General features: G+C 58.3%; 50 protein-coding genes (1 of these 50 running past the window's edge). 28 read left to right on the top strand and 22 right to left on the bottom strand.

Features of this window, described 5'->3' with window-relative positions:
- On the top strand, positions 1-606 hold the final stretch of the coding sequence (araD, locus tag Q1A44_RS19965) for an L-arabinonate dehydratase (protein WP_299628782.1). 1128 nt of this gene lie to the left of the window's left edge; only the last 606 of its 1734 coding nucleotides appear in the window; its start codon lies beyond the left edge, outside the window; it ends in the stop codon at positions 604-606.
- On the opposite strand, the gene Q1A44_RS19970 is transcribed toward araD, so the two are convergent.
- Positions 603-1595, bottom strand: coding sequence for an aldo/keto reductase (locus Q1A44_RS19970; protein ID WP_299628880.1), 993 nt, complete (start codon positions 1593-1595; stop codon positions 603-605). The two genes, araD and Q1A44_RS19970, sit on opposite strands and share 4 nt — an antisense overlap.
- A 120-nt stretch (positions 1596-1715) precedes the next feature.
- On the opposite strand from Q1A44_RS19970, the gene Q1A44_RS19975 reads away from it, so the two are divergent.
- The gene (locus Q1A44_RS19975) at positions 1716-2021 is read left to right on the top strand and encodes a DUF4389 domain-containing protein (protein WP_299628784.1); all 306 of its coding nucleotides are present in this window, start codon (positions 1716-1718) and stop codon (positions 2019-2021) included.
- On the opposite strand, the gene mnhG is transcribed toward Q1A44_RS19975, so the two are convergent.
- The 15 genes from mnhG to Q1A44_RS20050 form a co-directional block, all read right to left on the bottom strand.
- The gene (mnhG, locus tag Q1A44_RS19980; protein ID WP_299628786.1) at positions 2018-2416 is read right to left on the bottom strand and encodes a monovalent cation/H(+) antiporter subunit G; all 399 of its coding nucleotides are present in this window, start codon (positions 2414-2416) and stop codon (positions 2018-2020) included. The genes Q1A44_RS19975 and mnhG overlap by 4 nt on opposite strands.
- Positions 2413-2700 carry a K+/H+ antiporter subunit F gene (locus tag Q1A44_RS19985; RefSeq protein WP_299628788.1) on the bottom strand — a complete coding sequence of 96 codons (288 nt, stop codon included), beginning with the start codon at positions 2698-2700 and terminating at the stop codon, positions 2413-2415. The genes mnhG and Q1A44_RS19985 overlap by 4 nt, the downstream gene beginning before the upstream one ends.
- Positions 2697-3197: a Na+/H+ antiporter subunit E gene (locus Q1A44_RS19990; protein WP_299628790.1), complete on the bottom strand. Its 501-nt coding sequence runs from the start codon at positions 3195-3197 to the stop codon at positions 2697-2699. The genes Q1A44_RS19985 and Q1A44_RS19990 overlap by 4 nt, the downstream gene beginning before the upstream one ends.
- Position 3198: 1 nt before the next feature.
- Positions 3199-4740 (bottom strand): monovalent cation/H+ antiporter subunit D, encoded by a 1542-nt coding sequence (locus tag Q1A44_RS19995; RefSeq protein WP_299628792.1) that lies wholly within the window; start codon positions 4738-4740, stop codon positions 3199-3201.
- Positions 4737-5090 carry a Na+/H+ antiporter subunit C gene (locus Q1A44_RS20000; RefSeq protein WP_299628794.1) on the bottom strand — a complete coding sequence of 118 codons (354 nt, stop codon included), beginning with the start codon at positions 5088-5090 and terminating at the stop codon, positions 4737-4739. The genes Q1A44_RS19995 and Q1A44_RS20000 overlap by 4 nt, the downstream gene beginning before the upstream one ends.
- 1 nt (position 5091) lies before the next feature.
- A complete protein-coding gene (locus tag Q1A44_RS20005; RefSeq protein ID WP_299628796.1) occupies positions 5092-7968 on the bottom strand; it encodes a monovalent cation/H+ antiporter subunit A in 2877 nt (958 codons plus the stop codon).
- A gap of 261 nt (positions 7969-8229) precedes the next feature.
- A complete protein-coding gene (locus Q1A44_RS20010; protein WP_299628798.1) occupies positions 8230-9234 on the bottom strand; it encodes a 2OG-Fe(II) oxygenase family protein in 1005 nt (334 codons plus the stop codon).
- Positions 9235-9319: 85 nt separating this feature from the next.
- Positions 9320-10951 carry an alpha-D-glucose phosphate-specific phosphoglucomutase gene (locus Q1A44_RS20015; protein WP_299628800.1) on the bottom strand — a complete coding sequence of 544 codons (1632 nt, stop codon included), beginning with the start codon at positions 10949-10951 and terminating at the stop codon, positions 9320-9322.
- The gene (malQ, locus tag Q1A44_RS20020; protein ID WP_299628802.1) at positions 10941-12923 is read right to left on the bottom strand and encodes a 4-alpha-glucanotransferase; all 1983 of its coding nucleotides are present in this window, start codon (positions 12921-12923) and stop codon (positions 10941-10943) included. The genes Q1A44_RS20015 and malQ overlap by 11 nt, the downstream gene beginning before the upstream one ends.
- Positions 12920-15010, bottom strand: a complete 2091-nt coding sequence (glgX, locus tag Q1A44_RS20025; protein ID WP_299628804.1) for a glycogen debranching protein GlgX — start codon at positions 15008-15010, stop codon at positions 12920-12922. The genes malQ and glgX overlap by 4 nt, the downstream gene beginning before the upstream one ends.
- Before the next feature lie 8 nt (positions 15011-15018).
- Complete coding sequence (glgA, locus tag Q1A44_RS20030) at positions 15019-16452, bottom strand: glycogen synthase GlgA (RefSeq protein WP_299628806.1); 1434 nt, start codon at positions 16450-16452, stop codon at positions 15019-15021.
- 1 nt (position 16453) lies between these two features.
- Positions 16454-17713: a glucose-1-phosphate adenylyltransferase gene (glgC, locus tag Q1A44_RS20035; protein ID WP_299628808.1), complete on the bottom strand. Its 1260-nt coding sequence runs from the start codon at positions 17711-17713 to the stop codon at positions 16454-16456.
- Positions 17714-17765: 52 nt separating this feature from the next.
- Complete coding sequence (gene glgB / locus Q1A44_RS20040) at positions 17766-19955, bottom strand: 1,4-alpha-glucan branching protein GlgB (RefSeq protein ID WP_299628882.1); 2190 nt, start codon at positions 19953-19955, stop codon at positions 17766-17768.
- Positions 19956-19995: 40 nt separating this feature from the next.
- A complete protein-coding gene (locus Q1A44_RS20045; protein WP_299628811.1) occupies positions 19996-22389 on the bottom strand; it encodes a glycogen/starch/alpha-glucan phosphorylase in 2394 nt (797 codons plus the stop codon).
- Positions 22390-22560: 171 nt separating this feature from the next.
- Positions 22561-23511: a hypothetical protein gene (locus tag Q1A44_RS20050; protein WP_299628813.1), complete on the bottom strand. Its 951-nt coding sequence runs from the start codon at positions 23509-23511 to the stop codon at positions 22561-22563.
- Between the two features lie 222 nt (positions 23512-23733).
- Here Q1A44_RS20050 and Q1A44_RS20055 point away from each other — a divergent pair, with 222 nt between their 5' ends.
- The 5 genes from Q1A44_RS20055 (at position 23734) to glnT (ending at position 28823) form a co-directional block, all read left to right on the top strand.
- The gene (locus Q1A44_RS20055; protein ID WP_299628815.1) at positions 23734-24363 is read left to right on the top strand and encodes a helix-turn-helix domain-containing protein; all 630 of its coding nucleotides are present in this window, start codon (positions 23734-23736) and stop codon (positions 24361-24363) included.
- Positions 24364-24486: 123 nt separating this feature from the next.
- Entirely contained in the window at positions 24487-25407 is a 921-nt protein-coding gene (locus tag Q1A44_RS20060; protein ID WP_299628817.1) for a glutamine amidotransferase family protein, read from the top strand.
- A 1-nt stretch (position 25408) separates the two neighbouring features.
- Entirely contained in the window at positions 25409-26086 is a 678-nt protein-coding gene (locus Q1A44_RS20065) for a protein GlxC (RefSeq protein WP_299628819.1), read from the top strand.
- Positions 26087-26093: 7 nt separating this feature from the next.
- Positions 26094-27434 (top strand): FMN-binding glutamate synthase family protein, encoded by a 1341-nt coding sequence (locus tag Q1A44_RS20070; protein ID WP_299628821.1) that lies wholly within the window; start codon positions 26094-26096, stop codon positions 27432-27434.
- 57 nt (positions 27435-27491) lie between these two features.
- A complete protein-coding gene (gene glnT, locus Q1A44_RS20075) occupies positions 27492-28823 on the top strand; it encodes a type III glutamate--ammonia ligase (RefSeq protein ID WP_299628824.1) in 1332 nt (443 codons plus the stop codon).
- Between the two features lie 31 nt (positions 28824-28854).
- Here glnT and Q1A44_RS20080 read toward each other — a convergent pair whose 3' ends face one another.
- The 3 genes from Q1A44_RS20080 to Q1A44_RS20090 all read right to left on the bottom strand — a co-directional run bounded on the left by Q1A44_RS20080 (position 28855) and on the right by Q1A44_RS20090 (position 30889).
- Complete coding sequence (locus Q1A44_RS20080; protein WP_299628825.1) at positions 28855-29478, bottom strand: LysE family translocator; 624 nt, start codon at positions 29476-29478, stop codon at positions 28855-28857.
- Positions 29479-29722: 244 nt separating this feature from the next.
- On the bottom strand, positions 29723-30097 hold the full coding sequence (locus Q1A44_RS20085) for a hypothetical protein (protein ID WP_366942617.1): 375 nt from the start codon (positions 30095-30097) through the stop codon (positions 29723-29725).
- Between the two features lie 6 nt (positions 30098-30103).
- A complete protein-coding gene (locus Q1A44_RS20090; RefSeq protein WP_299628829.1) occupies positions 30104-30889 on the bottom strand; it encodes an MFS transporter in 786 nt (261 codons plus the stop codon).
- Between the two features lie 89 nt (positions 30890-30978).
- Between Q1A44_RS20090 and Q1A44_RS20095 the strand changes: the two genes are divergently transcribed.
- The 7 genes from Q1A44_RS20095 (at position 30979) to Q1A44_RS20125 (ending at position 37242) form a co-directional block, all read left to right on the top strand.
- The gene (locus tag Q1A44_RS20095) at positions 30979-31713 is read left to right on the top strand and encodes a helix-turn-helix transcriptional regulator (protein WP_299628831.1); all 735 of its coding nucleotides are present in this window, start codon (positions 30979-30981) and stop codon (positions 31711-31713) included.
- Positions 31714-31829: 116 nt separating this feature from the next.
- Positions 31830-32138, top strand: a complete 309-nt coding sequence (locus Q1A44_RS20100; RefSeq protein WP_299628834.1) for a helix-turn-helix transcriptional regulator — start codon at positions 31830-31832, stop codon at positions 32136-32138.
- Positions 32139-32218: 80 nt separating this feature from the next.
- Complete coding sequence (locus tag Q1A44_RS20105) at positions 32219-33403, top strand: tRNA-dihydrouridine synthase (protein ID WP_299628836.1); 1185 nt, start codon at positions 32219-32221, stop codon at positions 33401-33403.
- 237 nt (positions 33404-33640) lie between these two features.
- Entirely contained in the window at positions 33641-35047 is a 1407-nt protein-coding gene (locus Q1A44_RS20110) for a PLP-dependent aminotransferase family protein (protein ID WP_299628838.1), read from the top strand.
- A complete protein-coding gene (locus tag Q1A44_RS20115) occupies positions 35047-35502 on the top strand; it encodes a GNAT family N-acetyltransferase (protein ID WP_299628840.1) in 456 nt (151 codons plus the stop codon). The genes Q1A44_RS20110 and Q1A44_RS20115 overlap by 1 nt, the downstream gene beginning before the upstream one ends.
- A 27-nt stretch (positions 35503-35529) precedes the next feature.
- Positions 35530-36318, top strand: coding sequence for a PhzF family phenazine biosynthesis protein (locus Q1A44_RS20120; protein WP_299628842.1), 789 nt, complete (start codon positions 35530-35532; stop codon positions 36316-36318).
- Positions 36319-36471: 153 nt separating this feature from the next.
- Positions 36472-37242: an alpha/beta hydrolase gene (locus Q1A44_RS20125; protein WP_299628844.1), complete on the top strand. Its 771-nt coding sequence runs from the start codon at positions 36472-36474 to the stop codon at positions 37240-37242.
- 49 nt (positions 37243-37291) lie between these two features.
- Here the strand turns inward: Q1A44_RS20125 and Q1A44_RS20130 are convergent, their stop codons facing one another.
- On the bottom strand, positions 37292-37951 hold the full coding sequence (locus tag Q1A44_RS20130) for a pyridoxamine 5'-phosphate oxidase family protein (protein ID WP_299628846.1): 660 nt from the start codon (positions 37949-37951) through the stop codon (positions 37292-37294).
- Between the two features lie 410 nt (positions 37952-38361).
- Between Q1A44_RS20130 and Q1A44_RS20135 the strand changes: the two genes are divergently transcribed.
- From Q1A44_RS20135 to Q1A44_RS20150, 4 genes are all read left to right on the top strand, one after another.
- Positions 38362-39354, top strand: coding sequence for an HEXXH motif-containing putative peptide modification protein (locus tag Q1A44_RS20135; RefSeq protein WP_299628849.1), 993 nt, complete (start codon positions 38362-38364; stop codon positions 39352-39354).
- Entirely contained in the window at positions 39326-40801 is a 1476-nt protein-coding gene (locus Q1A44_RS20140) for a class I adenylate-forming enzyme family protein (RefSeq protein WP_299628851.1), read from the top strand. Before Q1A44_RS20135 ends, Q1A44_RS20140 begins: the two co-directional genes overlap by 29 nt.
- Positions 40788-41051, top strand: a complete 264-nt coding sequence (locus Q1A44_RS20145) for an acyl carrier protein (RefSeq protein ID WP_299628853.1) — start codon at positions 40788-40790, stop codon at positions 41049-41051. The genes Q1A44_RS20140 and Q1A44_RS20145 overlap by 14 nt, the downstream gene beginning before the upstream one ends.
- Before the next feature lie 98 nt (positions 41052-41149).
- On the top strand, positions 41150-41422 hold the full coding sequence (locus Q1A44_RS20150) for a hypothetical protein (RefSeq protein ID WP_299628856.1): 273 nt from the start codon (positions 41150-41152) through the stop codon (positions 41420-41422).
- Positions 41423-41995: 573 nt separating this feature from the next.
- Here Q1A44_RS20150 and Q1A44_RS20155 read toward each other — a convergent pair.
- Entirely contained in the window at positions 41996-44329 is a 2334-nt protein-coding gene (locus Q1A44_RS20155; protein ID WP_299628858.1) for a M10 family metallopeptidase C-terminal domain-containing protein, read from the bottom strand.
- Between the two features lie 475 nt (positions 44330-44804).
- On the opposite strand from Q1A44_RS20155, the gene Q1A44_RS20160 reads away from it, so the two are divergent.
- From Q1A44_RS20160 to Q1A44_RS20190, 7 genes are all read left to right on the top strand, one after another.
- Positions 44805-46265 (top strand): hypothetical protein, encoded by a 1461-nt coding sequence (locus tag Q1A44_RS20160; RefSeq protein ID WP_299628860.1) that lies wholly within the window; start codon positions 44805-44807, stop codon positions 46263-46265.
- A gap of 68 nt (positions 46266-46333) precedes the next feature.
- Positions 46334-47542, top strand: coding sequence for a phosphatase PAP2 family protein (locus Q1A44_RS20165; protein WP_299628862.1), 1209 nt, complete (start codon positions 46334-46336; stop codon positions 47540-47542).
- Position 47543: 1 nt separating this feature from the next.
- Complete coding sequence (locus Q1A44_RS20170) at positions 47544-49634, top strand: S8 family serine peptidase (protein ID WP_299628864.1); 2091 nt, start codon at positions 47544-47546, stop codon at positions 49632-49634.
- Positions 49635-49907: 273 nt separating this feature from the next.
- Positions 49908-50351 (top strand): hypothetical protein, encoded by a 444-nt coding sequence (locus tag Q1A44_RS20175; RefSeq protein ID WP_299628866.1) that lies wholly within the window; start codon positions 49908-49910, stop codon positions 50349-50351.
- Positions 50351-50719 (top strand): hypothetical protein, encoded by a 369-nt coding sequence (locus tag Q1A44_RS20180; RefSeq protein ID WP_299628868.1) that lies wholly within the window; start codon positions 50351-50353, stop codon positions 50717-50719. The genes Q1A44_RS20175 and Q1A44_RS20180 overlap by 1 nt, the downstream gene beginning before the upstream one ends.
- A gap of 4 nt (positions 50720-50723) precedes the next feature.
- Positions 50724-51326: a hypothetical protein gene (locus Q1A44_RS20185; protein WP_299628870.1), complete on the top strand. Its 603-nt coding sequence runs from the start codon at positions 50724-50726 to the stop codon at positions 51324-51326.
- 11 nt (positions 51327-51337) lie between these two features.
- Positions 51338-52858 carry a D-alanyl-D-alanine carboxypeptidase family protein gene (locus Q1A44_RS20190; RefSeq protein ID WP_299628872.1) on the top strand — a complete coding sequence of 507 codons (1521 nt, stop codon included), beginning with the start codon at positions 51338-51340 and terminating at the stop codon, positions 52856-52858.
- 632 nt (positions 52859-53490) lie between these two features.
- Here Q1A44_RS20190 and Q1A44_RS20195 read toward each other — a convergent pair.
- Positions 53491-53679, bottom strand: a complete 189-nt coding sequence (locus Q1A44_RS20195; protein ID WP_299628874.1) for a hypothetical protein — start codon at positions 53677-53679, stop codon at positions 53491-53493.
- Positions 53680-53991: 312 nt separating this feature from the next.
- Here Q1A44_RS20195 and Q1A44_RS20200 point away from each other — a divergent pair, with 312 nt between their 5' ends.
- From Q1A44_RS20200 to Q1A44_RS21930, 3 genes are all read left to right on the top strand, one after another.
- Positions 53992-55200: a hypothetical protein gene (locus Q1A44_RS20200; protein WP_299628876.1), complete on the top strand. Its 1209-nt coding sequence runs from the start codon at positions 53992-53994 to the stop codon at positions 55198-55200.
- 34 nt (positions 55201-55234) lie between these two features.
- A complete protein-coding gene (locus tag Q1A44_RS21925; protein WP_366942618.1) occupies positions 55235-55327 on the top strand; it encodes a transposase domain-containing protein in 93 nt (30 codons plus the stop codon).
- Positions 55328-55614: 287 nt separating this feature from the next.
- Complete coding sequence (locus Q1A44_RS21930) at positions 55615-55929, top strand: RelA/SpoT domain-containing protein (RefSeq protein ID WP_366942619.1); 315 nt, start codon at positions 55615-55617, stop codon at positions 55927-55929.
- The last annotated feature ends 40 nt before the right edge of the window (positions 55930-55969 follow it).

Consider the following 55969-nt stretch of genomic DNA (forward strand, 5'->3'; position numbering starts at 1 on the left):
GGGTCGCTTGCCGTGCTCAAGGGCAATCTGGCGCCTGATGGGGCAGTGATCAAACCTGCAGCCATGGACCCGAAATTCATGACCCATCGCGGCCCTGCCCTTGTCGCCGACAGCTACGCCGCCCTCAAGGCGATCATTGATGACCCCGACGCGCCTGTGACGGCCGACACTGTCCTGATCTTGCGCAACGCAGGCCCCCAAGGCGGCCCCGGCATGCCCGAATGGGGGATGATCCCGATGCCACAAAAGCTATTGAACGAGGGGCATCGCGACATGGTTCGTCTGTCAGATGCGCGAATAAGCGGCACGAGCTACGGGGCCTGCATCCTGCACGTGGCACCCGAGGCGTTCATTGGCGGGCCGCTGGCCTTGATCGAGACGGGCGACATCATCGTGTTGGATGTGCCGAACCGCCGTTTGGAAGTTGAGTTGCCAGAGGCTGAATTGGCCACCCGCCGCGCCGCGTGGACCCCGCCAGAACCACGCTATCAACGCGGCTATGGCTGGGTGTTTTCCAAACACGTGGAGCAGGCCGACAAAGGCTGCGACTTTGACTTTCTCCGCACCGAATTTGGCGGCCCGGTACCAGAGCCCGAGATTAACTAGCAGTAGCCTTCAACCCCGACCCACTGGTCGTGGGTATAGCGGTCGCCATGGGCCCAGCCGACGGGTAGCACCGCCTCGATCTGTGCCATGGTCTGATCCGTCATGGCAAAGCTGCTGCCCTCGACACATTCGCGCAAATGTGCCGCGGTCCGGGTCCCGGGAATCGGGATCAGATGCGCCCCGCGTGCCAGACACCAAGCGATACACAGCACGATGGATGTCGTGCCCAAATCGCGGGCCAGGGCATGAAACTCCTGCACCTTAGCGACGTTCAAACTGAAATTCGGCTCGGTAAAGCGTGGGGTCCCGGTGCGAAAATGGCCCGGCTCAAACTGCGTCGGATCGGGTGGTGTCTGGGCAAAGATCCCCCTGCCCAAAGGCGAGAACGGAACAAAGGCCACATCCAATTCGGCGCAGGCCTGGATCATGCCAAGATCAGGCTGGCGGGTCCACAAGGAGTACTCGCTTTGCACCGCATCGACGGGACCAACAGCCACGGCCCGACGCAAGGACGCGGGCGAGATTTCCGAAAATCCGATACCCCCGATCTTGCCCTCCTTCTTGAAGGCAAGCAGCGTTTCCATCACTTCCTCGATGGGCAGGTCCGCGTCGCGACGATGCATGTAATAAAGATCAACGTGATCCAGACCCAGCCGACACAACGAGGCTTCGAGCGCATCGCGCAAATAAGGCGCCTTATTGTTGAAACTGCGTTTGCCCGTTTCGGGGTCGCGCCAGATGCCCGCCTTTGTGGCAATAGTGAAATCGCCCGCATTGCCGTTCAGGAATGTGCCAATGATGGTTTCGGACACACCCATCCCATAGACATTCGCGGTGTCCAGGAAATCAAGGCCCAGGTCGCGGGCAGCCGCCAAAGTCTCGTGCGCCTCGGCTTCGGTCGTGGGGCCGTAGGATCCGCCAAAGCTCCAGCATCCCAAACCAACCTCTGACACCATTTTTCCGTCCTGACGGATTTTGCGGGTCTTCATCATGCGCTCCTCATCTTGCAACTCAGCGTCCGTGCATGGCAGGTTAGCATCCGAGATCCGGACAAGCGACCGGAGGGTGCAGACAAAGGCATGAAAGCCGTCACAGGATAGGATCACAGCGTGGCACAGGACGACGACAAGATCGAAGGACGCCTGCACGGCGAACAGTTTGAACCGGAATCGCCCGACAACCTGCTCATGCGGTTGATCTTCATGCTGTTGATTGCCGTGATGATCTCGTTGGCGCAAACCGTGCTGGGCGCGGTCACGGTGATCCAGTTCATTATCATGTTGATCAACAATAAGGAGCCGAACGAGCGGTTGGCCGATTTTGGCACTGACCTCGGCATCTGGATTGCCAAGGCGGCGCGTTATCAGACCGCCGCCAGCAACGTCAAACCCTGGCCTTGGACAGACCTGGACTAGGCTGCTTTCTCTGCATCGTCACCTGATGTCGACCGCCCGTTTTCCGGCGAGTTCAGCGTCGACCATGTGTCATCGCGCGGTGGTTCGGGTGGGGTTTCGCACGCGCGGCGGTGGATGTTCACCTTGGCAATGAAATTGGCCGAAATCGGCGCCGTCACAAACAGGAACGACATGATCAACAGCTCGTGCAAAGATGTCTGACCAAAAGTGAACGAGTGGATCATTGAGGCGAGCAACAGCATGCCAATGCCGATGGTGCCCACCTTGGTGGGGGCATGCAGGCGCGTCATGGGGTCGTTGAATTTCAGCAGGCCGATAACGCCCACGGTAACAAAGCCCGCCCCGATCAACAGGCAGATTGCGACCGCATAGGTTCCGATAATTTCACCACTCATTCGATGATGTCCCCCCGCAGTATAAAGCGCGCCAGCGCCACGGTGGACACAAAACCCAGCATGGCAATCAACAGCGACACCTCAAAATAAATCTGAACGCCCTGGTAAATGCCCAACAGAACAACCAGCCCCAGCGCGTTGATCACCATCGTGTCCAGCGCAAGAATACGGTCGCCAGTGGTCGGCCCCAGGGTGAGGCGCACCATTGACAGGATCTGACCCGCCGCAAGGGCGACAAAGGCGATGATCATCGCAACATCGAGGAAGCCGGTAGCAGCGGTCATGCGAAGATCTCCTTCAGGCGGGCCTCATAGCGGGTCTTGATCTCGTCGCGCACGGCGTCCGGGTCATCGGTGTGCAGCACATGCACCAACAGGCTGTGCCCCTCATCTGACAAATCCGCCGAAACAGTGCCCGGCGTCAGGGTGATCGTGCCCGCCAGTACGGTGATCGCTTCGGGCTGGATCAGCTCAAGCGGCACCACGATCCAGGCCGGTTTGAGTTTGGCGTTGGGCACCGTCAGCACAATCCACGCCACTTCGATATTGGCCAGGATGATGTCGTAGAGCACGATGAGGCTATAGCGGACCATCCGCCACACGTGGAACGATTGCGGCGTGTCAGGCCACCAGATCGACGTGCTCCACGGGATGATGATGCCAAGGATTATGCCAAAGACAACCATGCCCGCCGACACTTCGTTCTGGAGCATCGTCCAGACGATGGCGAGCAGGATGGTCAGAAACGGGTGCGGCAAAAGCCAGCGAAATGCGCGTTCCATGTCAGTACCCCTCCTTTGGTGTACTCAGCTTACCAGGGGTGCCGACCACAGTTTCGATATAGGGTTCCGGCGCGAAAAGTTGCGCCGCCATGGTCGTGGTGTAGCCATGCACGACACCGGCAAAGACGGTGTGTGCCGCCAGAAGGGCCACAAGGCCCCCAACCGCCACATAGGACATGACCGAAGGGCGATCGAGCTGCGGCGCATCCTCGTCCACCGTCACGCCATGAGCCTTCCAGAACAGAATGCTGCCTGCGCGCGCAAACCCCAGAATGCTGATCAGGCTTGAGCCCAACACAATCACCCAGATCCAGGCCATCGCGCTGCTGTCATAGGCAGCCTCCAACACCAGCAGCTTGCCGATAAAGCCCGACAGGGGCGGCAAACCCGCCATGGCGATGGCGCCCACGAAAAACAGGGCTGCCGTCAATGCGGCCCCCGCCGCAGGCGCTTGGGCTGTCAGATGCAGGTTCCCCCGCCCGGTGCGCACCAGATCAGAGATCAAAAAGAGCGCAGCACCCGCCAGGGTCGAATGCACGATATAGTATAGCGCCGCAGCAATACTTGCGGGCGTAAAGAGCGAGATGGACACCATCACCATCCCCATCGACCCAATGACCGAAAAGGTAATCAACCTGTCCAGCTTTTTCGCGGCCAACACGCCAATCATGCCGATAGCAAGCGACACCAAGGCTGCGGGCAACAGCCAAACGTCATGAAGGCCTGCCGTGACTTCAACATCCGGTGGGAAGATCATCGTATACACCCGGATGATCGCATACGCGCCCACCTTGGTCATGATCGCAAAGAGGGCCGCGACTGGCGCAGGCGCCTCGGCATAGCTGCTGGGCAGCCAGAAGTGCAATGGCACCAATGCAGCCTTGATAGCAAAGACCAAGAGCAGCAGCACAGCCGCCACACGGATACCAACAGTTGCGTCCGGTCCGATCAGGTCGACCCGGTTGGCCAGATCCGCCATATTCAGCGTCCCCGCCTCGGCATAGATCGATCCAAGCGCAAACAGGAACAGGGTCGAGCCGATCAGGTTAAAGAGCACATATTGCACCCCTGCCCTGAGCCGCGCATCACCGCCCGCATGGATCATCAACCCATAGGACGCGATCAACAGTACTTCGAAGAACACAAAGAGGTTGAAAAGGTCGCCCGTCAGAAACGCCCCCATGATCCCCATCAGCTGGAACTGGAACAGTGCATGGAAGTGCCGCCCGCGGTCATCCCAGCCTGAGCCAATGGCGTAAAGCAGCACAAAGAGCGCCAACACCGCCGTGAGCAGCACCATCATGGTCGACAACCGGTCCCCCACCAGCACGATGCCAAAGGGGGCCGCCCAATCGCCCAATTGATAAAGCAGCACAGTGCCGTCAGAGGTCTGCCAGGCCAGTCCAGCCGCCGTCGCGATCAGCGCCAGAACGCCGACAACCGAAAACACCCGCTGGATGCCGATGTGATAGCGTGCCGCCAGCACGATGAAGGGGGCCAGCAAGGCCGGCAGAATAACGGGGGCAACGATCCAATGGGTCATGACCGGCCCTCCGCCTGCGTATCGTCTTGGGGCTGGTCATCCACGTGATCGTCGTCCGAACCAAGGTAGGCCCCAAGTGCGATCATCACGACTACCGCTGTCATCCCAAAGGAAATCACGATGGCCGTCAGCACCAGAGCCTGCGGCAGTGGGTCGGCGTAACTTTCCATACTGTCGCGCAGCACTGGCGGCGCGCCTACGGTCAAACGCCCCGAGGCAAAGAGGAATACGTTCACCGCATAGGTCAGCAGCGAGATACCCATTATCACCGGGAACGTGCGCAGACGCAGAACCAGATACAGGCCGCCCGCAGTCAGGATGCCAATGGCAGATGCAACAAGCAATTCCATGTCACACGCCCTCCTTTGCGGATCCGGCCCCTTCGGGCGCTAAGTCTCTGGATGGGTCAATATCCATAGGGTGGTCGGTGTCGGGCGTGTGGGCCCGACGCGCCAGCCGCGAAAAGCTTTCCAGCGACAACATCACAGCGCCCACAACAGCCAGGAACACGCCAACGTCAAAGAGCGCCGCGGTGGCCAGCTCAAACTTCTCGAAGGGCGGGATGCGCACATATGTAAAGTCAGAGGTCAGGAAGGGCTTGCCCACGAACCACGACCCGATACCGGTCAAACCCGCCACCAGAACGCCCGCACCAATCACCCCGTGATAGGGATATTTGAGACGCGCAGAGGCCCAGGAAAAACCGCTGGCCATGTACTGCATCACAACGCCGATGGACACGATGAGGCCCGCAATGAACCCGCCGCCCGGCTCATTGTGGCCGCGCAGGAAGATGTAGAAACCAACCATCAGAACCACAGGCATGATCACACGCGTCAGCACCACCATCATCATCGGGTGCATATCGCCGGCACGCGGCTGATCCGGCAAACGGTTTAACAGACGCGCCCGCACCGGCCCGCTCAGCAATGTTTCGGTCAGCGCATAGATCAGCAGGGCCGCAATACCCAACACGATGATTTCGCCGTAGGTGTCAAAGCCCCGGAAATCCACAAGGATCACGTTGACGACATTGGTGCCGCCCCCACCCTTGTAGGAATTGGCCAGATGGAATTCTGAGATCGGCGTCGTGACCGCGTCGCGCAGCAAATAGTGATAGGCCAGCCCAAAGGTGGCAAGGCCCCCGGCAATGGCCACGGCCGTGTCGCGGACACGCCGCAAGACAGTGCTTTCCACGGGCGTCGTTTTGGGCAGGAAGTTCAGCGCCAAAAGCAGCAGGATAATCGTGACCACTTCAACCGTGAATTGGGTCATGGCAAGGTCAGGTGCGCTGAAGAACACAAAACCGATGGAAACCATCAGGCCCACAATCCCAATCAGGATCAGTGACAACAGGCGGTTGCGATGCATGAACACCAACCCAACCGTGGCCGCCGCCAGCATCGCCCAACCGGCAATAGCCACGGGTCCCGCCGCCTGCATCTCGCGCGTGGCGGGGCCGACGGTGCCCGTGCTCCAAGCATGATAACCGGCAGCAATGATCGCAACGGCTCCGATCGCCGCATAGCGCGAGAACGCACCATTGTGCAGCGGCAGGATCACAGCTTGGGCCGCTTTTGCCACCGACTCGACAATTGCTTCAAAGATCACCTTCGCATCAGGCCGCGGTGCCGCGTCCCACAGGCGCAGCGCCGGGTTGAACACGGCCAGCAACACCAGCCCGCCAATCACTGCCGCAACCGACATGAAAAGCGCCGGCACCAGACCATGCCAGATCTTGAAATAGGCCTTGGGCACGTCTGCCACATCCCCCAGCACCGAGGCGGTGACGAGTTTCACAAATGGCTCGGCCAGAAACGGGGCAACACCGATCACAACGACCAACACCACCAGGATCGAGGGCGGCAACCACAGCCCGGCAGGCGGGTCATGCGGCTTGGCCGGGTAATCACCGCGCACGGGGCCAAAGAACACGTGACCGATCAAGCGGAAACAGTAGGCCGCCGAGAACAGCGACCCAAAGGTTGCGAGCGCAGGCACCAGCCATGGAATTCCAAAGAGGGTCGTGTGCGTCGCCTCCTCCAGCATCATTTCCTTCGACAAGAAACCGTTGAGGAAGGGGATACCGGCCATCGACAGGGCCGCGATCGTCGCAATCACAAAAGTGATCGGCATCAGCTTACGCAATCCGCCCAAGCGTCGGATGTCACGCGTGTGCGCCTCGTGATCAATGATGCCTGCGGACATAAACAAGGCGGCCTTGAACGTCGCGTGATTGAGGATGTGGAACATCGCGGCCATTGCGCCAAAGGCGGTGCCGGTGCCCAAGAGCATTGTGATCAGGCCCAAGTGACTGACGGTCGAAAAGGCCAAGAGCGCCTTGAGGTCGTGTTTATAGAGCGCAATGACTGCCCCAATGACCATCGTGATCAGCCCCGCCGTGGTCACGATCACAACCCATTCGGTGGTGCCCGACAACACAGGCCACATACGCGCCATCAGAAAAATGCCCGCCTTCACCATGGTGGCAGAGTGCAGATAGGCCGACACAGGCGTGGGGGCCGCCATCGCGTGGGGCAGCCAGAAATGGAACGGGAACTGCGCCGACTTGGTAAAGCAGCCCAGCAGGATGAGGATCAGGGCGGGCACGTAAAGCGGATCGGCCTGGATAAGGTCGCGGTTCTGCAGGATGACGCTTAGGTCATAGCTGCCCACGATCTGGCCCAGGATCAGCATGCCGCCGATCATCGCGAGGCCCCCCATCCCGGTCACGGTCAGGGCCATCCGGGCGCCTTGGCGGCCTTCGGGCAGATGCTTCCAATAGCCAATCAACAGGAAAGAGGATAGCGAGGTCAGTTCCCAGAAGATCAACAAAAGCAATATATTATCGGACAGAACGATCCCGACCATCGCGCCTTGGAACAGCAGCAGATAGGTAAAGAACTGCCCCATATTGTCTTCGCGGCTCAGGTAGTGACGCCCATAAGCGATGATCAACAACCCGATCCCGAGGATCAGCAACGCAAAGAAAAAGCCCAGCCCGTCCAGCATCAGAGTAAAATTCAATCCCAGCACCGGCATCCAATCGACGCGCGCCATGACAACGTCACCCGCTAAAACTGTGGGCAAGTTGGTCAGCAACCCGATAAAGGCCGCAAGCGACACGGTGAAGGTGATCCCCGCAGTGGCGGACCGGCCGGCGGCATTCATCAATCCGGGCAACAACGCGCCAAAGAACGGAAGGGCAACGATAAAGAAGAGGGACACGGGCGCTCCTGATCCGATAGTTAAGTGCTGATCCTGTAACTGCGCCGCAGCCGAAAAAGCTCAAGTAATTTCGACTGATTTAGTCGAGTATTCGCACATTTCCAAGGGTACGCGGCAGCGTGTCCGGGGTCCAGTGCGCTTTTTTCAGGGGCATCTGGTCGCACTCCGGGGCGGTCCTACCCAATAGTGAGTATTTCTTTTGGCCAAAAATGTCTCAGGGTGCGACGCCGGACTTCCGTCGCCGCCAGAGTGCAGGTGCGACTACGACAGTCCGCGCGGCGCTCGCAGATGCGCAATGCCCTTCTGCTCGACAAAACTTGTCGTCGCCTCCCAAAGGTGATCGCCATAGGACACAGGCTCAAAATCACCGCCCACCCCGGGCAGCGGCGCAATCACCGCATCAACGCCGGGCTCATAGAAAAAAGGGATCGAAAAGCGGCGCGTACCTTGACCGATCACGCGGTGCACCGTCGCCTTGATCGCGCCACCGGTCCAGCGATGCAGCAGTTTGCCAAAATTGACGGCCAACGCGCCCTCGTGGGGCGGGACCATGGCCCAATCCTCTCCCACCTGCGCCTGCAACCCCTCGACGCCGTCTTGGGCCAACAAGGTAACAAAACCACTGTCCACATGGGCCTTGCCCAGCAAATATCGCGTCTCGCCCGCATATTGCACCTCAAGCGATGCGCGGTCCGCGCCAAAGCTTTCGGGCGTGCGCGGCGGATAATGGATCAACCGCAAGGTCGAGCTTTCCTGTGCGAAGGCGGCATCAAACTGGTTTTCAGGCAAGTCCAGACCACGCGCAAAAGATCGCATCAATGCCTGACCGGTGCGCGACATTGCACCATAATAAGTGCGCACTGCCGCGCGCCATTCGGGAAGGTCCGGCAGCGGCGTATGTTCGGTCAGCGGATCTGTGGGGTCAACCGGGCGGCTCGGGTCGTTCAGGTCCGCACCTATGTCGATCCCTTCCTTATAGGTCGGATGACCATCCTGTAGCGGAAACCACCCGCGATAAACGTTGCTGTTCTCAGGCGCAAAACTCTGCCGCGTCAACGCACGTTTTGCTCCATCCTCCAGATCAAAGATTGACAACATCCGCTTGCGCAGATCGGGATCAAGGCAGTTGTCCGGCAAACCGGTGATGGTCAGAAACCCGAAATCGCTGGCCGCTGACATGATCGCTGCATCAACGGCATCGCGCGCGGCAGACGGCCCTGCAAAGAGGGGTGTAATATCAATCTGCGGCAATGCAGCTTTGGTCATGACGGCCTCTGAAACGCATCATCGAACGCCTATCCGCGCCCTTGCTCCGTCACTTTAAAACGGCAAGTCCCGCGCGCAAGAAGTTTTAGGTGATCACGTCCGGCGTCGTGCGGCCAATCTTGGCCTCCATATCACAGATCGCCTGCGCCGCTGCGCGAACATCAGCGAGTGCCACTTGGGTGTCGAGATCGCGCGCGCCATCCATGCCGGAATATTGTTCGAGATACAGGCGTAGCGTCGCGCCTTGGGTGCCAGTGCCCGACAAACGGAACACAGCCCGTCCGCCACCTTCAAAACGGATGCGTACGCCCTGATTCTGGCTGACTGACCCATCCACCGGGTCGTGATAGGAAAACTCGTCCGCCGCAGCGACCGTCATATTGCCGAAGCTTTGCCCCAGAAGATCATCAAATTGCCCACGCAGATGTGCCATCAGCGTATTGGCCGCGTCGGTCGGCACAGCCTCGTAATCATAACGCGAGTAGTAGTCGCGCCCGTAATCCTGCCAGTGTTGGGCCACGATGTCGGCCACCGATCGTTTGCGCGCCGCCAAGATATTCAGCCAGAGCAGAACAGCCCAAAGCCCGTCTTTCTCCCGCACGTGGTCCGACCCGGTTCCGGCGCTTTCCTCGCCACAGATCGTGACCTTGCCAGCATCCAGCAGATTGCCAAAGAATTTCCAGCCCGTGGGCGTTTCAAAGCTGCCAATGCCAAGCTTCGCGGCGACCCGGTCGCTGGCCGGACTTGTGGGCATGGACCGCGCAATGCCCGCCAACCCATCGCGATAGGCCGGCGCCAGATGCGCGTTTGCCGCCAGAATGGCAAGGCTGTCGGACGGCGTGACATAGGCACCACGCCCCACAATCATGTTGCGGTCCCCGTCCCCGTCGGAGGCGGCCCCAAGATCAGGGGCCTTGTCCGACATCATCAGATCCATCAGTTCCTTGGCCCAGATCGGATTGGGATCAGGATGGCCTTTGCCGAAATCCTCCAAGGGGACACCGTTGACGACTGTGCCCTTGGCCGCGCCCAACGTCCCCTCCAGGATCGCCTTGGCATAGGGGCCCGTGACTGCATGCATAGCGTCAAAGCACATGGTAAACCCACCGGCGAAAAGCGCGCGGATCGCGTCGAAATCAAACAACTCCGCCATGAGGGCCTGATAGCTCTCAACCGGATCAACGACCCGGATCGCCATCTCGCCCAATGTCACATCACCAACGGTGCCAAGGTCCACATCCGGCGCTGTCACAGTCTTGTAGGCGCTGATGCTCTGGGTTGCTTCGAACATCTTGGCCGTCAGCCCTTCGGGCGCAGGCCCGCCATTAGCCGCGTTGAACTTGACGCCGAAATCCTCGTCAATGCCACCGGGATTGTGGCTGGCCGACAGGATGAAACCGCCGTCTGCGCCATTCAGCCGGATCAGATGCGAGGCGGCAGGCGTCGACAGAATGCCGTTCTGCCCGACGATGACCTGCGCCACGCCGTTGCCCGCGCTCATGCGCAAAATCGTCTGGATCGCATCCTTGTTGAAATAGCGCCCGTCACCTCCCACGATCAGGGTCTTGCCGTCCCCGCCGCCGATGGCGTCAAAGGTCGCCTGAATGAAATTTTCGAGGAAACGGGGCTCCATGAACACCCGCGTTTTTTTGCGCAGGCCGGACGTGCCGGGCATCTGGCCCTCGATCGGGGTCGTCTCAATGGTCTCAATCTGCATCTGCGGTTCCCTTCCCTTGGCCGGAGCGTCCGGCGTCTTTCATGATCTGAGCCGTGGCGCGCAGGCGGGCATCCTGTCCCAGATCACCAACGGCAACGCGGTATTTGCGTCGCCAGTTGGGGTGTTCGTCAATTGTGCCAGGCAGGTTCTGCGCCTCGACATTGCTCAGCATGTCGTCCAGTTGGACGGCGACCATGCTGGCATTCGAGCGGGCGAGACGGCCGTGAACCTGCGTCGCAAAATCAGCGCCCTGGCCGAGTGCTGCCACGTCTTCCGTCCGCTTTTGGCGAAGCGCTGTTGCTGCCGTTTCATCGACCCATTCCAGAGTTCGCCACCAATCAATGTCGCGCCCGGTTTCAAAGCCCATGACAGTCGGCGTATCATGGGTTGCAAAGCACGACAGCACCTGATGGGCGCTGTTTTCGGGCGCCGGAAAAGCGCCGGTATGATCTTGTTCATATTGCAGCACAGAATAGCCATAGAACCCATGGGCCTGCATCGTCTCGCGGAATCCATCGGGCACAAGGCCCAGATCCTCGCCGATCACGGCGCAATTGTTCCGCTCGGCCTCGATCTTGATCACGGCGATCAGCGCCTCAAAGGGTTGTCGGATATAACCACCCGGGCTGCCATCATCGGGCAGCCAAAAACTGCGATTAAGGCCCAGAACGTGGTCAATCCGAATAACGCCTGCATGCTGCATCGTGCGCGCAATGATGCGGCGCAGAGGGGCATATCGCTGCGCCCTGAGCTTGAGAGGCGAAAACGCGGCCAAATCCCAGTTCTGGCCACCGGGGCTGAGGTGATCAGGGGGCGCACCAAGGGACACGCCCTGCGCAATGGCATCTTGTTCGCAGCGGCTTTCGGCACCGTCACGACGCGGGCCGACCGCCAGATCAAGATACAGCCCCAGCGCCATGCCCGCCTCTTGCGCCCGGGCCTGTGCAGCACCCACTTGCGCATCGGCCACCCATTGCAGCCAACTGTGAAAAGTGACGCGCACCGGGTCAGGCGCGCCGCGATCCGCAGGCCACGTGGGCCAATCCGGCCCGTGTACGTCGCTCAACGCCTCAAAGGACGCAAACTCTTGCAACTCAGCGCCGCCATGATCGACGAATGCCGCAAAATCTAACTTGGCCGCGTTGGTTGCTTTGCTCTGAAACCGGACAAATACCGCCTCAAGCGCCTTGTTGTGCGCATCCTTGTGGGTCGCATATTGGATCGTCTCGCTCTTGCGGGTTGCGGCAAATCCCGCAGTCTTTCGCCCAGTCTTCAGACCGGGAATACGGTCGAGGGCGATATAGCTTGTGTTCAGAAATCCGCGATGGGAAGGCGAATAAGGGCTGATGGCCGCGCGATTGGCATAGCCCATGGCGTGGACAGGGTTCACGCCCACAAAATCCGCACCATGCGCCGCGGCGACCTCGGCCGTCTGCGCCATATCCTCAAAATCGCCCAGTCCAGAGCCGCGCTCCGAACGCAGGCCATAAAGGGCAAAGTTCAGCCCCCAAAGGCGTCCCTTGCCCGCCACTTCCTCAATCGACGGCAGGCGCGCGGGGGCGGCAATCACGGTCACTTCCTCGGTCCGGCCAGAGGCGTGGGCCGTCAGCACATAAATACCCGAAGGCAACGGCGGCAGGGTGATGTGGTCGGCAGGCGCCCCTTCGGCAACAACTGCATCGTCCTGATCGTCGTACAAGGTCCAGGTAGCCCCAAGGCCGAACTGCAATGGCGCAGTTGTGCCACTTTCGATGATGATCTCTTCCGGAAACCAACGCGCATCGCGAAAGTAGGCTCGCGTCGCCAACTCGTCGCGGATCGCGTCGTCGCTGGACACATCAATGCCATTGGCCGCCAGGATCGCACGCTGTGTGGCCTGCGATGTGGGGCGTTCGTGGCCTTGCAGATCATAGAAATGAGGCAGGATGCCACAGATGTCGGCCAGCTCGTTCAAATTGTCGGTGATGCTCATTGCGGCACCTCTTGGGGGGTAAGAACAAAGGCGCTGACCGATTGGGCGGCGACCTCGGCGGTGCCCTGCATGGGCGCGCAGGCCAAGCCGCTTGTGTCGATGCCGCGTTGCCAGCCTTGCCCCTCCGGCGGATCGGGAAGGATTACCACGTCATCTACGTCACTGCGGTTGAACACAACAAAAACCACGTCATCGTCAGGCGCGTAGCCCGGTGCCTCGGCTGAGCAGCGCAGCGTCACGCACAAGTTCGCCAACCCCGGATCACGCCATTCCAAAGCTTCGCCCTTGAAATCGGTCCATCGCACGTCCGGGTGCCCATCACGGGGCCGAATGGCGGCGTGCAAAAACCGGCTTTGGCGCAAGGCAGGATGAGCTTGACGAAAGGCGGACAGCTTTTGGACAAAACGCTGCAACTCTGCATCCGCCTTGTCCCAGTTTACCCAGCCAATCTCGTTATCCTGGCAATAGGCGTTGTTGTTGCCTGCCTGCGAATTGCCAAACTCGTCCCCCGCCAGCAGCATGGGTGTGCCTTGCGACACGAACATTGTGGCCAGCATATTGCGCTGGCGGCGGTCACGTTTGGCCTGAATGGCGGGCTCGTCGGTTTCGCCCTCGACGCCGCAATTATCGCTGTAATTCGAATGGTGGCCGTCGCGGTTGTTTTCGGTATTGGCCTCGTTGTGGCGGCGGGCATAGCGGGTCGTGTCAGCCAGCGTAAACCCGTCATGCGAGGCAATGAAATTCAACGACGCCGTACTGCATCGCCCGGCCCTGTCAAACAAGTCTGCCGAGCCCAAAAGCCGCGCACCCAGTTCCTGCGCACTGTGCGCGTCGCCCCGCCAATACCGGCGCACCGTATCGCGGTAGCTGTCATTCCACTCGGCAAATTCATGAGGGTATTGCCCCAAACGGTAGCCGCCAGGGCCAATGTCCCAAGGCTCCGCGATCATCCGAACGCCTGCCAACACCGGATCTTGACGCAGCGCGTCAAAGAACCCGCCCTTGGGATCAAACCCGTGATCCTCGCGCCCCAATGTCGTGGCCAGATCAAAGCGGAAGCCATCGACCCCCATGCATTCCACCCAATACCGCAGGCTGTCCATCACCATGCGCAACACGTAAGGGTGCGCCACGTTCAGCGTGTTGCCGCACCCCGTGTCATTCACGTAATATCGCGGTTGGCCTGCCGAAAGACGATAGTAAGAGGCATTGTCGAGGCCCCTGAAGCAAAGAGTTGGACCACGCTGATCGCCTTCGGCGGTGTGGTTGTAGACCACGTCAAGAATGACTTCGATCCCAGCCGCATGGAACCGATCCACCATGCGGCGAAAGCCCATCATGCCATCGGGGCCAAAATAGCGCGGTTCGGGTGTGAAGAACCCGATGGAGTTATAGCCCCAATAATTGCGCAGTCCCCGCTCAACCAGAAATTTGTCGTCCACAAAGGCATGGATGGGCAGCAGTTCAATCGCTTGCACGCCCAGTTTTGTCAGATGATCCAGCATGGTGTCACTGGCCAGACCGTCATATGTGCCTTGCACCTCTTCTGGCACTTTCGGATGCACTTTGGTCAGGCCTTTTGGATGTGCCTCGTAGATCAGGTCACGATCGCTCGGCCGATGCTGACCTGCCTGTAAACCGTCAAAAAGCGCTGGATCAGACACAACCGACTTGGGCACAAAGGGTGCGGAATCGCGCGCATCAAAAGACAAGTCCGCCGCCGAGGACGCCCCGTCATATCCAAGCGTGGCGGGATGGGTCACAAAACTGCCGTGCATCTCGCGGGTGTATGGATCCATAAGCAACTTGTTGGGGTTGAACCGGTGGCCATGTTCCGGCGCGTATTGCCCATGGGCGCGGTATCCATAAAGCGTACCGACGGGAAGCCCCTCAATATGGCCGTGCCAAACGGGCCCCGTGCGTTCGGGCAACGCGATCCGAGCAACCTCGCGCGTCCCATCGCTTGAGAACAGGCACAACTCGACCTTGTCCGCATTTTCGGAAAAGACAGCAAAGTTCACGCCAGCGCCATCGTGATGGGCGCCCAGCCGCGTCGGGCTACCGCTGCTCAGGGAAAAGTCGGTCATGGCGGTGCTCAGCTTGATTGCGCAGATCGGTAAACGTCAAAATAGGCCGCCGCTGATAGGTCCCATCCGACCGGATGGCGCATGGCGCGGCGCATCATGGCGGCCCATGTTTTGGGCTGACGATAGGCGGTGCAGGCGCGGGTGATCGCATGGCCCAGCATCGTGGCGTTGATCGGTGCGAATTGAAAACCGGTGGCGCAGCCTGCAAGCTCCGCCGCCGCATTGGCGTCAATGATGGTATCGGCCAGCCCACCAGTGCGAGCCACAACCGGCAGCGTACCATAACGCAGACCATAAAGCTGGGTCAGCCCGCATGGCTCGAACCGCGACGGGATCAGGATCGCGTCACTGCCGCCTTGCATCAGATGCGACAGCCCTTCGTCATAACCAATGATCGTGCCTACACGGCCTGTCGACCGGCGCGAGGCATCGACAAAGGCTTGCTCCAGACCCGGCTCGCCCGAACCAAGCAGCGCCAGACGCGCATCCTGCGCTTCCAACACAGGCAAACACTCCAAGAGCAGGTCCAACCCCTTTTGCGAGGTCAGGCGGCTGACAACACAAAACAGCGGCCCCGCCCCAGGCTCCAGACCAAAGCGGGACATCACTTCTGCCTTGTTCTTCGCCTTGCCCTTCAGGCTGCGCGCCGAATAGGGCGCGACAAGTTCCGGATCAGCTTCGGGCGACCAGACATCCACGTCGATCCCATTGAGGATACCAGAAACATCAGCCTGTCGCGCGCGTAACAGGCCATCAAGCCCCATGCCGAACTCAAGCGTCATAATCTCGGCAGCATAGGTGGGGCTGACGGTTGTTATCTTGTTGGCGAGGGCCAGACCCGCCTTGAGAAAGCTGATCTTGCCGAAATACTCGATGCCATCAGGGGTAAAGAGCGACGCATCGAGGCCCAAAGCGCCCAGGCGCGTTGCATCAAACAGACCCTGAAAGGCGATGTTGTGGATCGTCATGACGACTGGTGTTTGATCCCCAGACTGGCGCAGATAGGCGGGCACAAGGCCTGCTTGCCAGTCATGTGCATTGACCACATCTGGAGACCAACCACCCACGCCGTTCATGGCAATCTGTGCGCCCACAAAAGACAGCGCGGCAAAGCGCAGATCGTTGTCGCCCCAATCCTGCCCGTCAGGTCCGAGGTAAATGCTGCCCGGCCGGTCAAACAGATGGCCCGCCTCCAGCAGCAGCACATCAAGGCCCTCGGCCTGCACGGTCAAAACACGCGCAGGCCCGCCAAACAGGTCGGCAATTGCCATCACCTCGGCGCCTGACCCGGCCAGTTCCGCCAATGCGGGATAGGCCGGGATCAGGACGCGTACACTCACATCCTCCGCCGCCAATGCCTTTGGCACGGCACCGATCACGTCCGCCAGACCACCGGTCTTGATAAACGGCGCGCATTCCGAGGCGACGAAAAGGACGTTCATTTTAGCTATCCAACTTGTCGATCATGCTTTGGGTGATCAGGCAGATACCGTTGTCGGTCCGGCGGAACCGCGCGGCATCCGCCTCTGCATCCTCGCCGACAACCATGCCTTCGGGGATGATCACACCACGATCTATGACCACGTTTTTGAGGCGCGCATTGCGATTGATCTCGACATAGGGCATCGCCACAACCCCTTCGAGTTGGGAATAGGAATGCGTGCGCACGCCGGTGAACAGAAAACACCGATCCAGGGTCGAGCCGGAAATGATGCAGCCCCCCGACACCATGGACGACACCGCATGGCCGCGGCGTCCTTCCTCGTTGTGGATGAACTTGGCCGGGGCCGTCAGTTCCGAATAGGTCCAGATGGGCCAAGTCGTGTCGTAAAGGTCCAGTTCCGGGTTAAAGTCGGTCAGGTCCACATTGGCCTGCCAGAACGCATCAACCGTGCCAACATCACGCCAATAGGGCTCTTCCTCCAGCCCCCCACGCACGCAGGACCGGCTAAAGGGGTGCGCCATCGCTTTGCCAGAGGCTACGATGTCGGGAATGATATCGCCGCCAAAGTCGTGGTTGTAGCCGGGCTTACTTTCGGCGGCCTCAAGCAGGCCGCACAGGTATTCCGTCTCGAACACGTAAATGCCCATGCTGGCCAGTGCCATGTCCGGATGGCCCGGCATTGCAGGCGGATCGGCGGGCTTTTCCACGAAATCCAGAATGCGGTCGGTCTCGTCCACTTTCATCACACCAAAAGCGCGTGCTTCCATACGGGGTACTTCGATACAGCCCACGGTCACATCCGCGCCACTTTCAACGTGGTGCTGGATCATCAGGGAATAGTCCTGCTTGTAGATGTGGTCGCCCGCCAGAATGATGATGTATTTCGGGCCGTAGCCGCGAATGATGTCGATGTTCTGGGTGACAGCATCAGCGGTGCCCTTGTACCAGTTCTCGTTATCGAGCTGCTGAGAGGCCGGGAGGATATCGAGGCTTTCGTTGCGCTCAGCCCGGAAAAAGCTCCAACCGCGTTGCAGGTGGCGGATCAGCGAATGGGCCTTGTACTGAGTGGCCACGCCAATACGGCGGATGCCCGAATTGACGGCGTTGGACAGGGCAAAATCAATAATCCGGCTTTTGCCACCGAAATACATGGCCGGTTTTGCCCGCCTGTCGGTCAGCTCATAAAGCCTGCTGCCGCGCCCTCCCGCCAGCACAAACGCCATTGTCTGCTGCGCGAGCCGTTGTGATTCCGTGTCCATAGATCGTCCTCCCAGTCTTCGTCTTTGCTTGGCCTGATCGTTGCTTGGGGTGTCAGGAGCCCTCGTCTTGTTGTAGTTCAAAAAACAGTGTCGTCAGCGGCGGGATGGTGAGCGACACAGAGTGCGCGCGCCCTGAAGCGGCCACATGTTCACTCGCCGCAAAGCCCAGATTGCCGCGATCTCCCCCTCCGTAACAGCCCGCATCAGAGTTGAAACGCTCGACCCAGCGGCCTGGTTCCGGCACACCCACGCGGCGGCCTTGACGCTCGACCGGGGTGAAGTTGCTGACGACCAGAACGGGCGGTGTCCCGTCCTTGCCCTTGCGGACCCATGCAAGGATGCTTTCCTCGGCCGCCCCTTCTTCGATCCACTCAAACCCTTCGGGCTTGCAATCAAGCTGGTGGAGCGCAGGCGTGTTGCGGAACAGGGTGTTCAGATCGCGCACGAGGTTCTGCATGCCCTTGTGTTGCGGATGATCCAGCAGGTGCCAATCGAGGCTCGTGTTATGGTTCCACTCCGCCCCTTGGGCAAATTCACAGCCCATAAAGAGCAGCTTTTTGCCCGGATGCCCCCACATAAATCCGTAATAGGCGCGCAGGTTGGCGAATTTGTCGTCGCCCTGCCCCGGCATCTTGTCGATCATCGAGCCTTTGCCGTGCACCACCTCATCATGGCTGATCGGCAGCACAAAGTTCTCGGAGAACGCGTAGTGCAGCCCAAACGTCATCTTGTGATGGTGGTATTTGCGGTTAATCGGATCTTCGGCCATGTAGGACAGCGTGTCGTTCATCCAGCCCATGTTCCACTTGAAGCCAAAGCCGAGGCCGCTGTGATCCACCGGCGCGCTGACGCCGGGAAAGGCAGTGGATTCCTCGGCGATGGTCACCACGCCGGGAACTTCGCCATAGGCAACGGTGTTGGTACGTTGCAAGAAGCTGATGGCCTCATAATTTTCCCGGCCACCGTCCTTATTCGGTACCCACTCACCGTCTTTGCGCGAATAATCGCGGTAGAGCATCGAGGCCACCGCATCCACGCGCAACCCGTCGATATGGTGCTCGCGCAGCCAATAAAGTGCGTTAGCCACAAGGTAGTTCGACACCTCGGCACGCCCGTAATTGTAGACCAGTGTGTTCCAGTCCGGGTGAAACCCTTCCTTGCGGTCGGCATGTTCATAAAGCGGCGTGCCGTCGAATTGGCCAAGCCCGTGTTGGTCTTCGGGGAAGTGGCCCGGCACCCAATCCAGGATCAGGCCTATGTTAGCGGCATGGCAGGCCTCAACAAAGGCGCGGAATTCCTCAAGCGTACCGTGGCGGATCGTTGGCGCATAAAGCCCGATGGGCTGATAGCCCCAGGACCCGTCAAAGGGGAACTCCGAAACCGGCATCAGTTCGATATGCGTGAACCCCATGTCCTTTGCATAGCTCACCAATTGTTCGGCATGTTCATGATATGATAGTGGGCGATTGCCATCCTCGGGCACACGCCGCCAGGACCCCAAATGGACCTCATAGACCGAAATGGGCTGGTCGATGCGGTGCAGCGCTTCACGCTTGGACATCCAACCCTTGTCGGCCCATTTATGGCCATCCAGCCTGCGCACCACCGAAGCAGTCTTGGGTGGATGTTCCGCGCCAAACCCAAACGGGTCCGCCTTTTGCGGTAAAAGGTGGCCGTTCTTGTCGAGCAACTCGTATTTATAAGCCTCGCCCTCACCCAGACCTGGCATAAAAATTTCCCAGACGCCCGTTTGGCCGCGCTGGCGCATCGGGTTGCGCCGCCCATCCCATGCGTTGAAATCACCTATGACCGACACGCGGGAAGCGTTCGGCGCCCAGACGGCAAAATGTGTTCCGTCCACCTTTTCGTGGGTCATCACATGGGCACCCAATACGCGCCACAGATCCAGATGCGCGCCTTCGGCAATCAGGTGTTCGTCCAATTCGCCCAGCACGGGGCCAAATCTGTAAGGGTCGTCCGCTTCCCACACATGGGGGCCTTTGGTGATGCGCAATCGGTAGGCAAACGGGTTCTTGCGCCGCGCCGCTGTGCCCGCAAAAACGCCCGGCACAATTGCGTCGAGCGACAGAACCTTGCGGCCCGTCTTGGCGTCCAACACATCGATGGTATCGGCCTCGGGCTGGAACACCCTCACTGTCACCTTGCCGTCCACGATGTGCAGTCCAAGGACAGAAAAAGGGTCGCCATGCGTACCTGCGGCGATCTTGTCGGCGTCGTCCATCAGGGTCACGTCACTTCATCCTTCACTTCAAGTCCGGGGATCAAACCACGGATTTTGCATGCCAAATATCATCAGCATAGCCACGGATCGTCCGATCAGACGAGAACCATCCCATATTCGCGGTGTTTGCCGCTGCGATCCGCGTCCAGCGGGTGGTATCGCGGTAAACACTGTCGACCTCACGCTGCGTATCAAAGTAGCCATCAAAGTCACAGCTGACGAGGAAATAGTCATGTTCCCAAAGATTGTGCAAAATGTCGGAGTACCGATAGCGATCCCCGCCCGAAAATACGCCTTGGGCAATCTGCCCCAGGACACGCTGCAAGCGCGGGCTGTTTTCGATGGCGCGACGTGCAAATCCGTGTTCGCCCCGCTTGGCCTGTGCCTCGGCTGCAGTCAGACCAAAGAGGAAGAAGTTGTCCGCCCCCACATGCTCCAGAATTTCCACGTTGGCCCCGTCCAGGGTGCCGATTGTGGGGCTCCCGTTCAACGACAGCTTCATGTTGCCGGTGCCGGACGCTTCTTTGCCTGCTGTCGAAATCTGTTCTGACAGGTCAGACGCCGGGATCAGAATCTCCGCCATAGAGACGTTGTAGTTCTCCGGGTACACCACCTGCAAATAGTCGCGCGTGACCGGGTCATTGTTGATGGTCGCCGCCACGTCATTGATCAGGTGGATGATGGATTTCGCCAGCGCATAGCCCGGTGCCGCCTTGCCACCAAAGATTTTGACGCGGGGCGTCCAGTCAGCATTCGGATTGTCGCGGATCTCGTTCCAGAGGGCGATGGTTTCCAGAATGTTCATATGCTGGCGCTTGTATTCGTGAATGCGCTTGATCTGGATGTCGAACATCGCATTGGGGTCCAGCGAGACGCCATTGACACCTTTCAACCAGCTGGCCAGACGATCCTTGTTTGCAGTCTTGGCAGCGCGGAAAGCATCCTGGAAACCTGCATCATCCAGATGTACGTTCAGTTCGGCCAGTTTTTCCAGATCAGCCTGCCAGCCCGTCCCGATCGTGTCGGTGATCAGGTCGCGCAGCGCAGGGTTGCACGAATGCAGCCATCGGCGCGGGGTCACGCCATTGGTCTGGTTCAGAATGCGTTTTGGATACACTTGATGCAGATCGGCAAAGACGGTTTCCTTGACCAACTCGGAGTGCAACGCAGACACACCATTCACGCTATGGGCCATGATAAAAGACAACTCGCCCATGTTCACGTTGCCATGGTCGATGATGCGCACGCCGCTGCCGGTCGCCGCTATATGATGATCCTGGATCATCTCGATGATGCGGTGGTGACGGGGCAGGATGCGGGCAAACAGATCCTCGGGCCAGCGTTCCAGCGCCTCGGGCAGCAGGGTGTGGTTGGTGTAGCCCAAGCACGAGCGCGCCATTTCGATGGCGGTGCCCATCTCGAACCCGTGCTCGTCCACCAGAATGCGGACCAGTTCGGGGCCTGCGATGGCGGGATGCGTGTCATTGAGCTGGATCGCCACGTGATCGGCCAGCTCAGACAGTTCATATCCTTCGGTTTGAAAGCGGCGCAGCAAGTCCTTGATCGAAGCGGCGGTAAAGAAATATTCCTGTTTGAGGCGCAATTCCTTGCCCACATCCGTTGTGTCGTCAGGATAAAGCACGCGCGAGATTGTGCGGGCCAGTCGCTCGGGCGCGTTGGCACCGACATAATCACCCCGGTTAAAGCTTTCGAGATCGAAAAGCTTGATAGGTTTGGCCGCCCACAGACGCAGCGTATTGGCCCATTTGCCCTGCCATCCCACGACAGGTGTGTCGTAGGCCGAGGCCAGAACCGTTTCGGCGGGGTGCCAGACGGCCTTGCCATCGCTTTCGCTCACATAGCCGCCAAAGTGGATCTCATAAGACGCCTCTGGCCGCTCAAATTCCCAAGCGTGGCGTTGCGCGAGCCAACCTTCGGCTGTCTCGATCTGCTGGCCGTCTTGAAAATGCTGCTCGAACAATCCGTGTTCATACCGGATGCCATAGCCATAGGCCGGGATCGCCAGGGTCGACAGACTGTCCATGAAACAGGCGGCCAAACGGCCCAAGCCGCCATTGCCCAGCGCCGCGTCAGGTTCATCCGCCACAACGGTGTCATAGTCTTGGCCCAGGCCCGCCATAGCCGCGCGCGCCATTTCCTCAACGCCCAGGTTGATCGTCACGTCCTCGATCAGGCGGCCTATCAGAAATTCCATCGACAGGTAATAGACGCGCTTGTGCTTGCCCTCATATGTCTTGCGGGTCGAGGCGAACCAAGGCTCTACCACCCGATCACGCAACGCCAGAGACAGTGACATGCGCCAATCATAGGTGCTGGCATGTTCAGGGTCTTTGCCAAGCGACAATTTGAGGTGGCGCGAAATATCTGCGCGCAGATCATCTGCCGTCAAAATGATTTGGTTTTGGTCCAGCATAGCGCTCTCTCTTGGCCTCGGGTGGTCGGGTCACCGGTCTATATACCCTGCAACAGGCTGCCTCCAGCCCGCGCGAGGGCTGCATATCCAATAAAAACAGGAATTGTTAGCGCTAAAGTGACGCGTGCTGGTAAAGGTTGCGCATTTGTCGCGCCGTGGCGCGCCGGCCTGTTATTTACCGCAATATTGCCCTGTCGGGGTCACTGACGCCACGGTCACGGATGTGCCCGACGGGATCACATATTCGCTTTCGCCGGTGCGGATATACCCGATCTCGTTCGAAAAACCGATGGGCGCAGGGGCCCAGTCAAATGTATATCCCAGCGACGTCCAAGGGTACTCAATCGGATGCTCGGTGCCAAAGGCGGTATAGTACTGCTGGAAAAAGAAATCGCGATGCGCGTGGCAAGCCGTATCGCCCGGGCTGCACACTTTTGGCGCGCCTGCCGGGCATGTGGTTGTATGGGTGGCCGACACCGCGCAAGGGCGAAAGATGTCGCGCCCAGCCGTGTTGGCATCAATGTCAAAGGTGACAAAGTGGGTTTTGGTTGTCCCCGGCGGCAGACCCAAACGCTGTTCCACCCGCAGGCTAAGGGCACGAGGATCACCCGCAACCGTCTTGGCATAATCCGTGCAAAAGGTCTGCAAATGGGGTGACAGCGTGACCCAGACGTCCTTGCCCAGAGTAACCTCCTGGCCCTCGGGATAGCCGCTCACCTCGCTGGGCCGCACCCAGGTCGCCACTTGATACGTGCCTGCACTGGGCAGTGGAACAAGGTCTTGGACCACTTCGAAATCATGGGCGACGGCCATATCCTGCACCGCTTTGATATAGCGGTCATAGCGGGTCTTGAAGCGCAGCGCCTCGTCGATCTGTGGCACACAAACGCTGCCACCTTTTGGCAAGTTGTTGATATCAGATATGTAATTAAAGCGCGGATCACTTGTGCGCACATTCGTGGCCAGCAAAATCGCATAGCGGAAAGAACTGTCGCCAAACCAGATGTCCGAGATTTGCGCCAGGCGGGTGTTGTCCGCAACAAGCGGCGTGGCCAGGCATTTAGCCTGCGCCAGCAAGGCTGTGGGAGCGCATAAAAACAGGCACAAAATCAAGTGTCGCATGAAGGTCCTCGGTTCAAATGCAGTGATCAAATCGGTCTTGATCCAAGGTTGCCGGGTTGGCCCTGTCGGTCAACCCTTTGATCGACGCACATCAGATGTGACAGGCGGCACGACGCATCCGCGAAACCGCGCCGAGCATTTCAAACCCAGGGATAACTGTTTTACTATCAGGAAAATACTCGGATAAGATGTATCGAGTTCTCTCACAACCGGGGCACGCTCATGGCCAATCGACTGACCCAAGACCCGCATGCCGGCGGCGCAGGCGAGCGCGAAAAGGTGTTGGAACTGGCCATTGGGCGCGAGGTCCGCGCCTTTCGGCGGCAACAAGCGATGACGGTGGCCGAACTGGCCGCTCTGGCGGGGTTGTCTATCGGCATGCTGTCCAAGATCGAGAACGGCAACACCTCCCCTTCTCTCACCACGCTTCAAACGCTGGCCAATGCGCTCAGTGTCCCTCTCACCAGCTTTTTCCGCCGGTTCGAAGAACAGCGCGCCGCCGTGCACACCAAATCGGGCCAAGGGGTCGAGACCGAGCGCGCAGGCACGCGCGCCAACCATCAATACAACCTTCTGGGCCATATCGGTGCCAATACCTCTGGAGTGATTGTGGAGCCCTATTTGATCACCCTGACTGAGGCCTCTGACACCTTTCCCACCTTTCAACACGATGGGATTGAGACGATCTACATGCTCGAAGGGGTCGTGGACTACCGCTATGGCGACGCGTCTTACCGGCTTGAGGCGGGCGATACGCTGTTCTTTGATGCCGATGCGCCGCACGGGCCCGAGACCCTAATCACCCTGCCCGCCCGCTATCTGTCGATCATCAGCTACCCCCAGACCAAATAGGGCAACTTTTGCCTGAAATTTGGGCGGCTCAATTTTCTTGATGGGAATATTTATTTCCTGACCGTTGAGCAGTTGCTGATTCCCTGTTAGCGTGTCTCCACGTCACCAAAGGAAGGAACGGCCATGTGCGGGATCGTCGGACTATTTCTCAAGGACCCTGGGCTTCAATCAGCATTGGGCGACATGCTGACAGATATGCTCATCACCATGACCGACCGCGGCCCCGACAGCGCGGGCATCGCAATTTATGGCGGTGACGGCGCGGGGGCCAAACTGACGGTCCAGTCAGACACGCCCGAGGACAGCTTTGCCAAACTCGACAACCATTTGCGAAAGGCAATCAAAGGCAAGGTGGCCATGACGGTCAAAGACACCCATGCCGTTCTGGAGTTTCAGACCGATCAGATCGGCGCCGCCCGCACCTTTCTGGCCGAGAACCACCCAGACATCCGCGTCATGAGCCACGGCAGCACATTGGAAATCTACAAAGAGGTTGGCCTGCCCCGAGCCGTCGCCGACCGTTTTGCTCTGCGCCAGATGGCAGGCACCCACGGGATCGGCCACACCCGCATGGCCACCGAATCCGCCGTGACAACCATGGGCGCGCATCCTTTCAATACCGGCCCCGATCAATGCCTTGTGCACAACGGGTCGCTGTCCAACCACAACGCCATGCGGCGCAAGCTGCGACGTCTGGGCGTTCACATAGAAACCGAAAACGACACCGAGGTAGGCGCAGCTTATCTCACCTGGAAAATGCAGACGGGATCGACGTTAGGCGAGGCGCTGCAATCCAGCCTCGATGATCTCGACGGGTTCTTCACCTTTGTTGTCGGCACAAAGGACGGGTTCGGCGTGGTCCGCGACCCCATCGCTTGCAAGCCTGCGGTCATGGCCGAAACGGATCAATACGTGGCCTTCGGTTCCGAATACCGCGCGCTGGTGAACCTGCCCGGAATTGATCATGCCCGCGTGTGGGAACCCGAACCCGCCACCGTCTATTTCTGGTCCCACGGGCAAACGCCCACAGCACAGGCCGCCTGACATGCAAACCTTTGATCTGGAAGCACAAGGCCTGCGCGCCCTGAACAGCACGCTGCACGCCCAAGCCGAGACGACGAACCAGACCGCTTGGGAAATCGTGAACCCCAAGGGCGCGCACGCCATCGCCGTCGGTCTGGACGCGCCCATCGAGGTCAACGTCAAAGGGTCCACCGGCTACTATTGCGGCGGCATGAACAAGCAAGCAACGGTGCATGTGCACGGCTCTGTCGGCCCAGGCGTGGCCGAGAATATGATAAGCGGGACGGTCCTGATCGAAGGGGACGCCTCGCAATATGCCGGTGCCACCGGCAATGGCGGCACGCTGATCATCAAGGGCAATGCATCCTCCCGCTGTGGCATCTCGATGAAAGGCATCGACATCATCGTGCATGGCAACATCGGCCACATGAGCGCCTTCATGGCGCAATCGGGTAACCTGGTCGTGTGTGGCGACGCGGGCGAAGCCTTGGGCGACTCCCTCTACGAGGCGCGGCTCTTCGTGCGCGGATCGGTCAAATCGCTGGGCGCAGATTGCGTGGAAAAAGAGATGCGGCCGGAACATCTCACCATCCTCGAAGAGTTGCTGGAACGCGGTGGGTGTGACGCGAAGGCGTCCGAGTTCAAGCGCTACGGCTCTGCCCGACAGCTTTATCATTTCAACATCGACAACGCATATTGAGGGCGCCATGACCGACCAACCCCAAGCCCCGCGCACGGCCCCGATCCAATCGGCGACCTTCTCCAATCCCGTCAACGCAGAAATCCGGCGGGCCGCCGCCACTGGGATTTACGACATCAGAGGGGGTGGGGCCAAACGCAAGGTGCCCCATTTCGACGACCTGCTGTTCCTTGGGGCCTCCATGTCGCGCTATCCGCTCGAAGGGTATCGCGAGAAATGCGAAACCTCTGTCACCCTCGGGACGCGTTTTGCGAAAAATCCTATTCAGCTCGATATCCCTGTGACCATCGCGGGCATGTCCTTCGGCGCACTTTCCGGCCCCGCCAAAGAGGCACTGGGGCGCGGCGCCACGCTGGCGGGCACATCGACCACCACCGGCGACGGCGGCATGACGCCCGAAGAACGCGGGCATTCCAACAAGCTGGTCTATCAGTACCTGCCTTCGCGTTATGGCATGAACCCAGACGACCTGCGCCGCGCTGACGCCATTGAAATCGTGGTCGGTCAAGGGGCCAAACCCGGCGGTGGCGGCATGCTCTTGGGGCAAAAGATTTCCGACCGGGTGGCCGAGATGCGCAACCTGCCAAAAGGGATCGACCAACGCAGCGCCTGCCGTCACCCCGATTGGACTGGCCCCGATGATCTGGAAATCAAGATCCTGGAACTGCGCGAAATCACCGGTTGGAAAGTGCCAATCTACATCAAGGTTGGCGGCGCGCGGCCCTATTTCGACACGACGCTTGCGGTCAAGGCGGGCGCGGATGTGGTTGTTCTGGACGGGATGCAGGGCGGCACGGCAGCGACCCAGGACGTGTTCATCGAACATGTGGGCCAGCCGATCTTGGCCTGTATCCGCGAGGCCGTGCGCGCCCTTGAAGACCTCGGCATGCACCGCGAGGTGCAACTGATCGTCTCGGGCGGCATTCGTCACGGCGCGGATGTGGCCAAATGCATGGCACTTGGTGCGGATGCGGTGGCCATCGGCACGGCGGCCCTGATCGCCCTGGGCGACAATGACCCGAAATACGAGGCCGAGTATAACGCCCTTGGCACCACGGCGGGCGCGTATGATGACTGGCACGAGGGCCGCGACCCGGCGGGCATCACCACCCAAGACCCCGACCTGATGGCGCGCCTGGATCCGATCGAAGGCGGCCGCCGCCTCAACAACTACCTCAAGGTAATGACGCTTGAGGCGCAGACCATCGCGCGCGCCTGCGGCAAGAACCACCTGCACAACCTCGAACCCGAAGACCTTTGCGCCCTGACGATGGAAGCTGCGGCCATGGCCAAAATACCGCTGGCGGGCACCGATTGGTACCCCGGCAAGCCGGGCACGGGATACTGATCACGCACCGACGTGATACCGACGCAATACCGACGTGATACCGAAAGGGAAAATGACATGACCACCGACCTCGCCACCTTTGCCGCCGAGAACGGCGTGAAATATTTCATGATCTCTTTCACCGACCTCTTTGGCGGGCAGCGCGCCAAACTGGTGCCCGCCCAGGCCATCGCCGAAATGCAGGTCGAGGGGGCGGGTTTCGCGGGCTTTGCAACATGGCTCGATATGACGCCCGCTCATCCCGATATGCTGGCCGTGCCGGACCCCGCGTCCGTCATCCAACTGCCCTGGAAGCCAGAGGTCGCCTGGGTCGCCGCCAATTGCGTGATGGAGGGTGAGGACGTCGCCCAGGCCCCCCGCAACGTGCTGCGCCGTCTGGTGGATGAGGCAGCCGGCGAGGGACTGCATGTGAAAACGGGGGTCGAGGCAGAATTCTTTTTGCTCACCCCCGAAGGTGACCAGATCAGCGACCCCTTCGATACCGCCGCCAAGCCCTGTTATGACCAACAGGCCGTCATGCGCCGTTATGACGTGGTACGCGAGATTTGTGACTACATGCTCGATCTGGGCTGGGGGCCGTACCAGAACGACCACGAGGACGCCAATGGCCAGTTCGAGATGAATTGGGAATTTGACGACGCGCTCCAAACCGCTGACAAACATAGCTTTTTCAAGTTTATGGTGAAGTCGGTGGCGGAAAAGCACGGGTTGCGCGCCACCTTCATGCCCAAGCCCATCGAAGGGCTGACGGGCAATGGCTGTCACGCCCATATCTCGGTCTGGGATGCGCCCGGCGATGCGGCCAAAACCAACGTGTTTGCAGGCGCTAAGGGCGACAGCCAGACCGCCGAATTGGGCCTGTCAGATCAAGGCGGACATTTCCTGGGCGGGATCATGACCCATGCCAGTGCCCTTGCGGCGATCACCAATCCAACTGTCAACAGCTACAAACGCATCAACGCACCGCGTACGATGTCCGGGGCCACCTGGGCGCCCAACACGGTCACCTGGACAGGCAACAACCGCACGCACATGGTGCGTGTTCCCGGCCCCGGCCGGTTTGAACTGCGCCTGCCCGACGGGGCGGCAAACCCCTACCTTTTGCAGGCGGTGATCATCGCTGCAGGCCTCAGCGGTATCCGGTCCAAGGCCGATCCGGGCAAGCGTCACGACATCGACATGTACGCCGAAGGGCACACCATCACTGACGCGCCCAAACTACCGTTGAACATGCTGGACGCGGTGCGGGCCTATGACGCTGATACCACGCTGAAATCCATGATGGGTGATGCGTTTTCAAACGCTTACATCAAGATGAAGACGCAAGAATGGCACGACTTCACTTCGCATTTTTCCCAGTGGGAAAAGGACAATACGCTGGATATCTAGCGTGCCGGTCCGTGCCCGGTGGGCCATCTCCCTAGCTTGATGGCAGTGCCCGGTATCCCTTGATCAACATCGCAATGCCTACACCGCCCAGCCCAATTCCGCTGAGAACGTCGGCGTTGATCCAACGCGATTTGGTACGGTTGACCGCCGCCGTGGTCAACAGAGCATAGGCAAGGATCGAGATGGCATCGAACACGATAAAGATGGCGCCATAGACCGCCCCTTGCAGCAAAACGCTGTGTTCGGGTGAGATGAAGACCGGAAAAAGGGCCACAAAAAACACAATGGCCTTCGGGTTTGTGACACAGGCAAAAAAGCCCGCCCAAAACGTTGTCCCATCCGATTGAGCCACGACAGCCTGCGCCGGTTTTCCGATATTTCCAAAGGCTTTGACGGCCATCCAAAGAATAAAAAGCCCGCCCAGAATTTGCAGAAATGGCAACACAACCTCGGACAATGCCACCAGCGCCGTCAGCCCGATCACCGCGACCGAGATATGCACCATCGTGCCCAGCGCATCCCCCGCAACCGCAACATACGCCGCACGCGGTCCATGCCGCAGGGCCTGGGCTGTGGCAAAGGCGACGGATGGGCCCGGAACAAGCAGAAAAACGGCAGTGGTTGTGAAAAACGCGATGAACAAAACCGGATCCATGTGGGCAACTCCATTTCGATATGCGGCAGCCGTGCTATCGTGCCCGCTTACTGCCCAAGCGGCTACCCCAACTGTGCAAAATCTATGTCGAAATGTACGTTTGCCAGTTCGGTAACCGCGTGCGCCTTGCCCGGTCTGACGCGAAGCCGCCATTCCTCCTCACCGGCGTAAGCTGAGGCTTTGGTGTGCCCCCACTTCCTGCGCCACGCAGCATTGAACCGATCAGCCAGAGAGCAACATCAGCTCAAGACTGTTTTGGCAGAAAAAGTGCCGCCACAAAGACCGCAATAGCCGCACCCGCGAGTAGCAGAAATTGCTGATCAAACCCGATTCCATTTGAATGCAATGTGGCGATAACGGGCACCGCAACCGATCCCACGCCAAGCGACAGGGTATATTCAAAAGACACCGCACGCGACCGAATGCCGGGCTCCAAATAGTGACCCAAGAGCCATGTCGTAATTGGAATTTCTGCAAACACCATCGCAACGAGGGACAGGGCCAGGAACATTGCGGCCGCTCCCGTCGCCGTCGCGAGAAACAGCATGCAGATCACTTGCGCGCCGAGCAAGAACACCAACACCGGTCGTGCGCCAATCCGGTCCAAACACTCCCCCACAGGCAATTAAGCAAAGGCCGCAACTGCAAAAACCAGACCGGCCGAGGCCCCTACCCAAGCCAGATCGTCACTCGGCCCCACCAGACGTTCGTCGAAGAACTTGGGCAGTGAAATCGTCACTGCGTTAAAGATCAGCCCGCCAAACAGGGCCGAGACGCCAACAATCACTGCGATCCGTATCTGTGTTTTTCGGCTGCCGCTTGGCTGTACTGCTGTCGTCACAGTGGCCATCTCTTGTGGCGAAACGTGACTCCCGCGATTGCGCCAGAACACCACCAACCCGATCAGAACCGAGAGACCGCCAGGGCAATAGAAGGCCGCCTGCCAACCGAGTTGAGACGCCAGAATGCCCGTCACCACCGCCGCCCCAGCGAGCCCCAAATTGCCGTAGACACCGTTGACAGCCAGCGCCCGCCCCTTGCGCACGCCAATCTGCGTCACAAGGGCAAGGCCCACGGGATGGTAGATCGCTGCAAAAAGGCCCATTGATCCCAATGCGATCGACATGGCCAGCGTGCTGCCCGCCAAGGCGACACAAATGCTGGACATGCCGCAGCCCAGGAAAAAGACCCCGATCAAGGTCATTCGATCCATCCGGTCGCCCAACCACCCGGCGGGCAATGTGCCGAGGGCAAACAGGATATAGACCGGTGACCCAAGAAAAAGGACGTCGGCGTAATCCATGTCCCACGCAGGCGCGATAGCCAGTGCCGCCGTGGGAAACACAAGCAGAAAGTAATGGTCGAAAAAGTGGGCCACATTGATGAATTGAAGGGCTTCGTTGCGCGACAAGGGCTGACATCCTGATCTGATTTCAGCTTTGATTGTGCATGCGCCTTCGCTTACTGTCTGTCGACATAATGCCAATCAATACCCCGAAAATGCCAAACCTGACACAACCCGACATCGTAGGGTTCGCCTCGACCTATCCGTCCGGTACCTATATTGATTGGCACGCCCATGAGGCCCATCAGCTTATTCATGCGATTTCCGGTGCAATGCGGGTATCGTTGCGCGACAAACTGTGTGTGCTGCCGGTGGGTCGAGCCCTCTGGATACCGGCCACTATTGACCACGCAATTGAGTGTGCCGGTGCAGTTCGGATGCGCACCGCCTATGTCAGCCCACATTTCGCTGAGTTGCCGCGCGATGTCCATGTGATCGTAGTGTCCCCGCTTGCGCGGGAGGTGCTGGTGCGTCTGGCGGAGGTCAATGAGGCAGGATTAAAACCAGCTTTGAATGACGTTCTAGTCCATGAAATCAACAACAGCCCGGTCAAGGCCTTCGTCATCCCATTGCCTCGCCATACAAGGATTGCAAGGCTTGCCGAGGCATTACGGGCGGATCCTGCATCTGGAAAAACGCTGACTGACTGGGCGGCAGATTTAGGATTTTCCGAACGCAACCTGATCCGCCGCATTCAGGAAGAAACCGGAATGACATTTCGTGAGTTGCGCCGCCAGACCCGCATCATGGTCGCAATGGAGCGGCTGGTTAACGGACAGGCGGTGACCAGCGTGGCACTGGATGTCGGGTTTGAAACGCCAAGCGCTTTTATCCATGCCTTCCGACTGGTCACGGGCGAGACGCCCAGGCAGTTTGTCAAATCCGATTGAAGTCTCGGCCGATCAAAAAGCCGTTTGGCAATTGTTGCTGTCCCCCGCGTTCAATTGGAACACTACGGCGTGAACCGACCATTGACACTCGCCAGCATATCGAGATATCTCGATTTATGGACTTGGAAAAACCCATCGCTGCTTTGAACAACCCGGTTCGCCGCGACATCCTTGGATGGCTCAAGGATCGATCAAATTTCCCGCCCCCTTTGCCGGGACACGAAGGGATCGAGGGCGTGTGCGTCGGCTATATCCAGGACAAGGCGCAGCTGTCCCAGTCCACCATTTCAAACTACATGGGCCTTCTGAAACAAGTCGGTTTCGTTGTCGCGGAACGACACGGGCAGTGGACCTTCTACCGCCGCGACGAAGCGAAGATTCAAGCGTTTCTGGCCGCCTTCAACGATGAACTGAGCAAGCGCTAAAACTGCGCAAATCTGCAAACACAACAGGGCTATGCGAATGCATCTAAATATCGCGATATATCTATGCAAATGAGGTCGAAATGCACACGATGATGAATGACCCGTTGGACCTGCCTTGCGGTGTTCAGCTCAAAAACCGGCTGTTCAAGGCGGCGATGTCGGATTCGCTTGGGGATGGCGCAGGCAATCCGACCCAAGCACAGATGCGTTTGTATGAACGCTGGGCCGAAGGTGGCGCTGCTCTGTCGTTGATCGGCGAGGTGCAAGTCAGCCCACACTATCCCGAAAAGCCCGGCAACCTTGTTCTGGGCCCCTTGTCTGATCTGGCTGGCTTGCAGCACTTGGCGCAACGCGGATCACGAAACGGCGCACAGATCTGGCCGCAGCTTGGTCATGCGGGCGCATTGGCGCATGCCCCGATCAGCACGCCCAAAGGCCCCTCTGCTTTGAACGTAGAAGGTTTAAGATGTGGAGGTATGGCTCTGTCAGAAATTCAGGCCCTGCCCACCGCCTATACGCAGGCAGCCTTGTGCGCCAAGAGCGCAGGGTTTGGCGGCGTGCAAATCCACGCGGGGCATGGATTTCTGCTAAGCCAGTTTTTGTCACCCTTGTTCAATCATCGCTGCGACGCTTATGGCGGCACTGTTGCCGTCCGGTTCCGCATCATCAGAGATGTGATCGCCGCTGTCCGCGATGCTGTTGGACCATCCTATCCCATCGGGATAAAGATCAACGCCACCGATCGGCTGGACGGGGGGCTAACCACTGTCGACGCCCTTGAGGTGGTCAAAATGCTGGATCAAACCTCGGTCGATCTGATCGACGTCAGTGGCGGCACCTATTTTCCCGGCGCGGTGTCCAGTTCGGATGGCACGCGCGCATCCGGCCCCTATTTCACTGACTTTGCACACCTCGCAAAACGCGCCACAACCGTTCCGGTTATGGTGACGGGCGGATTTATGGAGCGCGAGCAGGCGGCAGCCGCTTTGCAAAACGCCGACGCGGACGCAGTTGGCATCGCCCGCGCCTTGGCCTTGTCGCCTGAATTGCCCAATGCGTGGCTTAACGGTGATGCGTGCATGCTCGCACGCCCCACATTCGACACCCCACCACCGGGTGGCATGACCGCGTGGTATTCAATGCGATTGACCGCCCTTGGTCAGGACGCCGAAGAACAATTCGATCTGACCCCTGCGCAAGCATTGCAGGCATATGAAGCACGCGACGCGGCGCGCGTGGCGACTTGGCGTCATCAGTTCGATTAGCTGCGGGCGGCTGTGACTTAGGGTGGTGCCGCCAGATAATGCGGGCCAATCATCTGCCATGCAGTGATGATGGATGCAAAAGACCCGGCAGCGCCTTAATACGCGAAATAACCGCCCGGCGTCAGGACGGAAGGGTTGGCCTTTCCTATTGCCTGATGAGTGGTTTGGCTCCAATCTGGCCCTGCAAAATGACAAGAAGCTGAGCCATTGATAGAACCACTGCAACTTGCAGCATTGATGCAAAAGTTTGCGCCCTCCCACGTCGGCAAGGCCACGGCACTGCGTCTTGCAATTCGGCGCGGGGTGACCGAAGCGATCCTTCAAGCGCAGGATGAGCTGCCTTCGACGCGCAGGGCGGCCGCTGCGCTGCAGATGGCGCGAAATTCCGTGATCGAAGCCTACGAAGGGCTGCAGGCCGAGGGCGTCATCGAAACACGTCGCGGCGCGCGCCCCCGGGTGTGTGACTTGCCCGACTTGCAGCCCAAGCGGGGCCAACGGCAAACCGCGATTGCCCTGTCGAAACGCGGAAAAATCCTCAGTGATGATCACCGCAAAGGGTACATTACTGGAAATGTAGACGCTTTTGCCCCGGGATTGCCCGATCCGTCCTTGTTTTCGCTCGATAATTGGGCGGTGTGTTTGCGACGTGCCGCGCGCCACAGTCGCGGCCCTCGGGACCTTTATGACGAGTTTCAGGGGCTGTCCATCTTGCGCAAGGCATTGGCACTGCACCTCAAACGGGCCCGTGGCGTGTCTGTCTCTCCGGAACAGGTGTTCATTCTGCCATGTACGCAAAGCGCCCTTGCCCTGATGTCGGAGCTTGTGACCGATCCCGGTGATCGGGTCATGATGGAGGATCCGTGTTATGCCGGTGGCAAGGCACTGTTTCACGCACAAGGCCTTGAGACTACACCGCTTTGCGATGACTTGACCACAGCGGCGTCCCCCAATCTGGCCAAGCTGATCTATGTGACGCCATCCACCCAATATCCCATGGGCACCCGGATGAAACTGGCCCGCAGACTGGATATCCTTGCGTTTGCCGAGGCCAACAATGCCCTCATTTTTGAAGACGATTATGACGGAGACTTCGTGTGGCGCGGGGCCGATGTGCCGCCGCTGTTCTCGCTCGACAAGGCGTCCACCGTTGCCCTTTTGGGCACCGCCTCCAAAAGCTTGATCCCAGCAATGCGGTTGGGGTGGCTGATCGTGCCACCGAACCTGGTTGATCCTGTCAGACGGGCGCATCGCACCCTCGGTTTTGGTGTGAATGCACATGTCCAGGCCGCGATGGCTGAGTTCATCACCTCAGGCCATTTTGCGCGGCATGTGCGGACAGCAGCCCGCGTCTATCAGGAACGAATGATCTGTCTGACCGATGCGTTACATGACAGTTTGGGCGACGAAATGTACGTTTCCCGACCCGATGGAGGATTGCAAGTGACCGTCAAGTTCGATGATCACGTTGACGACTTGGCCGTCAAAGATGAACTTTGGGCGCGTGGTATCCACGTGTTGGCCCTATCCACCTTGTGTATCCAAAGCCATGCGCGCGGGTTGGTCATGGGTTTTTCGCGCGCCAACCCCAAGACTTCGCAGCACTTGGCGCGTGCCATCCGTGATGCGTTGGGCAAGTTGTCGTGATGGCGGTCACCCGCCCCCTTCGTGCCGAGGATCGCGAGGCATGGGAGATCCTTTGGGGCAAGTATAATGCGTTTTACGGCCGATCCGGCCCGACTGCCCTGCCCGACGAGGTCATCGACGTGACGTGGCAGCGTTTGCTATGCTCCGACACGCCAGTCCATGGGCTGGTGGCAATCGTGAACGACTGCCCTGTTGGCCTTGCTCATTTCGTCTTGCACAGCAATCTGATCCAATTGGAGCAGACCTGTTATCTGCAAGACCTTTATGTTGACGATGCCGCAAGAGGGCAGCGCATCAGCCGCGCCCTTATGGCGGCCATCCAAACCTTCTGCCGAAAAAACGGGATCAAGGATATGTATTGGCACACACACGCAAGCAATGCCCGCGCACGATCGCTGTATGACACGGTGGCACAAGACACTGGCTTTGTCGTTTATCGTCAACGGCTTGATTGACATGAAACGAGAAAGGAGCCTGATGACATGAGCCTCACAATGTTCCAGGTGGATGCTTTCACCACTCGGGTTTTTGCGGGCAATCCTGCTGCTGTTCTGATCATCGACGACTGGCTAGACGACCAAGCAATGCTGGCCATCGCGCAAGAAAACAACTTGGCCGAAACTGCCTTTGCCAAGCCAACAGGTGACGGTTTTGGTCTGCGCTGGTTCACCCCGGTGCACGAGGTTGAATTTTGCGGGCATGCTACATTGGCAACCGCACATGTCCTGTTCGCGCATTATGGCGCGACCGGCGATCTGTCGTTTGACACACGGGTCGGGCGCCTAAATGTGCGTCGCAACGATCGTTGCTATGCCCTTGATCTGCCTGTATTCCCTCCGGACCGGTTGGGGGCTAGTGATCCGGATTTGGCACTGCTTTTGACACAACCACTGGTGGCCACATTCCGCAATTTCGAGAACTATTTTGCGGTGCTGCCGGACGCGAACACACTGCGCACCCTCGCCCCGGACCTTGCCAAAATCGAAAGCCTCTTTCCGTTTGGGCTCTGTGTCACCAGCCCCGGGGACGGTCCGGACTTTCTGTCGCGATACTTTGCACCGGGCGCTGGCATACCGGAGGATCCGGTGACAGGGTCAACCCATGCAACGCTCGTGCCGTATTGGGCGGACCGCCTGGGCAAAACTTCCCTTTCCGCGCATCAAGCCTCGCGCCGTGGGGGCGATCTTGCGTGCAGCCTGACCGGTGACCGCGTGACCCTAGAAGGCAATTGCGTGACCTTTATGAAGGCCGAGGTTTATCTGCCGACTTAGATCCCGTGTCACCGTCAAGGTAGTCATATTTACCTGACCCGCGGCACCTTCCAAACGCCGCCTAGTGATCGGGCTGGACGTCACCTGCCGGAATTGCAACTCTATCGTGAGATCGTTGACATTTGACATGCAAACCACAAACGCCGCCACGCCATGACACAAAATCGCCGACAATATGGCACGGCCCCGTCCACAGTCGTTGTGCTTCATGGTGGTCCGGGCGGCGCGGGCGAGGTTGCACCCTTCGCCGAGGCGCTGGCCGGTTTAGGACACGACGTTCTGGAACCCTTTCAGGCAGCCATGTCCGTGGATGCGCAAGTTGCAGAACTCCACAGCCAGATTTCGGCGTATTGCACGGCGCCTGTCACACTGATCGAGTGGTCCTGGGGCGCCTGGCTGGGATGTTTGTTTGCCGCGCGGCATCCTGATGCCGTGCAAACCCTGATCCTTGTAGGGTCGGGGCCGTTTGAGGCACGCCATGCCGAAGCAATCAGGCATACCAAAGCCGCGCGGCTAACAGCCGAGATGCAAGCAGAACTGGGCACCCTGCGCCTCGAACGGGGCAATCCAACCCATGTCGCACGGTTCATTGAACTGTCAGATGTCGCGGATACCTATGCCAGGGACCAATCCCCGCCCCCGGTTGTTCATTTCGACGAACGTATTCACGCCGCGGTCTGGCAGGATGCCAAAGCCTTGCGCCAAAGCGGTGCTTTGCTGAAGGCTGTTGGAACCATCCGCTGCCCCGTCACCGCAATTCATGGCGATTATGATCCGCGTCCGGCCGAAGGAGTTTCGGCCCCGTTGCTCCGTGTTTTGCCGAATGCCACATTCCACCTGCTGGCCAATTGTGGACACAAACCTTGGCAGGAGGTGCATGCCCGGGATGCGTTCTACCGGTTGATCAAGGACGCCATTGGCTAGACCCACAAATCGCGCGCTGTCCGAGGAAAAGCTCAGCCGTTGATCGGCCTCAGCCGCCTTGGTTCGGGTCGGTACGTGATTGACCGCCATATGTGAAGGTGCGCACGTGATCGGGGACGCCCACATGGCTCAGGTTGCGCGGATCAGCGATGGGTGCGCCCACTTGGGTCGTGACCGGGATGACGCCCGCCCAGATGGGTAGGTCATAGTCCTGCTCATCGTCCACAGGCCCACCAGTACGGACCTTTGCGCTGCCTTCTGAAATGGGCATGCACAAGACCGTTGTTGCCTTGATATCCTGTGGGCCGTCCGGCCTTAGTTCGTCATACCGCCCCGGGAACAGACCATTCACAAAGTGACGCAGTTTCTCCAGTTTTTCTGTCGGGTCCTCCACCTTTGAAGCGGTCCCAAAAAGTGTCACGGACCTCGAATTGACCGAGTGATGCAGGCCCGAGCGGGCAAGCACGAAACCGTCCAATATCGCGACAGACATGCAGACAGCCGCACGGGTGGAGTTACGCAACGTGCGGCTGGCGGCAGACCCATGCCAGTAGACATGATCGCCTTCGCGCCATTGCAGGGTTGGGGTCACGAGCGGTTTGCCATCAATTGTGTAGGCAACGCTGCACATGGGCTGGGCATCGAGAATGCCGTAGACCGTCGGCCTGTCGAACGCGCCACGCTCGTGATATCTGCGCAAGCGCGACATGTCAGTTTTTTGTAAGTCTTCCACCATCGGTTTTTCCATCTGCCTTCAATGTGGTTCTTATTTTGGCAGGATTAATGCGGCTTCTCTACGACCACTTTTCAGCGAAATGGCAGAACCAAAACACTACATTCTCGGCACCATTCACGCCGTCAGCACATTTTTGCCCGTTGCGAGGGACGTCGAGGATCACGCACGCAAAGCCGACGACATTGGTGTTGCAACCCTGGTTTCAGGGCTTTGCCCATCCGCCATTTCGTAGGAGTGTGCAAAGAGCAGCGGCTTGTCGCTTGAACCCCCATGAACACATACGCTAGCCTCACAGGCGGCGATCACGAATAGCGTCACTTGCGCATGCGCCCCTGGCTTAAGCCACGTGCAATACGACCATACGGGCAGGGCAAACCGACATCATGAGTAACCTGGTTTTTCCGAATGCTGCCGCCATTGCGCGCCTGCGGGACACGGTTCGCGAGAGACTGTCGGTATCGCTTCTTCATTTGGTGTTTGACGTTTTCGCGCCCGATACGCCTTCGCCTGTTACAAGGGTGGAATTAACCGATCTGGTCCTGAACGAGGAAGGGTTTCCAAGCGCTGTGGTGTTTGCGTTGCACGGGGCGATGGTCAGAGCCGCGTTGAAGGACGACATGTCTGTAGTGCCCCGTCTGCTCGGCATTCTGGGCAGGTTACTCGACCGTGACACACGAGAACCCGAGACAATTGCCTTAGCTGCGTTGTCCGATGCGGCCCTTCATGCTGACGATACCTATCTGCTCCAGGCCACCTTTGCGGACGATGTCGGAGTGACGACGACACTGGTGGGACCATCCGCCGAAAGCGTAAGCCGGTCCGAGGCGCTGATGGCCGAAGCGCTTGCAGTATTGGAACGCACCGCTCCCGACTGGAGCGCAGAGCTGCCGCTGTTGTCCAGGCAAGTCTTGCTTGCAAAGCCCGCCTCCCCAACTGATCGCGCCTTTGGCGGGGCTGCTGTCTTTGACGCCTTTGGAGCGGTATTGATGAATCCCGACGGATGGCACGATCCGTCCACCGTTCTCATGGCCTTGATCCACGAAGCGTCCCATCAGCACATGTTTCTCTTTCACCTCGACGATCCGGTTCTGAAGAACGATGCGGCTGCGGTGTTTACGTCTCCGCTGCGGGCAGAACCGCGCCCAATGGAGGGGGTTTTTCACGCGCTCTGGGTCTCTGCCCGGATGACGGTGGCAGCCGATGCAGTGCTGAAATCGCCGCACCGACCGACTTGGGCCAGCGCCTTGCGTTCTCATCAGGTCGCCGCGTTGCAGAGCTTTCGCGACTGCGAAAAAACGGTGGCAGAGCACGCGGATCTGACGGCTTTGGGAGCGAAATTGTTCCAGGATGCGCGAGACGCCGTTGATGCCGTTTGAGCCCCGAAACATAGGCGAGCTTATCGCAAGCCTGGCTTGCGACGACCCAACGGCCTTCGCGGTTGAGCAGGATGGCCACCGTCATTCCCGCGCTGACATCTTTGAGGGTGCGACCGGCCTGGCCCAGTATTTTCATGATCAAGGCATTTCGCATGGTGCTGCCATCGGTCTGGTTCCGGTCAACCGGCTGAGGTGCATTCAGGCCATGATCGCCCTGTGGTCGGTGGACGCGGCGGTGTTGTTTCTCGATCCGCGCCAAACCGGGCAAGAGTTGGATACGGCACGCATGGCCGCAGGCTTGGATGCCATCTATTCGGATGCGCCCAGCATGGCGAAACGAACGGATGTGCAAATCTTCCCCGAACCCACTGCTTGTTGCGACAACCGCGGATCCCTTTCCTTTTCACCCGGATCAGAGCACCGGGATGCATTGATCCTCTCCTCTTCCGGCACCACGGGAGTGCCCCGGTTTCGTCGCCAGTCCCATACCGCGATCCTCAACGGAATCGCGACCTCGAACCGCATTCTGAACATCAACGCTCCCCTGCCCCACATCAGTGTAGGAAGCCTCAGCTTTGGCGCGGTTTTGATGCACTGGATCAAGCTTTTGATCCACGGTGTTCCCATTCTCAGCCTGCCTTTGCTCTATCGTCCGATCGACTTGCATAACGCGTTGTCGCGGGTGGAGTTCGAGGCAATCGGCCTGCCACCCGTTGTCATCCGGGACCTCTTGGCCTTTCACAAGGACCGTCACCTCGCAGACGGCCCCGTTTACCCGCATATCCGCCGGATGGGATCGGTGGGCGGGCCGATTGCGCCGAACGATCTGGTGCGCGCGTTTCAGATGCTGACCCCCGGCGTCATGAACATCTATTCGATGTCCGGCGTTGGCGCGGTGTCTGTTCTGGAGGGGTCGGACATCCTGACGAAATCGAAGTCCGTCGGAAAACCGCTTACAGGTGTCACGGTTCGGGTTGAAGATGATGCGGGGCACCCCCTGCCGCATGGGCAGGTCGGCCACCTTGTCGCAACCGCCGACTGGATGACCGACGCGCAGCCTGTGCGCACCGATGACATGGGCTGGATTGACGCCGACGGTTATCTTTTCGTCGCGGGGCGTGCGGGCCAGGTCGCATGCCGCAATGCGATCAACATCAATCTGCGTGATCTCGAGCAAGACGTGAAAAGCCTGGACTGGGTGCGTGATTGCATTGCCTTTGCCCTGACAAACGGTCACGGGCCGGACGATGCGATATATCTGGCCATTGAGGCGCGAGGAAGTACAGACGCGATGAAATCAGAGCTGAAACGGGCGATATCACCGCAACGCAGACCCGACAAAATCCTGATCAGCCCATCGCTTGCGCGCAATGCCTCGAACAAGCTTTCATTGCGTGTCTTGCGGGCGATCGCCGAAGGAAAGGAACAACGCTTTGTCGACTTCTGATCATGTTTTGCAGGCGGTGATCCGCGCGTTCCGGCGCGCCTTCCCCGATGCCCACATTTCAGGGCAAAGCGATTTCTTTGATCTGGGCGGCGACTCTCTGGCGTTGATCAGCTTATGCACTGATCTGGAAGGTGAATTGAGGATCGACGTGGCCCCCGCAAGCCTGCTCTACCACCCAACGGTCGAAGACTTTGCCGCCGCCATCGGGGGAATGTCGGCCCAGCGCACCGATCTGAACGCATCAAACTGACCAAACAACTCTGCACATACCTCATCGCTGTAGTACTGCCCGTGGCCAGTGTGCAAAACCTCACGACGGTAGTGGGAGAACAGTTGGATCGCGCGGTTTTGACCCGCCACGGCGTCTCGGCGAAACGGATCATTCAACGGATCATTCAACGGATCATCTTCGCCATAGAACAACAGCGCCGGTCGCCCGGTGGCAATGTCAGGCAACATGCAATTGATAAGGCAAAGGTGCCCCACTCGGATACCATTGCCGGGCAAGAGCGTGCTGAGTTGCATCGCCATCCCTGCCCCTTGGCAGCTTGCGCCAATGTCGAACTGCCGATTTGGGAATGCCGCGCGGATCTGAGTGCTGAGGTATTGCGTCAACTGTAACCGAACCGCGCTAAGGTCCTCGCCCTCTGGGACGATAAGGTGGGACGAGCGGGAAAAGATAACCGGTTGGTCCGGGCCCAGTATTCTCGCAAGATCGGTTGCTTCGTGCGAGGCGTTGAAAATCCATAGCAAAGGTGATCGCGCTCCGTCCTCATTCAGGACACGCAGAATTCCCTGCTCATCGATTGGGCGGCCAGCCCACGAGAACATCAACCTTTTCTGTGGGATCAAGGGGTCGATGCTGGACATGGGGCGAGTGGTCTCATAGCTTGGCGTAACCGCAACGTGCCGCCATGTTTGAAAGGGATACGCATGCCAGTCAATTCGGAAAAACTGTTGCTGCTCAAGGGAACGGATGCAGCGCGCACTCCGAAAGTTGGTAGCCCGATTGAACCACCGACACCAAACCGCGTTGACGCCCTGTCAGACAAAGCCGCTGATGCCATATCAGTGAACGCAAGCGCCGCACAAGACTAAGCCATGGCTGCACGTGCCTGAGGCGTGCAACCCGATGGTTTTCGGGCCAGTGTTTAGGCGCGTTTGGGTACGGCCCTGTCTGGAACGGGAGGTTTTCTAAAACAGTTCGATATCGTCGCTGAGGCCTACGGTTGTCGTCACTCCTTCGAGGACAACAAAGCTGCCGCCGCCAAAGTCAAAAACGATATCGCCCGAGCTTTCGCTGGCAAAAGCGGCAACCACCTGCGCCGTTGTGAGACCACCCCCCCAAAGCGCATCGTCAAGTTGCAGAGTATCGCCCTCTGCGCCGTTGAAATCGGTGATGATCTTGCCCCCACTGTTTTCCATGATGAACACATCAGCCCCCAGGCCGCCGGTCAAAACGTCATTGCCGAAATTGCCATTCAGCACGTCATCGTCTGCCCCACCAGACAGGGTGTCGTTGCCAAAGCCGCCCGACAAGGTGTCGTCGCCGGCCTCACCCAAGAGCAGATCACCTTGCGATCCACCCGCAATATCGTCGTTGCCCTGCCCACCCTCAAGCGTGTCGGCCCCGGCTTGGCCCCACAGCGTGTCACTTCCCGTTCCGCCTTGCACTAGGTCTGCCCCGGTGCCGCCACCCAACAGATCATCATTGGCATCGCCCATGACAGTGTCCTGGCCTCCACCGCCATAAAGCGTGTCAATACCCCCGCCACCGTTCACAGTATCGCGGTTGGCACCAGCACCAGAAAAATCGTTGCCATTGCCGCCAGAGATGGCGTCGTTGCCCGATGACCCCCACATGGTGTCGTTGCCACCCCCCCCGTTGATGGTGTCGTTGCCCGATCCGCCACCCAACAGATCGCTGTTTTTGCCGCCTGTAATGGCGTCGCTGCCCGCGCCGCCAAACATTTCGTTAAAACCGCTGGTCGCCGAAAGACTGTCATTCCCGCCGCCACCATAAATCGTGTCGTTGCCCGACCCGCCCATGCTGGTGTCGTTGCCTGCCCCTGACAGGATCAAATCATCGCCCGCGCCCGTGGTCAGCGTGTTATTGGCCGAATTGCCGGTAACGGTGTCGTTGCCCTCACCGGTTATCAGGTTCTCAATAACCGTGCCCAACGCAATCCCGAGGAGGCCGATGCTCTCGCCAATATCCGAGAACGTCCCGCCATTCAGGTCGATCCGGGCATCCACGCCAATCCCCAAATAGCTCAGATCCAACAGATCGGTGCCGTCACTGTCATACAGCGTCAAGGCCACCGGATTGCCGCTCGCGTTCCCTATCGCGGTGTCTGCGACCATGGATGCAAAAATATCATCCAGATAGTTGCCAAGGTTCGACCCCAAGCCATAAACCGTGTTCCCCGCCGTTGCCGATCCGGCCCCTGCTGCGCCGTAAAAATCCTGGATCGCGAGGATGTCCACCATCATCGCGGTGGTTACAAAGCCATAGGATGCATCCACCGTCGGGTTCACGTTTTGCGCAAAGGACGACATGACTGACAACTGCCAGCTGTCATTGGTAAAGATCGCATCCTCTGGATAGGACCCTGTACCAACGTAGTTGCCCAGATACCCAAGGCCAAGTGCTTGCCCGAACTGCTGCACATAGGTCTGGAACGGCAGGCTACCCAGCGACGCGCCAAAGACACTGACCAGAGCGCTGGACACGTTGACCTCCACCCCTCCTGCAAACTGACTGGCACCTATCCCCGGAAAACTGGCATAGGCCCCGTTTTGTTCGTCATCGATCGTGATCATCTCGCCCGACGTGACGGTCTGAAATTCGAGGTCCGCAACCATCTCCCACGTTTCCATCGCCCAGAGGGCAAGCTTTTGTCCCTCGGCTGTGAGCGCGCTGATGTTCACCGTGATCACGTTCGAGGATGAGGTGTCGAAGGTGTATTCCGTCCCGCCGGTGTAGCCCGACTGCAATTGGGTCACCATGTCCTGCAAGGTCCCCAATGTCGGCGGCGGCGGTGGCAGGTCATCGCTCACCTGAACCGTATAGCGTCCGGTACCGCCATCCGCGGAGGTTACTGCGATGTAGTAAGTACCCGTTGTGGTGGGCGTGAAGACCACTAAGCTGTCGCGGCCGATCCCGTCGTTGTCGCTGGATGTCAGGCTGCCGTTGAAAGTCATCAGGTCTCCCGATGCATCAAGAAGCTCAAGAAATGGGTCAGCTAATGTGCCTAGACCACCACCGCTGTCCACACCAAAAAGGTCGATAGTATACGATACGCCTGCTGTCAGTTCGACGGCGATCAAGTCAGCGTCCGACGGGCTTGCAATCGTCCCAATAAAGAAATCGCCCGGCGCAATCACCAGATTGTCAAAGATGGCATTGGCGGTGTCGCCGTCTTCAAGGATGGTCGCATGATCGGGCAAAACCGGGCCAAAGATATCAGCATCTTCTTCTCGCTGAATCGGATCAAAGGGGGAAGAGGTCGTGTTGGTGGCGCGCATGGATCAAATTCTCTTTTGGCTTTATGCAGGTATCTTAGGGGAAACCGAACAAAACCCGTAACAAAAATGTTCCAAGATCGAGGCGGCCCAAGCGGGCCGCAACGGTCGGAATGCTTTCAATGTTTCCGTCATCCATACGGTGCCGGATCGAGAGAACCCGAGGTGCGTGCCGGGATAGAGCATCAGGCCAAGCCGTTGAAACCCAAAATACAATCCAGGCGGGAATATCTGTGCGTATTGCATCTAAAGCTGACATTCCCGCGCGTAGGCGTTCGAAACCCAACTCAATCCTAGGTTAAAAGCAGTGTTTTTTAATTTGGGTTTCTGGTGCTAGGCTCCCGCCTGGGATGAATGGGGAAATGGGTTGAACCCTCCGTACCAAATAAGAGTTTTTGGCGCGTTTCGGTTTGTTGACGCAAATGGGGAAACCCTACTCATTTCGAGCAAACGCTCGAAATGTCTTATTGTTGCGCTCTTGTTGTCGCCAGATTTGTCGCGCGACCGTATGTGGCTGCAAAACCTGCTTTGGCCAGACCGGCCCCGCGAAAACGCGTCTCTCAGCCTGCGGCAGGAATTGCGGAACTTGCGAAAGACGCTGAGCGACACGTTCATCATTACCGAAGCCTCTCGATTGCGGTTGAACCCGGCCTGTATTGCAAATGACCCGTTCGATGAAAGTGATGCTGGTCAGGAGCTGCTGGAAGGTGTTGCGCCGCCGGGCGCTCTTGGCCAATGGGTAAAGGATGTCAGAGAGAATTGGCGCGCCCCCAACATTTCGGGTGGCACGCCTGGTTTTGTGCCGAAGGTCGCCTTTTCCAGAACCAACGAAAGCAACAGTGATCGCCAATCGGGGCTTGTCGTCTCAGATCTGATCGCCAAGGGCCTCAAAGACTTTGGGCGCGTTGAAACCGTAGACGATACATCACAGGCCGATGATGACCGGTTCCTCAAGTTCTCGATCTCACAACTGCATAGTACATCCGGCACATCCCTGCGGCTTGCACTGATTGAACAGCCCCAGGACCGGCTGCGCTGGTCGGCGAACTGGCATCAACTGCTCTCAGATCTCGGGGCCTCGGGTGACACAGGAGAAGAGACGCGCACAAAATTCTTTCAATTGGCCTACCGCGCCCAAGAAGCCGCCGAGGACGCACTAGTCGATCTTGTTGGTGCAAACCACAAGGTCTCTGCCCTTGTGCTTGCTTTTCAGGCGCTGCGCGACGTGTTTTCGATGGACCCGGTGCGGGTAGCGGAGGCCGAGCAGATGCTCGACCTTGCTTATGAAATGGAACCGGGGGCAGCCCTCCTGGCCCTCAAGGGGTTGCTGCGCACAAACCAGATATACGAGCGCACAACGACGGATTTGGACGCGGCCAAGGCAGAGGCGCTTGACTGCGTGCGCCGTGCGCTCGCACTTGAGCCGGAAAACGGCCTTGTGCGGGCGCTGTGCTCAAACACTGTTGTGGCCTTGGCGGGGGACACGCGCACAGGTGGCGCGTACGCACGCGAGGCGATTGATCTGAACCCGTCAAACCCATTGGCCTGGTCCACCTTGGCAAATGCGAATATTGCCGAGGGGCGTCTGCAAGAGGCCGCTGATGCAGCCGCGCGCGCGTTGGAAATTTCGCGTTTTTCAAAAAACCGACATTGGTGGGAAATGAATTCCTGCGTTGCCGCCGTCGCCCGTGGTGACTTTGCCGTCGCATTGGAGCATGCGCGGATCGCCCATTTCCTAGCCCCTGCGTTCAAGCCACCGCTGCGGTTCATGGTTTTGCTGTCTTATCAAGCCAACGACCATCGAGCATTCGAAGAGGCCAAGCACAAGCTGATGCAGCTTGAGCCCGATTTCGACGAACGACATTTTTCGGACCCGGAATACCCAACCAATTCTCTTCGCGCCGCTGGCCTGACAAAGATGAAGAAACTTTGGATTTAACTAATTTCTAACGCCGCACGGGCGCAGGACTCTGACACACGCAGTTCAGCAACAATAGGGAGTAACACATGTCGTTAGCAGCTTATGTGGGCCATGGCGGCCATGGTGGTCACGGTGGTTTTTCAGGGCCGGCAAGTCCTCTGTCGGGTACAAACCCCGCTCAGATTGGTGAATTCGGCTATAACTTTGCCAGCGCGCCACACAGTCCAATGCTGTCGAATGCGTTGCGCGTCGCGCGTGGTGCCATCATCCGCGACGGGCGCACCGAGGTCGACGGTGACAAGTTCCCCACCGCCGAGCCCAACAGCTCAAGCCTGGAACACCTCGACATGTATCCCCGCTCGGCTGTTGTGGATTGGGAGCTGTTGTCGGGTCTGGACCTGGCAACACATCTCAATGCGGATCCCGACCAAGAAGGGGATCGCGTCATTCTCAGCCACCGCACAACTGATGGGACGACAATGCCGTTCCTTGAGTTGATAGCGCCTGGCCGCGACGTATTCGCAAAGCAACTGGTGCATGTGGGCGACGCCGCGGGCGAGCGTGAAGAACGCTTTGACGAAATCAACATACAACTGGCCGACCTGTTGAGCTTCTACACCGGATTGACCTTTATCCACCCCGCCCGCCAACCCCATGTGATGGAATTTGTCCGCTCGGCGCTGCGCTTTTGCGTTCTGGTGGAGTTTCGCATCAAACACGCCTTCACCCGCCCGCGCCCGGTCGCCTTTTCCTCATCCGTCATGCCGATCATTCAGACGCCGTCGCACAGCACATTGCCCAGCGGACACGCGACCGAGGCGTTCTTTCTCGCAACCTTGTTCAAGCATTTCTACAGCACCTCTGGTGCGGGAGACGCAGACAAGCATGCAGGGTTTTGTAACGAAATGGCGGTGCGCATCGCGCACAACAGAACCGTTGCTGGCGTCCATTTCCCTGTGGACAGCGCTGCTGGTGCGGTCTTGGGTACGGCGCTGGCCAATTACGTGCTTGCACGGTTTTCTGCCAACGGAACTGACGAAAGCCAGCTCAAGAACCAAAAGTGCGACACCCGCAAATACGGTGGAGCGCGGTTTGATTATGCCGATTATGTGGAACTCGCGGCCCAGCGACAGCCCTTGGACAGTTGCGGCCCGATCCTGTCAGACGTTCAACCGGCAGAAGGCGTCACTGGTATTGCCGAGCATCCGCTTGCGCTCAATCCGCAATTGAATTGGCTTTGGGGAAAATGCGTGACCGAGCTGCAGCACAGCCAATATACAGAAGACGATGGCTGAAATGGCGTGGAGAGAAAATGCGCCCCCGCCCGTTGACACCCTGGCTCTGTCCGATTTCCCGCAAGCGCATTGGTGGTGGCTGCTGGATACGCAAAGCCCGGGCCGTTCTGTCGCGGGCGATGCCACAGGCCTGCTGCTGTCCGCTGCCAGCTTGTCCGACTTTAAGGAGTTTGACGCCTTTGACGAAGTAACGACCTTGTTTCAGGGTTTTGGCCCTGATGCAGCGCAGGTGGCTTTGACTGGCGGTGCAAACCGCGCCTTTCTGAGTACCCTTTCTGCGCCAGCAGCTGAGGATGGCCCGAGCTCGGGAGTGGCTGAGATAGACCAGTTGCTGGAGGTGTTGACGGGCAACGAAGACCTTATAGTTCCCATTTTGCCAGGCCCTGCCCAATGCGACCCGACAACCGGGCACGACACCGTTGAACTCGCAGAGGAAGAAGACGTCAGTGTCATTGTCGGCATCATCGACGATGGTATTGCCATCGCGAACAGTGTTTTTCGCGTTGAAGAGGGCGGCGCGCACAAGACGCGCGTCGTGTCCTTGTGGCAGCAAGACGCCAAATGCGCCAAGACCAGCGCCAATCAGCCCTTTGGCCGGATTTTGCGCAAGGACAAGATCAACCAAGCGCTCGAAGACGCAACAGTTGCGGGGCGGATTGACGAGGTAAAGTTTTACCGTGATCAGGATCTTGGCATGGGCGGTCGTGCCCCCGGATCGTTCCGAAACAATGCCACACACGGCGTTCACGTCGCCGGGCTGGCCGCCGGTACAGTCGCCCAAAGCCCCGGCACGGTAGATTGCATTACCGAAAGTCCTGAGAAATTCCCCATCGTAGCAGTAAATTTGCCGACCTCCATCGTCAGCGACACCTCGGGCAGTTTCATGGCCACCGCCGTGATCCTGGGATTGCAGCATATCCTCGAAACGGCAGACGCCATCAGTGGTGACAGGCCAGTTCCGGTTGTGATCAACCTAAGCTTTGCCTTGCTCGGCAGCGGGATGGGTGGGGCCAACCTGATTGCACAATATATCGACCAAGCGGTCGAGGCATGGCAATTGCGCGGCAAGACCCTGATCGTCGTTTTGCCTGCCGGCAACAACTTTCAGGACGACCTTGTTGGCACGCTGACCGTGCCGCCCAACTCGACCGGCACCGCTGAGTTCGAAATTGATTACACAAACGAGACGTCCACATTTGTCGAGTTTGTCGTCGAAAACACCAAATCGCTCTCTGCGGCTTCGGACGTGCGTCTCGAACTTCGCTCCAGCGAGCAGGGCGTCGTGCGCGCGGCTCCGGCAGGACGTGCGCGTTTGCGCAGTTCCTTTTACCTGGAAGATGACAAGTCCCAGATTACGGCAGGTGTTTATTACGGCTTCCATCTGGATGGGCCGATGCACGGCACCAGCATGGGCGCAGCCACCGGGCGCGAGATCATTACCCTCGCCTTGCCACCCAACAGGCCATCAGACGGCGGCAGGCCCCTCGGTGTTCATGGCAAATGGACTGCAACACTTCACAATTTTGGGGCGACACAAGCCAACATTACTGTCCGTATTCTGCGCAACGACGATCCTGTGGGCGACAATGCCCGTCAGACTGCGCGATTGCTGGACAGAAAGGACGGTGATCACCCCACCTGCCGGATCACCCAAGACTACACGCTGAACGCCATCGCCAAAAGCGCTGCGGCCGTTGTGGTTGGTGCCTCTTACGTCGACGACGACGAAATGGCGCCTTATTCCTCCTCCGGTCCGATTGTGCCCCTGGGGGGGGCTGTCGCCATTGCTGGTGTCGACCTTCACGCGCCGGCCGACCGCAACGCCGGAACTCCTGGGCTGCTTGGGCCAGGTGCCATTTCGGCGTCTCAAAACGGCAGGGACAAGGCCATGTCCGGCACCAGTGTGGCGGCGCCCCTAGTCAGCCGGTGGTTGGTCAATCACTTGAGCGCCAATAACACGGCGACGCATGCCGAAGCAGTTCAGTGCCTGATGCAAGCCGCAACGCGTGCACCGCTGCCAAACCAAGGGGATGGAACGCGGACCGGCATTGGCGGCTTGCCCAAGCGATTGGCGGGGACACGATCAAGATAACAGGTTTTGGGTGTGGGCGTTTGCGCCCGGACCCACCAAGCGTTGTAATTTCCCGATAAAAACGGCACCTGCCGCAAACAGGCGCGCCCTGCACTTGGGTGCCGGCCGCAGAGGAATTGAACGCGCCGACAGCGCAGAACACCAGCACGCCCCTATTATCTCTCCAGCACTCTCCAACTTTTTAACTGGAATTTAACGCCAGCCCATAACCCGTCCACCGTATCGAGGACGGGTGACTTGAGGTGATGGACCAAGATGAAAACGGGGGCTTTCATGAAAATTTCTGCGTCTGCGCTGCTTTTGTCTGGCTGCTCCGTCAACGGATTTGGAACCGTAGATTACGACGTATACGAAAGCGACGGCGCGATAATCGAACGGTTGGAAGCCGCAGGCTTCCATCTTGATACCCAGCGGGACACATTCAGCCTGTCCTTTGGTTGGTATGCAAGTACCCGGATCTTTGAAAAGGACTGCCTGGGTCAGGCGCCATCCTTGCGCGATCTGCCTCCCGAACTCAATTTTCGCACGCTGCATGGGGTTGGTATGTTCGCCAACGCGACCGAGCTGGAATTCGCACTTGGAATTTCGGAGCGGTTTCGTCTGCGTCCAATTGACGGCCAGACCTCTGGCTTTCGGAAGATCGCATTTGCGCCAGAAAATCCCAACCAAACCAAATTTGAAACCAACGAAGAACATAACTGTGGAAGGCGTTTTTGATGAGGAAAAGCAAATGGATCGTCGTTGCAGGGCTTGTAGGCGCCTGCGCGCCACAAAACCTGTATGTGGCACATGACACCGTTGTTGGCGTGAATGCCAAAGTGAGTGCAGATCGCCAACAGGGACAATTGGTCGTTGGCTATGATCGGGATTTCGTCACCATCGTTCCGACCAGCGTCGAGGCCGCGAACGGTGATCGTGACGCCATGGCGTTGATCAGCTGCACCGACCTCGAAGTGCAGAGCATTTATCTCTCCAAATACACTGACATCACAATCAGCGGCGCAGCCGCCACGGCATTTGGGGAACAACTGAATTCCGGCAGCGATGTCTTTGACTGCAACGCAATTGGCCAAGCGGGGGAATGAACTGATGAAACGCACAATAATTGCAGGTCTCACCTTTGCCGTATTGGCTTTGTCCGCGTGTGATCGTGGCCTCGTTTATGGGGAACGCACCGGATTCAATCTTGCGGTCCGCGCAGATCCCGCAAATTCCGCCCCCCTCGAAGTCAACGCTGGCTTGCAACGGCGTGTGGTGGGTTCGATCCCCCCCACCAGCCGCGACGCCGACGGTCGGCCTACAGGAGACGCCGTCAACATGGTGTCGCGCTTTGGCCTGGAACGAACGCCGGGCGGCACGGGCGAGTTCGGCGCAACGGTTCGCATCAGCACCTCATTTGCCTCAGGAGGTGCCGCGCGCGCCATTGCGGGCAAACCAGAGGTCGTGCGCGCGGTCACCAACGCCCCCGTGATTACTCTTTCAACCGATGTCGATAAACGCGCGCTGGACACCAAACTCTTTACGTTCACGGGCCAGTCGCTGGAAAACACGCAACGGTATTTGAACCTTGCCGAAGAAGGCGGGCTGACGCCCCGAGCGGGCGAGACACCCGTGGCACGCGCGCTGGATATGATCAGCAACCCGGCCAATGCGACCGTGAACGCAAAAATTGCTGAACTCCTCAACCTATAAGGATTTTTGTCATGACCAATGAAGTGCTTTGGACAATCACGAATGCGGGGTCTGAAATGCTGCCCGCGCTTCGCAACAACTGCTCACTCGAAGACGGAACGCTCCTGGAGACCGAAAACTGGGACGGCACCTTTACGACCGTGTGCATGCGCGACCTGAAAGACAGCCCGGCAACCGCCGCCCGAACGCGCGCCACCAGCGAGGCCGCAAGCGCCAAATCGACTACAATCCCAGGAGCGTCCTTTGCAGGAACGCCAGGAGAGATTTCGACAGCGTCACCCGATAAACGCTTTACCGATCTCGGCCACCTTCACCCTATTGTGCGCAAGGGCGTTCAAGCGATCCAGGAACAGCTTGACGAGGAAGGCATTCCAATGCGTGTCTTCGAAGCGTTCCGCTCGCCCCAGCGCCAGCAGATGCTTTATAACAAGGGACGGACGACTGCTGGCTCAAAGGTCACGAATGCGAAGGCTTTTGAATCCTATCACCAATACGGTATGGCCGCAGACTTCGTACGTTTTGAGGACGGCAAGTGGAACTGGAATACTCGCACATCGCAACAGCGGGCAGAGTGGAAACGGTTTCACGAAATTGCCCTGAAGAACGGTCTCGAACCGCTCAGTTGGGAGATGCCGCATGTCCAGATCGTAGATGTTGAGCTGACCGAACTGCGTAACGGTCTTTACCCGGATGGCGGCGACGAAAGCTGGGTCCAGGCCATGGGGGATGCGGTTTCGGGTTGGTCCGGCAGTTTCCGTCCACCCGTGCCCACAAGCGCAGAACGTCCTACGATGGCGTCCCCTTTGATTGGGACATCAGGCGGGAGACCGGCGACGGGGTTTGGCGGGGCGCTGAACTGGACATCCAGATTTGGCGGCGACGCCTGGGCCTATGACAAACAAGGGTTTTACACACGCGACCATACTGGAAAGCTCAAGAGCTGGCGGACGCCCGGCGCGCCCATCACGGTCCAAGAGGTTATGGCCAAGCTTGGGACGCAGATCAGCGCGTCTTCCGCCAAGTACGGCGTGCCGCCTGAACTGATTATAATGACCATCGCCACCGAAACGGCCGCCTACCGCAAGGTCGGTTTTACCGGCACAAGAACGTTCCGTTGGGAGCAAAGTTATACCGTCGGCGCAACCGGCAATCCTGCGTTGGATGGTAAGGAAAAGGGCGACTACAGCGCAGGTCCAATGCAAGTTCTGAGTGACACGGCACGTTGGATGAACAACACCAAATCCCTGGGCTATGACAACGACACCACCTTCAAGTTTTTCAAGAACAAGCCCAGCAAAGTCCCTGCAGATGTCGGCCTCTATGATCCTGCGACATGTATCGATGTGGGCACAAGTTACATCAAGCACCAGATGGCCTCTACCGATGGCAATCCGCTGCTGGTCGCGGCGGCCTACAACGCAGGCAGCCTCAAACCATCAAGCAAGAATCATTGGCGCTTGCGCAGCCACGGAAACCACCTCGACCGCGCTGCCGAATGGTACGGCGACGCCTGTTTTGTGCTCTATGGGTGATCTGAAGCGGCCATCGGCGGACACGTCGGTGGCCGTGGATTACCTACGCCGCGCGTGTTGAAAGTACTCCACCTGAACTGTTTCAGCGTGGCTTGTTTCTGGATTAGACAGCGATTTGACGGTGTATCTGACTGTCGCATCCGCTCACATTCGTCGACAATATTCAGTCCACGACGCTACTCTGCGCTTAGTTCAGGCGCGTGCAGACCGTATGATCCCAACAACCAACGCAGTCCAAAACGTCAGCCGCGAAAATGATACACCGTTCGTAGGAAAAACACTGTCTGCTGGACTGAGTGAAAGTTTAATGGTGCCCCCACACGGCGCCAGCATACCACCATTTTCATATCAAAATCAAATACTTAAACAATCTCTGAAATCTCGGCCCACCTTTTGGCCCCCAATTGCTCGATTTGTGAGCGATACGTGAAGCGCGACTCTTGTTGCTGTCAGGGTATCGACGGGATGGGCGACAAAGCTCAAAAAGCACATATTAGGGCGATCAAACAATTTGCTGGGTTTTTGAAGCGATTGGGGGGCAGGCCGGACGCTTACATTAAATCTACAAAACAATGGTTTCAAAACGCACTGTGGGCAAGAGGTATCCCCTTGCCCACGATTTGTACGCCCAATCAGAGACCGGAAAAGCTGCTGTCACCATGGAAGCTAGCGTGTGCGCTCACCGGCGCGTCGAAGCCTGGTTTTCGTTTTCTTCTCTTTAGTCTTTCGAGAAGCTCATGGATCAAGCGAATGATCCAAATGATATCAAACCAATCGACTTCATCTGGAACGAAGGCTTCACTAACCGTACTAGCATACATTCTGTTTCTCCTCTCTAGTTGATGATGCATTGCAACTCGTGCAACTGCGCCCTAAAGAGCAGCAGCTGAGTGCAGTGCCGGGTTCAGTCGGAACAACTATCGCCCGGATAAACGCTGCATTCAGTGCCAATCGTTTACAAGAGTATGTACGGTTGAAATTTTCTCCCCAAGAAGATGTGGATAACTCAAAAAGATTTAATCTTTTAATTTCAAAGCTCTGCGTCCGGCCTGCATTTCCTAGCGTTTCCTAGTGTTGAAAGCACTTCCTAGCGCTTCATAGTTACTACCTATGCGGTAGGGAGCACTTATGAAATGAGCGAGAATTCTAGTGGCGAGGTTGATTCGATAGAATCAGAGATTCAGAAGCTCATCAGGGACCAAGGTCGAGAAAGCGTTCTTGTCCGTCGCTTGCAGCTTTACAAGTTTTTTCGAGCAGCGCGAGCATTTGGCTACCTAGGTAGTTTTGACAGTCAAACGGCCAGTTTCGATCCTTTGCTTGCAGAACTGACAGAGAAGATGCGTGCCGACCAAAGCACTCGTCGTTTTTCGGCAAGGCGGTTCACGGAGTTCAACTACCGTTCGATTGATAAGTTCAGCCTATCGACGAAATACATTGATCCAATCCGGCAACATATGGTCAACCTCAAAACCTTTAACAAACGCTCTTACAGTGATCTACGTCAGCTTTGGCGGGACACTATGGGTGTAGATGCAGGATATCAGCCTCACTTGTACAGAAGGTTTTCTCGCTACGGTGTTCCTCGAACGGTTGCGAGCAATTGTCGACTTCTCGGCGACTACCTGCTCTTCACGGCAGACGTACCGGGCTACGCCATGCCAACGTTCGTGAGATTTTATGTTCATGAAACTGGAGGAGTTCGGTGCCTATGTCTGCGCCTTGATGACCTTAATCATAGGATCAGCAGCAAAGGTTGGGCCATCAATCAGCAAAACTCCCAAGTGCATGTAACTGGCTACCTTGAAGAAAGGCGAGCGAAGGGGGAGGTAGTTTGCGCAGGTGGTACAATGTGCCTAACTGTATCATATGATGAGCGCCATCATCTGACACATGCTTTGGATGACATAATTACTCAAGCTCTCGTAATGTTTTACTATGCGCCTTACACCCAAGACCCGATAGCTTCGCGAGGTATCTTGGTGCGGTTGAAGGGCTTCGAAAACCAGGGCGGCCGGTTCAGTCAACCAAAGGAAAAACGAAACAGGGCAACCTTTTCGTTACATACTAAACTGGCTAATAAATTCGGTCGCCAGTTGACTCTGAAGCAGTGCTCTAAGCTCCTATCTCGCGTATCGGGCTTGCCAGTAGAATTCTTTATGCAAGATGACGGAGCGCAAAGCATCTTCAATAACTACCCCAACACGTCCGCAAATGTGAAACAGCTGCCAATCGCGCCTCTATCTATACAACCACCGCCGAAACATCCTGGATTCTATCCAAAAGCTGATCTGTTTATTGATGCGAATAACCCTCCCAAAGAGTTTTCAGTCCGCAAGAGATGATCCTGTCCTACGATCCTAGCTAACCAAGGCCAAACTGAACGGCATTAATCCCCAAACATGGCGCGCCGACACACTCTCCCGCATCCCTGACTACACGATCAACCACGTCGATGACCTGCTACCATGAAAAAGTGCATCATAGGGGCGGTCAGGCCGGACGCATCTGGTACATATATCATGAATTACGCACCAGTCCTCGCTTAGATTGTTTGTTGCGCGCTGCGTAACGGCATTCCCATCCAACAAGTGATATGTTCTTTTGCGCAAATGCATCAGTTAAGTATTGATCGAGAATACTCTAAGGGCCAAGTCAAGCGCGCCGGACACCTATTGAGCGCAAGAGTGCAGCGATCCCCGGATGTTGAAGCCGCGTTTCGGGTCATGCACAACTGGCGCTTTCATCATGCCTACCCAATGGTTCGAGAGCGCGCCAAGCTCAACAAATTGGCTAAAGGAGTTGGGGGTTTCACATCAGGACGGGTGAAGCGGATTTCATCAATCCGGAAGAAACTTGCGCGCAGCACCGTTGAACTACATCAAATGCAGGATCTTGTTGGTTGCCGTGCCATCTTACCAACGATGGACGACCTCAGGGAGGTCTTGAGCAAGTACCAAAGTGAAGAGACTGGAGGCAATGTTCGCCGTAAGACGGACTACATAGAGAATCCGAAGGATAGCGGATACCGGAGCTTTGAATCGCTCCGGGTTTGTCGGAGACCATCAACTTAAGTAAGGATGATGGTTATGACAAAAAGCAAAATGGCAAATC

It is taken from the genome of uncultured Tateyamaria sp. (assembly GCF_947503705.1).
GTDB lineage: Bacteria > Pseudomonadota > Alphaproteobacteria > Rhodobacterales > Rhodobacteraceae > Tateyamaria.

Excerpts from the sequence above, each read along its gene's own strand:
- Q1A44_RS19970 (WP_299628880.1), bottom strand. The coding sequence starts at position 1,595 with ATGAAGACCCGCAAAATCCGTCAGGACGGAAAAATGGTGTCAGAGGTT.
- mnhG (WP_299628786.1), bottom strand. The coding sequence starts at position 2,416 with ATGAGTGGTGAAATTATCGGAACCTATGCGGTCGCAATCTGCCTGTTG.
- Q1A44_RS19985 (WP_299628788.1), bottom strand. The coding sequence starts at position 2,700 with ATGACCGCTGCTACCGGCTTCCTCGATGTTGCGATGATCATCGCCTTT.
- Q1A44_RS19990 (WP_299628790.1), bottom strand. The coding sequence starts at position 3,197 with ATGGAACGCGCATTTCGCTGGCTTTTGCCGCACCCGTTTCTGACCATC.
- Q1A44_RS19995 (WP_299628792.1), bottom strand. The coding sequence starts at position 4,740 with ATGACCCATTGGATCGTTGCCCCCGTTATTCTGCCGGCCTTGCTGGCC.
- Q1A44_RS20000 (WP_299628794.1), bottom strand. The coding sequence starts at position 5,090 with ATGGAATTGCTTGTTGCATCTGCCATTGGCATCCTGACTGCGGGCGGC.
- Q1A44_RS20010 (WP_299628798.1), bottom strand. The coding sequence starts at position 9,234 with ATGACCAAAGCTGCATTGCCGCAGATTGATATTACACCCCTCTTTGCA.
- Q1A44_RS20015 (WP_299628800.1), bottom strand. The coding sequence starts at position 10,951 with ATGCAGATTGAGACCATTGAGACGACCCCGATCGAGGGCCAGATGCCC.
- malQ (WP_299628802.1), bottom strand. The coding sequence starts at position 12,923 with ATGAGCATCACCGACAATTTGAACGAGCTGGCCGACATCTGTGGCATC.
- glgX (WP_299628804.1), bottom strand. The coding sequence starts at position 15,010 with ATGACCGACTTTTCCCTGAGCAGCGGTAGCCCGACGCGGCTGGGCGCC.
- glgA (WP_299628806.1), bottom strand. The coding sequence starts at position 16,452 with ATGAACGTCCTTTTCGTCGCCTCGGAATGCGCGCCGTTTATCAAGACC.
- glgC (WP_299628808.1), bottom strand. The coding sequence starts at position 17,713 with ATGGACACGGAATCACAACGGCTCGCGCAGCAGACAATGGCGTTTGTG.
- glgB (WP_299628882.1), bottom strand. The coding sequence starts at position 19,955 with ATGGACGACGCCGACAAGATCGCCGCAGGTACGCATGGCGACCCTTTT.
- Q1A44_RS20045 (WP_299628811.1), bottom strand. The coding sequence starts at position 22,389 with ATGCTGGACCAAAACCAAATCATTTTGACGGCAGATGATCTGCGCGCA.
- Q1A44_RS20050 (WP_299628813.1), bottom strand. The coding sequence starts at position 23,511 with ATGCGACACTTGATTTTGTGCCTGTTTTTATGCGCTCCCACAGCCTTG.
- Q1A44_RS20055 (WP_299628815.1), top strand. The coding sequence starts at position 23,734 with ATGGCCAATCGACTGACCCAAGACCCGCATGCCGGCGGCGCAGGCGAG.
- Q1A44_RS20060 (WP_299628817.1), top strand. The coding sequence starts at position 24,487 with ATGTGCGGGATCGTCGGACTATTTCTCAAGGACCCTGGGCTTCAATCA.
- Q1A44_RS20065 (WP_299628819.1), top strand. The coding sequence starts at position 25,409 with ATGCAAACCTTTGATCTGGAAGCACAAGGCCTGCGCGCCCTGAACAGC.
- Q1A44_RS20070 (WP_299628821.1), top strand. The coding sequence starts at position 26,094 with ATGACCGACCAACCCCAAGCCCCGCGCACGGCCCCGATCCAATCGGCG.
- glnT (WP_299628824.1), top strand. The coding sequence starts at position 27,492 with ATGACCACCGACCTCGCCACCTTTGCCGCCGAGAACGGCGTGAAATAT.
- Q1A44_RS20080 (WP_299628825.1), bottom strand. The coding sequence starts at position 29,478 with ATGGATCCGGTTTTGTTCATCGCGTTTTTCACAACCACTGCCGTTTTT.
- Q1A44_RS20095 (WP_299628831.1), top strand. The coding sequence starts at position 30,979 with ATGCCAAACCTGACACAACCCGACATCGTAGGGTTCGCCTCGACCTAT.
- Q1A44_RS20100 (WP_299628834.1), top strand. The coding sequence starts at position 31,830 with ATGGACTTGGAAAAACCCATCGCTGCTTTGAACAACCCGGTTCGCCGC.
- Q1A44_RS20105 (WP_299628836.1), top strand. The coding sequence starts at position 32,219 with ATGCACACGATGATGAATGACCCGTTGGACCTGCCTTGCGGTGTTCAG.
- Q1A44_RS20110 (WP_299628838.1), top strand. The coding sequence starts at position 33,641 with ATGCAAAAGTTTGCGCCCTCCCACGTCGGCAAGGCCACGGCACTGCGT.
- Q1A44_RS20115 (WP_299628840.1), top strand. The coding sequence starts at position 35,047 with ATGGCGGTCACCCGCCCCCTTCGTGCCGAGGATCGCGAGGCATGGGAG.
- Q1A44_RS20120 (WP_299628842.1), top strand. The coding sequence starts at position 35,530 with ATGAGCCTCACAATGTTCCAGGTGGATGCTTTCACCACTCGGGTTTTT.
- Q1A44_RS20125 (WP_299628844.1), top strand. The coding sequence starts at position 36,472 with ATGACACAAAATCGCCGACAATATGGCACGGCCCCGTCCACAGTCGTT.
- Q1A44_RS20130 (WP_299628846.1), bottom strand. The coding sequence starts at position 37,951 with ATGTCGCGCTTGCGCAGATATCACGAGCGTGGCGCGTTCGACAGGCCG.
- Q1A44_RS20135 (WP_299628849.1), top strand. The coding sequence starts at position 38,362 with ATGAGTAACCTGGTTTTTCCGAATGCTGCCGCCATTGCGCGCCTGCGG.
- Q1A44_RS20140 (WP_299628851.1), top strand. The coding sequence starts at position 39,326 with ATGCGCGAGACGCCGTTGATGCCGTTTGAGCCCCGAAACATAGGCGAG.
- Q1A44_RS20155 (WP_299628858.1), bottom strand. The coding sequence starts at position 44,329 with ATGCGCGCCACCAACACGACCTCTTCCCCCTTTGATCCGATTCAGCGA.
- Q1A44_RS20165 (WP_299628862.1), top strand. The coding sequence starts at position 46,334 with ATGTCGTTAGCAGCTTATGTGGGCCATGGCGGCCATGGTGGTCACGGT.
- Q1A44_RS20170 (WP_299628864.1), top strand. The coding sequence starts at position 47,544 with ATGGCGTGGAGAGAAAATGCGCCCCCGCCCGTTGACACCCTGGCTCTG.
- Q1A44_RS20175 (WP_299628866.1), top strand. The coding sequence starts at position 49,908 with ATGAAAATTTCTGCGTCTGCGCTGCTTTTGTCTGGCTGCTCCGTCAAC.
- Q1A44_RS20180 (WP_299628868.1), top strand. The coding sequence starts at position 50,351 with ATGAGGAAAAGCAAATGGATCGTCGTTGCAGGGCTTGTAGGCGCCTGC.
- Q1A44_RS20185 (WP_299628870.1), top strand. The coding sequence starts at position 50,724 with ATGAAACGCACAATAATTGCAGGTCTCACCTTTGCCGTATTGGCTTTG.
- Q1A44_RS20190 (WP_299628872.1), top strand. The coding sequence starts at position 51,338 with ATGACCAATGAAGTGCTTTGGACAATCACGAATGCGGGGTCTGAAATG.
- Q1A44_RS20195 (WP_299628874.1), bottom strand. The coding sequence starts at position 53,679 with ATGTATGCTAGTACGGTTAGTGAAGCCTTCGTTCCAGATGAAGTCGAT.
- Q1A44_RS20200 (WP_299628876.1), top strand. The coding sequence starts at position 53,992 with ATGAGCGAGAATTCTAGTGGCGAGGTTGATTCGATAGAATCAGAGATT.
- Q1A44_RS21930 (WP_366942619.1), top strand. The coding sequence starts at position 55,615 with ATGGTTCGAGAGCGCGCCAAGCTCAACAAATTGGCTAAAGGAGTTGGG.